Annotated in this window: 34 protein-coding genes and 1 pseudogene; 19 read left to right on the top strand and 16 right to left on the bottom strand. The window is 66.7% G+C overall.

Going from position 1 to position 44,837, the window contains the following annotated elements; all coding sequences use genetic code 11:
- The first annotated feature begins 279 nt into the window (after positions 1-279).
- Together RJ1_RS33890 and RJ1_RS33885 are read left to right on the top strand one after the other, a co-directional pair.
- On the top strand, positions 280-1,284 hold the full coding sequence (locus RJ1_RS33890) for an ROK family glucokinase (protein WP_073366831.1): 1,005 nt from the start codon (positions 280-282) through the stop codon (positions 1,282-1,284).
- Positions 1,269-1,604 carry a WhiB family transcriptional regulator gene (locus RJ1_RS33885; protein ID WP_073366830.1) on the top strand — a complete coding sequence of 112 codons (336 nt, stop codon included), beginning with the start codon at positions 1,269-1,271 and terminating at the stop codon, positions 1,602-1,604. The genes RJ1_RS33890 and RJ1_RS33885 overlap by 16 nt, the downstream gene beginning before the upstream one ends.
- Before the next feature lie 12 nt (positions 1,605-1,616).
- Here RJ1_RS33885 and RJ1_RS33880 read toward each other — a convergent pair whose 3' ends face one another.
- From RJ1_RS33880 to RJ1_RS33860, 5 genes are all read right to left on the bottom strand, one after another.
- Positions 1,617-3,398: a serine/threonine-protein kinase PknD gene (locus RJ1_RS33880; protein WP_073366829.1), complete on the bottom strand. Its 1,782-nt coding sequence runs from the start codon at positions 3,396-3,398 to the stop codon at positions 1,617-1,619.
- Between the two features lie 100 nt (positions 3,399-3,498).
- A complete protein-coding gene (locus RJ1_RS33875; RefSeq protein WP_073366828.1) occupies positions 3,499-3,726 on the bottom strand; it encodes a DUF8691 family protein in 228 nt (75 codons plus the stop codon).
- A 110-nt stretch (positions 3,727-3,836) separates the two neighbouring features.
- The gene (locus tag RJ1_RS33870; RefSeq protein WP_255284927.1) at positions 3,837-6,503 is read right to left on the bottom strand and encodes a winged helix-turn-helix domain-containing protein; all 2,667 of its coding nucleotides are present in this window, start codon (positions 6,501-6,503) and stop codon (positions 3,837-3,839) included.
- A gap of 133 nt (positions 6,504-6,636) precedes the next feature.
- Positions 6,637-9,000 (bottom strand): arylsulfatase, encoded by a 2,364-nt coding sequence (locus RJ1_RS33865; protein WP_073366827.1) that lies wholly within the window; start codon positions 8,998-9,000, stop codon positions 6,637-6,639.
- 196 nt (positions 9,001-9,196) lie between these two features.
- Entirely contained in the window at positions 9,197-10,354 is a 1,158-nt protein-coding gene (locus tag RJ1_RS33860; RefSeq protein WP_073366826.1) for an acyl-CoA dehydrogenase family protein, read from the bottom strand.
- 191 nt (positions 10,355-10,545) lie between these two features.
- On the opposite strand from RJ1_RS33860, the gene RJ1_RS33855 reads away from it, so the two are divergent.
- Positions 10,546-11,694: a TetR/AcrR family transcriptional regulator gene (locus RJ1_RS33855; protein WP_073366825.1), complete on the top strand. Its 1,149-nt coding sequence runs from the start codon at positions 10,546-10,548 to the stop codon at positions 11,692-11,694.
- 30 nt (positions 11,695-11,724) lie between these two features.
- On the opposite strand, the gene RJ1_RS33850 is transcribed toward RJ1_RS33855, so the two are convergent.
- From RJ1_RS33850 to RJ1_RS33815, 8 genes are all read right to left on the bottom strand, one after another.
- Positions 11,725-12,891: a thiolase family protein gene (locus RJ1_RS33850; RefSeq protein ID WP_073366824.1), complete on the bottom strand. Its 1,167-nt coding sequence runs from the start codon at positions 12,889-12,891 to the stop codon at positions 11,725-11,727.
- Positions 12,892-12,937: 46 nt separating this feature from the next.
- The gene (locus RJ1_RS33845) at positions 12,938-14,095 is read right to left on the bottom strand and encodes an acyl-CoA dehydrogenase family protein (RefSeq protein ID WP_073366823.1); all 1,158 of its coding nucleotides are present in this window, start codon (positions 14,093-14,095) and stop codon (positions 12,938-12,940) included.
- Positions 14,096-14,108: 13 nt separating this feature from the next.
- The gene (locus tag RJ1_RS33840; RefSeq protein ID WP_073366822.1) at positions 14,109-14,489 is read right to left on the bottom strand and encodes a MaoC/PaaZ C-terminal domain-containing protein; all 381 of its coding nucleotides are present in this window, start codon (positions 14,487-14,489) and stop codon (positions 14,109-14,111) included.
- Between the two features lie 32 nt (positions 14,490-14,521).
- Positions 14,522-15,325: an SDR family NAD(P)-dependent oxidoreductase gene (locus RJ1_RS33835; protein ID WP_073366821.1), complete on the bottom strand. Its 804-nt coding sequence runs from the start codon at positions 15,323-15,325 to the stop codon at positions 14,522-14,524.
- A gap of 28 nt (positions 15,326-15,353) precedes the next feature.
- Positions 15,354-16,499, bottom strand: a complete 1,146-nt coding sequence (locus tag RJ1_RS33830; protein ID WP_073366820.1) for a CaiB/BaiF CoA transferase family protein — start codon at positions 16,497-16,499, stop codon at positions 15,354-15,356.
- 34 nt (positions 16,500-16,533) lie between these two features.
- Positions 16,534-17,337, bottom strand: coding sequence for an SDR family NAD(P)-dependent oxidoreductase (locus tag RJ1_RS33825; RefSeq protein WP_073366819.1), 804 nt, complete (start codon positions 17,335-17,337; stop codon positions 16,534-16,536).
- Positions 17,338-17,397: 60 nt separating this feature from the next.
- Positions 17,398-17,856 carry a MaoC family dehydratase N-terminal domain-containing protein gene (locus RJ1_RS33820; RefSeq protein WP_073366818.1) on the bottom strand — a complete coding sequence of 153 codons (459 nt, stop codon included), beginning with the start codon at positions 17,854-17,856 and terminating at the stop codon, positions 17,398-17,400.
- Positions 17,857-18,051: 195 nt separating this feature from the next.
- Positions 18,052-19,218 (bottom strand): thiolase family protein, encoded by a 1,167-nt coding sequence (locus RJ1_RS33815; protein WP_073366817.1) that lies wholly within the window; start codon positions 19,216-19,218, stop codon positions 18,052-18,054.
- Positions 19,219-19,533: 315 nt separating this feature from the next.
- Here RJ1_RS33815 and RJ1_RS33810 point away from each other — a divergent pair, with 315 nt between their 5' ends.
- The 6 genes and pseudogenes from RJ1_RS33810 (at position 19,534) to RJ1_RS33785 (ending at position 26,873) form a co-directional block, all read left to right on the top strand.
- The gene (locus tag RJ1_RS33810) at positions 19,534-20,892 is read left to right on the top strand and encodes an MFS transporter (RefSeq protein ID WP_073366816.1); all 1,359 of its coding nucleotides are present in this window, start codon (positions 19,534-19,536) and stop codon (positions 20,890-20,892) included.
- A gap of 177 nt (positions 20,893-21,069) precedes the next feature.
- Positions 21,070-21,882, top strand: coding sequence for a crotonase/enoyl-CoA hydratase family protein (locus RJ1_RS33805; RefSeq protein WP_073366815.1), 813 nt, complete (start codon positions 21,070-21,072; stop codon positions 21,880-21,882).
- A 56-nt stretch (positions 21,883-21,938) separates the two neighbouring features.
- Positions 21,939-23,096 carry an acyl-CoA dehydrogenase family protein gene (locus RJ1_RS33800; RefSeq protein WP_073366814.1) on the top strand — a complete coding sequence of 386 codons (1,158 nt, stop codon included), beginning with the start codon at positions 21,939-21,941 and terminating at the stop codon, positions 23,094-23,096.
- 22 nt (positions 23,097-23,118) lie between these two features.
- Positions 23,119-24,639, top strand: a pseudogene (locus RJ1_RS33795) (acyl-CoA synthetase); the annotation flags it as partial.
- A gap of 51 nt (positions 24,640-24,690) precedes the next feature.
- The gene (locus tag RJ1_RS33790) at positions 24,691-25,839 is read left to right on the top strand and encodes an acyl-CoA dehydrogenase family protein (protein WP_073366834.1); all 1,149 of its coding nucleotides are present in this window, start codon (positions 24,691-24,693) and stop codon (positions 25,837-25,839) included.
- Positions 25,839-26,873, top strand: coding sequence for an acyl-CoA dehydrogenase family protein (locus RJ1_RS33785; protein ID WP_073366813.1), 1,035 nt, complete (start codon positions 25,839-25,841; stop codon positions 26,871-26,873). Before RJ1_RS33790 ends, RJ1_RS33785 begins: the two co-directional genes overlap by 1 nt.
- A 70-nt stretch (positions 26,874-26,943) precedes the next feature.
- Here RJ1_RS33785 and RJ1_RS33780 read toward each other — a convergent pair whose 3' ends face one another.
- Together RJ1_RS33780 and RJ1_RS33775 are read right to left on the bottom strand one after the other, a co-directional pair.
- Positions 26,944-28,752 carry an alkyl/aryl-sulfatase gene (locus tag RJ1_RS33780; RefSeq protein ID WP_073366812.1) on the bottom strand — a complete coding sequence of 603 codons (1,809 nt, stop codon included), beginning with the start codon at positions 28,750-28,752 and terminating at the stop codon, positions 26,944-26,946.
- Positions 28,749-29,873 carry an AI-2E family transporter gene (locus RJ1_RS33775; protein ID WP_073366811.1) on the bottom strand — a complete coding sequence of 375 codons (1,125 nt, stop codon included), beginning with the start codon at positions 29,871-29,873 and terminating at the stop codon, positions 28,749-28,751. The genes RJ1_RS33780 and RJ1_RS33775 overlap by 4 nt, the downstream gene beginning before the upstream one ends.
- 158 nt (positions 29,874-30,031) lie before the next feature.
- On the opposite strand from RJ1_RS33775, the gene RJ1_RS33770 reads away from it, so the two are divergent.
- From RJ1_RS33770 to RJ1_RS33760, 3 genes are read left to right on the top strand one after another with little or no spacing between them, the layout of a single operon-like run.
- A complete protein-coding gene (locus tag RJ1_RS33770; RefSeq protein WP_083400542.1) occupies positions 30,032-30,451 on the top strand; it encodes a DUF7144 family membrane protein in 420 nt (139 codons plus the stop codon).
- A 12-nt stretch (positions 30,452-30,463) separates the two neighbouring features.
- Entirely contained in the window at positions 30,464-32,170 is a 1,707-nt protein-coding gene (locus RJ1_RS33765; protein WP_073366810.1) for a SulP family inorganic anion transporter, read from the top strand.
- A 10-nt stretch (positions 32,171-32,180) separates the two neighbouring features.
- Complete coding sequence (locus RJ1_RS33760) at positions 32,181-33,848, top strand: SulP family inorganic anion transporter (RefSeq protein ID WP_073366809.1); 1,668 nt, start codon at positions 32,181-32,183, stop codon at positions 33,846-33,848.
- 51 nt (positions 33,849-33,899) lie between these two features.
- Here RJ1_RS33760 and RJ1_RS33755 read toward each other — a convergent pair whose 3' ends face one another.
- Entirely contained in the window at positions 33,900-36,251 is a 2,352-nt protein-coding gene (locus RJ1_RS33755) for an arylsulfatase (RefSeq protein ID WP_073366808.1), read from the bottom strand.
- A gap of 142 nt (positions 36,252-36,393) precedes the next feature.
- Here RJ1_RS33755 and RJ1_RS33750 point away from each other — a divergent pair, with 142 nt between their 5' ends.
- From RJ1_RS33750 to RJ1_RS33720, 7 genes are all read left to right on the top strand, one after another.
- Entirely contained in the window at positions 36,394-37,731 is a 1,338-nt protein-coding gene (locus RJ1_RS33750) for a DUF1254 domain-containing protein (protein ID WP_073366807.1), read from the top strand.
- A 13-nt stretch (positions 37,732-37,744) separates the two neighbouring features.
- Positions 37,745-38,401 carry a GAP family protein gene (locus tag RJ1_RS33745; protein ID WP_073366806.1) on the top strand — a complete coding sequence of 219 codons (657 nt, stop codon included), beginning with the start codon at positions 37,745-37,747 and terminating at the stop codon, positions 38,399-38,401.
- Between the two features lie 82 nt (positions 38,402-38,483).
- Positions 38,484-39,455 carry a hypothetical protein gene (locus tag RJ1_RS33740; RefSeq protein WP_073366805.1) on the top strand — a complete coding sequence of 324 codons (972 nt, stop codon included), beginning with the start codon at positions 38,484-38,486 and terminating at the stop codon, positions 39,453-39,455.
- 95 nt (positions 39,456-39,550) lie between these two features.
- Positions 39,551-40,816 carry an aspartate kinase gene (locus RJ1_RS33735; protein ID WP_073366804.1) on the top strand — a complete coding sequence of 422 codons (1,266 nt, stop codon included), beginning with the start codon at positions 39,551-39,553 and terminating at the stop codon, positions 40,814-40,816.
- Between the two features lie 2 nt (positions 40,817-40,818).
- Positions 40,819-41,850, top strand: coding sequence for an aspartate-semialdehyde dehydrogenase (locus RJ1_RS33730; protein WP_073366803.1), 1,032 nt, complete (start codon positions 40,819-40,821; stop codon positions 41,848-41,850).
- An 80-nt stretch (positions 41,851-41,930) separates the two neighbouring features.
- Positions 41,931-43,049 (top strand): alpha/beta hydrolase family protein, encoded by a 1,119-nt coding sequence (locus RJ1_RS33725; RefSeq protein ID WP_073366802.1) that lies wholly within the window; start codon positions 41,931-41,933, stop codon positions 43,047-43,049.
- Positions 43,050-43,125: 76 nt separating this feature from the next.
- Entirely contained in the window at positions 43,126-44,820 is a 1,695-nt protein-coding gene (locus RJ1_RS33720; RefSeq protein WP_240319812.1) for a SulP family inorganic anion transporter, read from the top strand.
- The last annotated feature ends 17 nt before the right edge of the window (positions 44,821-44,837 follow it).

The following is a 44,837-nucleotide window of genomic DNA, read 5'->3' as shown; positions in this document are numbered from 1 at the left end:
GGCGCCGACCGCCGCGGCTCGCCACTGCCAGTCGAGCCGCCGGGCCGCGGTCTCGCCCGGTTCCGGGTGCTCGGGGGCGTCGCGCACGCTCTCAGAGTCCTCCTACCTGTGCAGTCCCGGATCACTCCTCACGGATGAGATTCGGAAGCGGCTGTTCGGGGGCTGACATACGCACGACTTTGTTCTCAAAAAAACCAAAGTGCGTATTGATAACGAGCCAAAGGTCCTCTAGTGTCAGCGTGACACCGCTCACTCGGAGATTTGAAGAGGACACGAAACATGGCCCTGACGATTGGCATCGATGTGGGTGGCACGAAGATCGCGGCCGGAGTCGTGGACGGCGACGGAGTCATCCACCGGATGGAGCGTCGAGACACCCCGTCCCACGATGCGCGGGAGGTCGAGAACGCCATCGCCGAACTCGTTCGCGAACTGGCGGCCACGCACCCCGTGCAAGCGGTCGGTATCGGCGCGGCCGGGTTCGTGGCCGCCGATCTCAGCACCGTGCTCTTCGCCCCGAACCTGGCCTGGCGAAACGAGCCCCTGGGCGAGGTCGTTCAGGCCTCCTGCGGACTGCCGACAGTCGTCGAGAACGACGCCAACGCCGCAGCCTGGGGCGAGGCGCGATTCGGGGCCGGGCGGACGGGACAGACCGTCGTCGTGCTCACCGTGGGAACCGGGATCGGCGGCGGCATCGTCGTCGACGGCGTCCTCCATCGCGGCAAGTTCGGGGTGGCCGCGGAATTCGGGCATCTCAACGTCGAACCGCACGGTCGTCGATGCGGTTGCGGCAACCACGGCTGCTGGGAGCGATACGCCAGCGGGCGGGCACTCGTCCGTGAAGCGCAGGACCTCGCCAACGTCTCGCCTGGATTTGCCGCCGACCTCCTCGCCCGCGCGGGTGGTCGGGCCGACGCGATCACCGGCCTGCACATCACCGCGGCCGCGCAAGCGGGTGATCCCGCCGCGCTCGAGTGTTTCCAGGTGATCGGCTCCTGGCTGGGACACGGAATGGCGGATATCGCCGCGTTCTTCGACCCCGACCTCTTCATCATCGGCGGAGGGGTGTGCGAGGCGGGCGAACTGCTGCGAGCCCCCGCCGCCGCCGCGTTCGAGAACCGCCTCACCGGACGCGCACACCGCCCGGTCGCCGAAGTGCGACTGGCTGAACTCGGCGCGAACGTCGGCATCGTCGGCGCCGCCGATCTGGCCCGGGAGCACATGCTCGGGCTCGCACATGACGGCTCACGAGTATCTGGAGGAGTGCAATGTCCAATCGGCTGAGTCTTCCCATTCCGGTCGCCGAGGTGTGGGACTGGCAGAGAGACGCCGCGTGCCGCGGCTTCGAGTCGTCCACCTTCTTCCATCCCGACCGTGAACGCGGACGGGCACGCGAGATGCGGGACTTCCGCGCCAAGATGATCTGCCACAGCTGCCCCGTGCTGGTCCAGTGCCGCGAGCACGCGCTCAGCGTCGGCGAACCGTACGGAATCTGGGGTGGGCTCTCCGCCAACGAACGCGAAGAGCTCCTCGCCAACCACGAGGGCAGGGTGGACGACGCCGTCGCAGAATCCTTCGGCTTCGATCTGGCGCGCCACGCCTGACGCCCTTCGGCGTCAGCTGCCCGCGGGCAGCATGAGCACCCGGCCGTTGTCGGTGTCCGCGACATACACGTCGCCGCGGTTCGACACGGCGATGCCCTCGGGCTCGCTGAGCCCGGTGAACGGCAGAACCTCCTGTTCGTCCGAGCCGGCCCGCAGTCGCAGCACGCGATGGTGGTTCTGGTCGATGGCGTACACGGTTCCGTTGTCGTCGACGGCCACCCCACCCACGCTCTGTAGGTCGGTGAGGGGCAGGAAGCTCTGCGCACGGGTAGCCGCGTTCCAGGTGAGAATCTTGTTCGGGGTACCCACATAGAGGTCGCCCTGCTTGTCGACGGCCACCGTGAACGGGCCGATCACCGTCAGCGGTACGTCGACGGGGCTCGCCGTGACGTCGTGCAGAGACACCACCCGGTTGTTCAGCGTGTCGGCGACGTATGCGGTTCCGTCCGGTCCCACCGCGACGCCGAACGGCTGGTCGAGACCGGTGAAAGGCAGCGGCAACGCGGTGTCGTCGTGCAGCAGTGTCACCGTGTTGGTCACCAGATCGGAGACGTACACGTCGCCGGACGCGCTGACGGCGACGCCCTGCGGCACCTCGAGTCCGGTGAAGGGGAGGACGGTCTGCTCACCGGAGCCGGCCCGCACCCGCACGACCTGTTTGGCCGAGCTGTCCGCGATGTACAGGTCGCCGGCGTCGCTGACCGCGAGCCCGGCGGGACTCGCCAGTCCGGTGATCGGAAGGACCACCTGCGGGCTCGTCGACTGATCGTCCGGCCACGCGAAGAAGGCGACACCGGCCAGGATCACGGCGCCGGCCAGGGCCGCGGTCACCGCCGCAGGTGTGCGCCACCACGGCCGTCGCCTCGGTTCCGCGACCGTTTCGGTGAGGGTCCCGCCGCCCACATGGGTGGTTGCCGCGGGATCGACGGGCCGGGACGGACCAGGGGGGACGGCGGGTGCGCTGCGTGACGCGGCGTCGATCGCCTCGCTGAACTCCCGGCAACTCGAATAGCGGTCGTCGCGGTCCTTGGCCATCGCCCGCGCGACGACGTCGTCGAATCCGGCGGGCAGGTCCGGCCGCAGCATGCTCGGCTTCGGAATCGGACCGTTCAGATGCCCGTGCATGACCGCGGAGGCCGTGGTGCCCGGATACGGCGGTTCGTTGGTCAGAAGGTGGAAGAACGTGCACCCCAGCGCGTAGATGTCGACCCGGTGATCGAGTTTCGCACCCTCGATCTGCTCGGGCGCGGCGTAGTGCAACGTCGCGACGAGCATCCCCGTCCGGGTCAGCTGATGTGTTTCGTCCAATGCCTTCGCGGTGCCGAAGTCGGCGAGCAGAACCCGCTCGGGGTCACCCTCGGCGAGCAGGATGTTCGCCGGCTTCACGTCGCGATGCAGAATCCCGGCCCGGTGCGCATGGTCGAGGGCGTTCCCGGTTTCCGACACGATGCGCATCGCCCGCGCGACATCCAGTCCGCCGGACGCGAGCGCTTTCCGCGCATCGACGCCGGGAACGTACTGCATCGCGATCCACAACCGGCCGCGCTCACGGCCGCGGTCGTGGATCGTCACGATGTTGGGGTGTTCGAGCTTCGCGGCGTGGTCGGCCTCCGACTCGAAGCGTGAGCGAACGTACTCGTCGCTCGCCCACGCCGAGTCCAGCAGTTTGAGGGCGACCTTGCGTGGCAGGTTCGGATGCTGAGCGAGGTACACGGTGCCCATGCCGCCTCGTCCCAGAACCCGTTCGATCACGTAGCCGGCAAACACCGTGCCCGGTTCGAACTCGCCACTCACATCGGCTTCACCGCCTCCTGAGGCCTCGCAACTGCTGAGGCCTCGAACTGCTGAGGCCTCGCAACTGCAGGGGCCTCACACTATTGAACTCTCTGCGGTTCTAGTCCGGTAGCCGCCGCATCTCGATGACGGTCAACCCCAGAGCGTCGAAGCGGGCCAGCATCCCCCGCAGATCCGTCGGGCTGTCGACCCGGCCGTACAGTGTGGTGTCACCCGTCGTCACACCCGACACGTCCAACTCGGGGAAAGCCGCGATGACCCGCTCGGACAGGGCGCCGCTGATCAGGAATGCGTACCTGACGTTGTCGGGCCAGGTCGATTGCTCCACGGCGGCTCCTTCATTCGCGGATGGGCAGTCCTTCGACAAGCGGTCAGCCAGTGAATACAGAGTGACTCGAGGGACAACATCGCGCCTCACCCGCAAGTGGTGAATCGTGCTCAGAGCAAGCCGGCTTGTTGCGCCGCGGCGATGGCGTCACGACGGGACGTGACGCCGAGTTTCCGGTAGATCCCGCGCAGGTGCGTCTTCACGGTGTTGACGGACACGCACAGGTCGGCGGCGATCTGCTCCGCCGTGCGCCACGACGGAAGCTCCACGAGCAGTTCCAATTCGCGGGGAGTCAACATGTCGGACGCCGCGCTCTCGGCCCGGGGAAACGACGCGCGCAGCCGGTCCGCGAAGGTTTCGAGCACACCGAACCGCCCGGTGCTCCGGACGAGAAGTTCTCGGATCTGCGGTCCGCAGTCGTGGAACGGACGCAACACCGAATCGGGCTCGGCCAGTCGGAGCGCCTCGGTGAGCGCACCGTGTGCCCGCGAATCATGCTTTCGGGCAAGCGCGATCGCTGTGTCGACCAACCACGCCGCGATGAGATTGGTGCCCGCCGCGCACACGAGGGTGCCGTCCAGCACGGGTTGCAGAGTCTTGCGGGCCTGATCGAGGCGGTGCGAGTGGAGATGGACGATGGCGTCGAGGACGGCGATGTCACCGGTCGGTCCGAGCAGCGTCCGCGCGTCGGCCGCCAGTTCGTGTGCCCATCCGACTTCTCCGGCGGTGAGATACGCGTACTGGATCGCCGGCAGCAACACCGCCCGGATGCCCGGGGGCACGGGCATCGTCGACGAGACCGGGCTGTGCGCATGGAGCGTCGTCACCGCACTGTGCCGGTGGTCCGACCCGTCCAGTCCGAACAACACCGCGGCGCCGTCCGCGAACGTTGCGGTCTCCGCGTTCACACGGTGCAGAACGTCGGCCGACTCGGCCGCAATCGATGCGGCGTCGTCGTCGAGCCGGATGTAGCGGCACCACGAATCGACCAATCGCACCAGGTGGAACGTCGGATCACAAGTCGCGGACTGCTCCGTCCCGATCGTGAGCGACTCGCCCACGAAGGCGGCGGCACGAACCACCTCACCCCGCGACATCGCGAGGGCCGCGAGAGTGCCCAGGCAGTACATGACGGTGAGCGACGCGTCGGCGAGTCGTGCATGAGCCAGCGCCTTCCCGACCACGTGCTCCGACTCCTCGGACCGGCCGAGGAAGAGCAGCGCCCGGCCTTCCTGGAGAAGCACGAACGCGTCCAGTTCGGATTCGCCGGTCGATTCCGACCCCGCCGACCGCAGCCGGGTCAACGCGTCGTCGATGTCGCCGGTCTGGATGGCGGTCTGCACGCGGAGCGACTCACGGAGCAGCAGGTGGTGTCGCGAATCCGTCCCGTCGATCGCGGTTCCCGCCCGGGTGCGGTCGAGGACGTCGAGCGTGGATCGCGCCACGGGAACGTTTCCCGCGGCCAGCGCCGCCGCCGCGCGGACCAACCGCGCCGACGGATGCTCCTGGGTGGTCCGCGGCGCCCGCGTGAGGAGACGATCGACCGCCTCACCGTGACCCCCGACGATCAGCGACAGCGAGCTCCGGGAGAGTAGCGCGGCGATCGCATCGTGGTCGCCCGAGTTGACCGCGTGTTCGAGCGCCACCAGCGAGTCTCCGAACTCCGCATGCCAGTGTGCGGCGGTGAGTTCGAGATGCTCCACCTCGACGTGTCCGATCCGGCTGATCTCCGCCCGCAGATAGCTTCGCAGCAGCGGGTGATACCGGTAGTGGGTGGGGGAGTCGTCGATTCGGTTGATCAGGAAATTGTGGTGTTCCAGCCAATCCACCTTGTCGTGCGCGTCGGTGCAACCCGTGAGAATCTCCGCGAATTCGGTTGTGAACGACGCGGGCACGGATGTCCGGAGGAGGAACTCGCGCATCTCGTCGGTCTGTCCGGCGAGAACTTCCTCGATGAGATAGTCGGCGACCGCCCGGCGGTTACCGGAGAATTCGGCGATCAACCGGCTCGGATCGGAATGCCCTTCCAAAGACATTCCGGCCAAACGAATTCCGGCAGCCCAACCCTCGGTGCGATCCATCAGGGCGTCCAGGTCACCGGGATCCAGCCGCACGTCGTGCTCGGTGAGCATCGCGGCGGCCTCCTCGGCGGTGAAGGCGAGATCGCGTGCCGTGAGGGTGAAGAGCTTGCCGTCCAGCCGAAGTCGCTGCAACGCGAGTGGCGGCTCGAACCGTCCGCAGATGATCGTCCGGAGCATCGGCGGCTGCCAGCGCATGAACGACTCGAGATCGTTCAGGATGTCGGTGTCGCGGAGCAGATGAGCGTCGTCGATCACCAACCAGATGTTGTCCCCGAGTTCATTCAGATCCGCGGACAGTCGAGCGCCGAGGTCGTGGGAATCGGCGTCGAGACGGCTGCACAACTCCTGTAGCCGAGGATTTCCGGCTTCGTTCAGCGCCCGGAGAATGGCCCGGTGGATGACGCCGAGGTCGTTGTGCCGCTCCTCGATCGTGATCCAGGCGATGGTCGGGGCGTCGTCGCCCGCCAGGACTTCGCGTGCCCAGTCGGCGGCCAATTGCGTCTTGCCCGACCCGGCGGGAGCGCACACCAGCGCGACGGGATAGGGATGGTCTTCGCTGGTCAGGGCCTCCGTCAGGGCGGAGTGCAACCTGGTGCGGGTGACCGTTCGGCCCACCGCACCGGGCGGTATTCGGATACTCGAATGAAACTCGCCGAAATGTACTGCCGTCACGCCGACCCCCCATTCTCGCTGCACCGAGAAACGATCTTCGACAAACGCCAATCACCGGCACACCGGCGCGGTGCGTCGATTTTAGCGAGAATGTGTTGATTTGTGTGGGTGAACGTGTGTACCGAAGGGAGTGCCCGCGTGCGTGATCTCGTGCGGACTACTGCTTCGTCATCGCGATCGTCATTCTGTGCTCGGGATCGGCCAGGTGGCTGTGGTCGTCCTGCCCGATATCGATACGCGCCCAGGCAATGTCTCCGTTGAATCCATTTCCGGTCGGCCCGTACTCGCTGGACACCGGGGACGCGACATCGATTCCGACGTCGACCGTTTCGTCCATCGAGAACATGAAGGGCAGGGTTTGTTCCACCTTCCCCGCACCGATGGAGTGTCCGTCCGCGGAGAGGGTGACGGTGCCGCCTTTACCGAGACCGCCGCCCTCGTAGTCGAACTCCATGCGCACTTCGTGAACTCCGGGGGATAACGGCTGGTCAGAGGTGGTGGTGTACTCGTGCAATCCGAGGACGTTGTAGGTGTATTTCAGGTATCCGTCCTTTGTGTACACACTCCAGCCGCCGAACGCCCCGCCCTGGACGAGAATGACCCCGTTCGCTCTGGATTCGGGGACGGTGACCTTCGCGGTGATCGAGTGCGATTTGTTCTTGACGTTGATCACGGAGTTCTCGCTGAGCCGCTTCATCCCTGGATAGAACGTCTGGGAGGTCCCTTGGATCAGCGTCGGTCTGCCGACCAGTTCGTCGTTGAACCGCTCCGCTGACCGCGTATCCATGGGCAGCACCTTGAATCGCGCGGCCTGGATGAGGAACAATCGCTGCAGGTCCGCCAGCTTGTCGGGGAACTCGCCGGCGAGGTCGTGCGACTGCGTCCAGTCCTCTTCGACGTTGTAGAGCTCCCACACGTCGGCGTCGAGTCCGTGCGACGAGGCGAGCCACGGGTCCTTGTGTTTGGCGACCGCGGTCCAGCCCTTGTGGAAGATCGCGCGGTTGCCGAACATCTCGAAGTACTGGGTCTCGTGCTGTTCCGGTGCATCGCCGGCATCGAAGGAGTAGTTCATCGCCGTGCCCTCGAACGGGCGTTGCGTGACGCCGTGCACCGTGCTCGGTTCCGGAATGCCAGCCGCCGCGAGGACGGTCGGCGCGACGTCGATGACGTGGGCGAACTGGTTGCGGATCTCGCCGCGTGCCGCGATGCCGTTCGGCCAGCTCACGATCGTTCCGTTGCGGGTACCGCCCCAATGCGAGGCCACCTGTTTGGTCCACTGGTACGGGGTGTCCATCGCGTGAGCCCAGCCGATGGCGTAGTGGTTGTACGACTCGGGCGTTCCCAGATCCTCGATGTGCTCGATCATGTAGTCCTCGGTTTCGAGGTGATCCATGTGGTTGATGATGAAGCTCTCGTTGGTGGTCCCCTTCATGGTTCCCTCGGCGGAAGCACCGTTGTCGCCGATGATGATGTACACGAGGGTGTCGTCGAGCACTCCGAGTTCTTCCAGCGAGTCCAGGACGCGTCCGACGTGGTGATCGGTGTAGGCGAGGAATCCGGCGTAGACCTCCATCTGTCGGGCGAGCGCCGGCCGGAGTTTCTCGCTCATCTCGTCCCACGCGGGGACGCCCGGACTGCGAGTGGTGAGTCGGGCCTCCTGCGGGACCACCCCGAGTTCCTTCTGCCGCGCGAAGGTCTCTTCGCGGAGCTTGTCCCACCCCTGATCGAACTTGCCCCGATACTTGTCTGCCCATTCCTTCGGCACGTGGTGCGGGGCGTGGGTGGCGCCGGGCGCGAAATAGGTGAAGAACGGCTTGTCGGGTGCCAGAGCCTTCTGCTGTTTGGTCCAGGCGATCGCCTTGTCCGCCATGTCCGCCATGAAGTGGTACCCCTCCTCCGGGGTGCCCCAGGGCTCGAGCGGCGAAGTGTTCTCGTAGATCGCCGGATACCACTGATTGGTTTCGCCGCCGACGAACCCGTAGAAGTACTCGAAGCCCCCACCCGGGTGCGGCCAGTGGTCGAACGGCCCGACCGGTGAGGTCTCCCAGACCGGGACCTCGTGGCACTTCCCGAACTGCGCAGTGTTGTATCCGTTCAGCTTGAGTATCTCCGCGAGCGGGGCGCAGTTGTTGGGCCTCAGGGAGCTGTAACCTGGTGCGCTCGTGGAAATTTCGGTGATACCGCCCATCCCGACCGTATGGTGGTTGCGGCCGGACAGCAGAGCCGCGCGCGTCGGCGAGCACAGCGCCGTCGTATGGAAGCGGGTGTACTTGAGTCCCTGGGCGGCGACGCGTTCGAAGTTCGGTGTCTCCACCGGACCGCCGAACGAGCTGGACGCGCCGAATCCCGTGTCGTCGACGAGAATGACCAGCACGTTCGGGGCGCCGTCGGGTGGGAGCAGCCTGCGAATCGGCGGATAGCTCGTGTCCGGATCCGTCGCGTCGTACGTCACCGTTCCCGTGTACTCGAGGTCGGGAATCGGAAGGGTTCCGCGTTGGATCTCCGTCGAATCGGCTGCCATGGCTACCTCTCTGCGGCTGATGCGGGCGGCGGTCGGGGCCCGCCCGCGAAAACAGGTGTGCGGCGCTTTCGGCGACGCTAACCGCGCTGTGCCGTCACCGGGATCACCCGGGGAGGGTGATCCCGCTGAGCGGCTCCGCCGCCCGTGAGTGGTTGACGAGTGTGGGGACTCCTCAACCGCGCACGGGCGCGAAGCGCTACACGCCGAGGTCCTTCGCGATGATCGTCTTCATGACCTCGCTGGAACCGGCGTAGATCCGGTTGACCCGGGTGTCGGCGTACAGCCGGGCAATCGGGTACTCACGCATGTAGCCGTAACCGCCGTGCAATTGCAGGCACTTGTCGATGACGCGCCCGGCGACCTCGGTGCAGAACAGCTTGATCTTCGCCGCGTCGGCGACCGTCAACTCGCCGATCTCGTCGAGGTCCAGAGCGCGGTCGACCATGCTCTGAGCGGCCTGCACCTCCGTCGCGCACTCGGCGAGCACGAACTTCGTGTTCTGAAATGCCGCCACCGGGGTGCCGAAGACCTGGCGCTCGAGCACGTAGGCTTTCGCGAATTCGATCGCCGCACTCGCGTTCGCGTAGGCGCCCACCGCTGCTCCCAGGCGTTCCCGCACCAGGTTGCGAGTCAGGTAGGAGAATCCTGCGCCCTCTTCGCCGAGGAGATTCTCGACGGGGACCGAGACATCGGTGAACGACAACTCGGCGGTGTCCTGCGCACGCAGGCCGATCTTGTCCAGCTTGCGTCCGACGACGAAGCCTTCCGACGTGGTGTCGACGCACAGGATGGACAGGCCACCCCTGCGGTTGCCGGGATCGAGCGGGGAGGTGCGGCACACCACCAGGATCAGATCTGCCTGTGCGCCACCGGTGATGAAGGTCTTCGCGCCGTTCAGCACGTAATGCGTGCCGTCTTCGGACAACGCGGCGGTGGTCTTGATGCCCGCCAGATCGGAACCCGCGCCGGGCTCGGTCATCGCGATGGCGGTCATCATCTCGCCGGCGACGAACCGCGGCAGCCATCGTTGCTTCTGCTCCTCGGTACCGTATTCCAGTAGATAGGGCTGCACGAGGCACGTGTGCACCACGTCGGCGCCGAAGCTGACGCCGGCGCGGGCCGTTTCCTCGCGGATCACGGCCTGGTACTTGAAGCTGGTCCCCCCGGCCCCGCCGTACTGCTCGGGGATCTCGATGCCGAACACTCCGAGTTCGCCGAGTCGTCGGTAGAGCGTGCGCGGCACCATGCCGTCCCGCTCCCATTCGGCGTACGACGGCGTGACCTCCCTGGTGATGAACTCGCGGATAGTCTTGCGGAAGGTTTCGTGATCTTCGTCGAACACGGTTCGCTTCACGGTCGGTGTCCCTTCGGTCAGTGCTCCGGCGAGACAGGGCCGGGCAGCACGTGAGGTAAGATTCCCTAACCAGATGATTGGGAAGAATTGCGAAAGAGCTTGCTCTTTTCGCGAATAAGTGAATCTTACCTCATGTCGTTGCAAATCGGCATCGGGCGAGGGGATTCCGCAGGGACACGGAGGATGCCAGCATGGTCGTACGCCGACCCCACGACCGCAAGCAGCAGATCATCGTCGCGGCGGGAGACCTGTTCCGCGAACGCGGATACCACAACGTGTCCGTAGCCGACGTCGCCGCCGAAGTCGGGATCACCGCTCCCGCTCTGTACCGCCACTTTCGCAACAAACCCGATCTGCTGCACAACGCAGTCCAGGCAGGCATCGACTCGCTGGTCGCCACGGTCTCGGAATCCGAAGACCTGAAGGCGCTGCTGACCAATCTGTCGTCATCCGTGTCGCGGCGCCGCGGGCTGTCGCTGCTGTGGCAGCGCGAGGCCAGGCACCTTCCGGCGGAACAGCGCGAGCTCATGCGGACGCAGGTCAAAGACGTCGCCGCGCGGGTGGCCTCGCTGATTCGCGCCGAGCGTCCCGAACTGCACGAAGGCGACGAGTACCTCCTGGGGTGGAGCGTGATCGCGGTCTTCGGCAGTGTCTCGGGACACCGCGTGGCGCTCGCGAGGAAGCAGATGGAGGCCCTGCTGTACGACCTCGCCGAGAGGGTGAGTCAGGCGAGTCTGGGCGTCACGGAGTCCCGGGACCAGCCGCAGACCAGTTCTGTCTCCGTGACTCTTCCGCGACGCGAACTGCTCCTGATCGAGGCGATCCGACTCTTCGACGAGCGCGGATACCAGTCCGTGAACACCGAGGAGATCGGTGAGGCCGCCGGAACCACAGGTCCCAACGTCTACAACCACTTCGACGCCAAGGTCGACCTCCTCGTCGCCGCCGTGTCGCGGGGTGGAGAGCGCCGGAGGCTCGGGGCGTCGCAGGCGATGGCGGAGGCCGGTAGCCCGGAAGAGGCCCTGATCGGGCTCCTGAAGGCGCACATCGACTTCGCGATCACCGAACGCCACCTCCTCGGGGTGTTGATCAGCGAACTCGACCAGCTCCCCGACAAGTTCCGCAAGACGTGCGAGCAGAGTCAGCGCGAATATCTCGGTCTGTGGGTGCAGGTGCTGGACGAGGTGAAACCCGGCCTCACGCCGGCCGAGGCGAGGATCACGGTCAGCGCTGCACTGACCGTGGTGGAGAACGCGGTTCGTACCGGCAGGCTTCGGCGTCGCCCGGATCTTGCGGACCGCCTCGCCGAGATCGGTACCGCGGTCCTGCTGGGCAACTGACGGCAGCTCCCGAACGAGGACGCTTCGCCGTCAGAGCAATTCGAGGATCGTCGCATTCGCCATGCCGCCACCCTCGCACATCGACTGTAGCCCGTAGCGGATGCCTTCGTCGCGCATGTGATGCACCAGGGTGGTCATGAGCCGGGCGCCGGATCCGCCGATCGGGTGCCCCAGCGCCATCGCACCGCCGTTGGGGTTCAGCCGCTCGTAGTCCGCGCCCGTCTCGCGCAGCCAGGCCAGGGACACCGAGGCGAACGCCTCGTTGATCTCGAACGCGCCGATGTCGTCGACGGACAGCCGGGACTTCGCCAATGCCTTGGCGGTCGCCGGAATGGGCCCCTTCAGCATCGTCACGGGATCGGTGCCGGTGACCACCGCCGTGTGGATCCGGGCGATCGGGGTCCAGCCCTGCTCCTTCGCGAACTCGCTGGTGGTGATGAGCAGTGCCGCGGACCCGTCGGAGATCTGGGACGAATTCGCCGCGGTAATGGTGCCGTCCTCGTCGAACGCCGGACGCAGGCGTGCCAGTGTCTCGAGTGTGCCGCCGCGCCGCACACCCTCGTCGGTGTCGAAGACGTATGCCCTGCCCTCGGCGTCGGTGACGTCGACCGCGGTGATCTGGTCCTTGAAGCGGCCCTCGTCGATGGCGGCCGCCGCCCGGGCGTGGGAATCGAGAGCATGCTGGTCCAACGCGGTGCGGGTGAGACCGTATTCGTCGGCGATCAGCTGTGCGCCCATGCCCTGGTTGAACCGCACCCCGTTGTAGCGGTCCCAGACGAGAGGTCCGTGGGGTTCACCGAAATCACCTGCGACGCGGGCGGATCCGAGGGGGACGGCGCTCATCATCTCGACGCCTCCCGCGACCGCGACGTCGTACTGTCCGGAGATCACGCCCGCGGCGGCCTGATGCACGGCCTGCTGCGAAGACCCGCACTGGCGGTCGACGGTGACGCCGGGTACGTGCTCGGGCCAGCCGGCGGCGAGCACGGAGGACCGGGCGATGCAGCCCGACTGCATGCCGAGCGTGCCGACACAGCCCCAGACCACGTCGTCGACGAGACCCGGATCGAGCCGGAGCCGGTCGGCGAGCGCTCCGAGCACGTGGGCGGACAACGAGGCCGCGTGCATTCGGGACAGTGCACCGCCCCGTTTGCCGACCGCGGTCCGGACGGCGTCGACAATGACTGCGTCGCGCATGGGAACTCCAGGTGAACTAGGGGATTCGGGTGGCAGACGTGCGGGCCTACAGGCCCATGTCCTTGGCGATGATGGTCTTCATGACCTCGCTGGTGCCGCCGTAGATGCGGCTGACGCGGGTGTCCGCGTAGAGACGAGCGATGGGGTATTCGAGCATGTAGCCGTAGCCGCCGTGCAGCTGCAGGCATTTGTCGATGACGCGCGCCGTAACTTCGGTGCAGAACAGTTTGATCCGTGCGGCGTCGGCTGCGGTGAGCTCGCCGGAATCGTCCAGTTCGAGTCCTCGGTCCACGAGGACCTGCGCTGCTTCGACGTCCGTGGCGCATTCGGCGAGCACGAATTTGGTGTTCTGGAAACTCGACACCGGTTTGCCGAACACCTTGCGCTCGGTCACGTAGTCCTTCGCGAATCGGACTGCGGCGGCAGCGGACGAGACGCCGCCGACTCCGATGGACAGGCGTTCGCGCGGCAGGTTCTGCCCCAGATAGGAGAAACCCCGATCCTGCTCGCCGAGCAGATTCTCCGCCGGAACCACCACGTCGGTGAAGGACAACTCGCTGGTGTCGCTGGCCCGCAGACCCAGTTTCTCCAGCTTGCGGCCGTATTCGAACCCGGGGCTGTCGGTCGGGACGACGAGAAGGCTCAAGCCGTGGCGGCGGTCGTCCGCGGTGGGGGCCGAGGTGCGGGCCACGACCACGCAGAGTTCCGAGTTGACCGCGCCGGTGATGAAGGTCTTGGCGCCGTTGAGGACGTAATGCGTACCGTCCTCGGACAGCTTTGCCGTGGTCTTGATCCCCGCGAGGTCGGAACCCGTGCCTGGTTCCGTCATGGCGATGCACAGCATGGTCTCACCGGACGCCACTCCGGGGAGCCACCGCTTCTTCTGCACGTCGTCGGCCAATCGCAGGAGATACGGCAGCACTATGCCGATACTCACCGAGTAGTGGCCGAATCCGACTGCAGCGCGGGCAGCTTCCTCCTGCATGACCGCCTGGAACTTGAAGCTTGCGTCGCCGGCACCCCCGAACTCCTCCGGAATGCCGAAGCCGGTGGCGCCGAGGTCGCCGAGTTTGGTGAACAGGTCGCGTGGAACGCGGTTCGCCGCCTCCCAGTCCGCGTAGTGGGGAGTGATCTCCTTGGCGATGAACGTCCGGATCGTGTCCCGGAACGCCTCGTGCTCTTCGTTGTAGACCGTGCGTTTCATCTCCGATGTCCTTTCAGTTCGCTGTGACGACGGCCGACCCCTGGAGGGTGACCGTTCCGTCCGGCAGAGTCACGGTGAGGTCGAGGTGGGCGAGACCGTTCTCGACCTTCACCACCGTCCCGGTGCAAGACGGAGTCGAGTTGACCGGTGTGATCGCCGAGAAGCGGACGCTGTACGAGCGGATACGTTCCTGTGCAACGTAGTTCGTCAGCAATCGCGCCAGATAGGCCATCGACAGCATGCCGTGGGCGAACACGTCGGGAATTCCGACGGCGGTGCACGCGTCGATGTCGATGTGCACCGGATTGTGGTCACCCGACGCGCCCGCATACAGGGTGAGCGTGGAGCGAGTGATCTTCGGTAGTTCGAGGGTGAGGGTGTCTCCGGAATTCATCTCAGCCGACTTTCTTGCGTCGTAGTTGTCGCTCAGACCCGACCGGCGTCGACCACCAGACACTGGCTGTTGACGTAATCGGATTCGGGTGTGCAGAGGAGGTACACCGCTCCGGCGGCTTCCTTCGGGGTGCCGCCCCGGCCGAACGGGATCGTCGTTGCCATCGCCGCCATGCGGTCGGGGTTGACGCCGACGCGGATGTCGCGCCCGTCGATGTTCAGCGTCGTGTTCGTCTCGGCCGTGACCTCGGTCATGCGGGTGACGATGAAGCCGTATGCGACGGCGTTGACGTTGACCCCGTAGCGGCCCCACTCCTTGGCGAGGGTCTTGGTCAGGCCGATGAGCCCGGCTTTCGCGGAACCGTAGTTCGCCTGTCCCGCATTGCCGTAGAAGCCGGACGTCGACGAGATGTTGACGACCTTGCGGTGGTAGTCGGTCGGGTTGGCCTTGATGTACGGCTGGGCGGCGCGCAGGATCCGGAACGGGGCCTTGAGGTTGACGTCGAGAATCGTGTCCCACTGTTCGTCGGTCATCTTCTGGATGACGGAGTCCCAGGTGTAGCCGGCGTTGTTGACAATGATGTCGAGGCCGCCGAACGATTCGACGGCGGTGTTCACGAATCGTTCCGCGAATCCGTCCTCGGATACCGATCCGACGCAGGTGACGGCCTGTCCGCCAGTTGCTTTGATGTCCTGCTCGGTCTGGGTGGCGGGTGCGGGGTCGAGGTCGTTGACCACGACGGCGGCGCCCTCGGAGGCGAGCTTGAGTGCGATTTCGCGGCCGATGCCGCGGCCGGAGCCGGAGACGAGGGCGACTTTTCCGTCGAGAGTTCCCATGGTGTCGTACGTCCTGTTCGTGTAGTCGTCAGGCGAGGGCTGCCGCGGCGCCGGCGTCGACGCCGATCTCGGCGAGGACCTCGCGGGTGTGGGCGCCGACGTCCGGCGCGGGTGTGGGCGCCGAAGCGGGCGTTCCCAGGTAGCGGGGTGCGGGGGAGGGTTGCACGAAACCGTCACCGAAGGTGCCGAAGGTTCCGCGGCTCACGTTGTGCGGGTGCGCGGCGGCCTCGGTGAGGGTCAGGACAGGAGAGACACACGCGCCCTGTCCGTCGAAGATCGACTCCCACTCGGTGCGGGTCCGGGTCGAGAAGACCTGGGACAGTCGTTCGGCCATCGTCGGCCAGGCGTCGCGGTCGTGTTGCCTGGCGAAATGCAGGTCGTCGGTCAGGTCCAGCACCCGGAGCATCGCGGCATAGAACCGGGGCTCCACGCAGCCGACGGCCACGAATCGTCCGTCCGCGCAACGGTATGTCCGGTAGAATGGCGCCGCGCCGTCGAACATGTTCGACGCCCGCCGGTCCACCCACCGGTCGCGGGCGAGCAGACCGTGGATCAGGGCCAGCTGCACCGCGGTGCCGTCGGTCATCGCCGCATCGACCACCTGTCCGCGGCCGTCGATACGGGACCGGAGCATCGCCGTCGTCATCCCCAGGGCTAGAAGCATTCCGCCGCCGCCCATGTCGCCGATCAGGTTCAACGGCACCGGGGGAACGTCACCGTCCGAGCCCATTGCGCCGAGGGCGCCCGTCAAGGCGATGTAGTTGATGTCGTGGCCCGGCTCCTGCGCCAGCGGCCCGTCCTGGCCCCAGCCCGTCATGCGGCCGTACACCAGCCCGGGATTCCGGGCCAGGCAGATGTCGGGCCCGAGGCCCAGTCGTTCGGTGACACCGGGCCGGAAGCCCTCGATCACCGCGTCGGCGGTGTCGATGATCTTCAGCACGGTCTCGACGTCACGCGGATTCTTCAGGTCCAGGGCGACGGACCGCCGATTGCGATGCAGCACAGGATGTCCGGATCGGGTCCCGACCTCGGTGTGCCGGTCGATGCGGATCACGTCCGCGCCCTGATCGGCGAGCAACATACCGCAGAACGGGCCCGGCCCGATCCCGCCGAGCTCGACGATCCGCAGTCCGGTGAGGGGGCCGCTCGCGGCGGTGGTGGCGTCAGTGCTCATGAGAAGCGCTCCTTGGCAGGGGAATCGGTCCGGGTCATCGTGAACCGGCGTCGACGTTCAGGCACTGGCCGCTGACGTAGTCGGTCTCCGGTGCGCAGAGCACGTACACCGCTCCGGCGGCTTCGGCGGGCGTGCCCGGGCGGCCGAGTGGGTTGGACGTCTTCACCCGATCCATCACCGCCTGACTGACACCCGCCTTGATCTTGCGGCCGCCGATCTCGACGAACGTGTCTTCGCCCGACACCGCGTCGGTCATACGGGTGAGGATGAAACCGAATGCGACGGCGTTGACGTTGACCTTGTAGCGGCCCCACTCCTTGGCGAGGGTCTTGGTCAGTCCGATGACGCCCGCTTTCGCGGCGGCGTAGTTGGACTGTCCGGGATTGCCGAACACTCCCGCGGCCGACGAAACGTTGACGACCTTGCGGTGGTAGTCGGTCGGGTTGGCCTTGATGTACGGCTGGGCGGCGCGCAGGATCCGGAACGGCGCCTTCAGGTGCACGTCCAGGATCGTGTCCCACTGTTCGTCGGTCATCTTCTGGATGACGGTGTCCCAGGTGTAGCCGGCGTTGTTGACGATGATGTCGAGGCCGCCGAACGATTCCACGGCGGTGTTCACGAATCGTTCCGCGAACCCGTCCTCCGTCACCGATCCGACGCAGGCGACGGCCTGTCCGCCGGCGGCCTTGATGTCCTGCTCGGTCCGGGTGGCGGGTGTGGGGTCGAGATCGTTGACCACGACGGCGGCGCCTTCGGAGGCGAGCTTGAGTGCGATTTCCCGGCCGATGCCGCGGCCGGAGCCGGAGACGAGGGCGACTTTTCCGTCCAGAGTTCCCATGATGTGTTGTTCCTCGCGGTTCGTGATGAATGAAATGTTCTGTGGCGTCGTGCCGTACGGCTACGCGGACGCTCTCGGGTCGCGGATGACGGTGGTCGATCGGAGCTGGGCGATCGGCTCGCCGTGGCGGGTGACCTCGGTGGTGCGGACGAGGAACTGGAGCGCTCCGCCCTTCTTGGCGTAACAGTCGGTGACTTCGGTCGAGAAGTGAAGGGTGTCACCGGCGTACGCGGTGGCATGGTAGGTGAACGACTGCGCGCCGTGCAGGATCGTGCGGATGTCGACGCCGAGGTCCGTGTAGAAGGTCGAGGGGCTCGGCCGCTCCATGTTGAGGCAGAACAGGAAGGTCGGCGGCACCGGCAGGTCGCGGTGGCCGGCCTCCGCCGCGGCGCTCGGATCGGTGTAGATCGGGTCGTCCTGCCCGGTGGCGCGGGCGAAGAAGGACAGTCGCCCGCGCTCGACCTCCACGGTGTGCTCGGGAATCCGGGTGCCGATGATGCCGGGATCGAGACTTGCCACGGCAACTCCTTGAATGAGGGGCGGCGACTGCCGCCAGGATCGGGGTCCTGCGCTGGACCCACTCGGAACAACCTTCGTCGAGTGGTTAGCGCATATTCACTTTGCGTCGCATATAGCGCTATGTCAAGAACGAATGGGGTGAGTTCGAGGTGATCGAGAATTTTCACCACGCCATGTTCCGGCGGGGGTTTCCGGTCAGAGAAGTTCGAGGATCATCGCATTGGCCATGCCGCCCGCCTCGCACATCGACTGCAGGCCGTACCGAATTCCGCTGTCGCGCATGTGGTGTACGAGTGTGGTTGCCAACCGGGCGCCCGAGCCTCCGAGTGGGTGACCGATCGCCATCGCGCCGCCCAGTGGATTGAGCTTCGCGTAGTCGGCGCCGGTCTCCTGTAGCCAGGCCAGAGTGACCGACGAGAACGCCTCGTTGATCTCGAATGCCCCGATGTCACCGAGGGACAGCCCGGCCCGGGCAAGCACCTTGGCGGTGGCCGGGATCGGGCCGGTGGCCATCGTCACCGGATCGACGCCGGCGAGGGCCACCGTGTGGATGCGGGCGAGCGGGTTCCAGCCGTGGCGCGCGGCAACCTCGCTGCTGGTCACGAGCAGTGCTGCGGCGCCGTCCGAGATCTGTGACGAATTGCCGGCGGTGATCCGGCCGTCCTCCTTGAACGGGGTGGGGAGTGCGCTCAGGCGCTCCGGCGTCGACGAGCGCCTCACACCCTCGTCGGTGTCGAACATGAACGACGCCCCGTCCGGACCGGTCACCTCGACCGGGGCAATCTGCCCCTCGAATCGCCCCTCGTCGATGGCTGCGGCGGCACGCGCGTGCGAGTCAAGCCCATGCTGGTCGAGCCGGGACCGGCTCAGGGCGAATTTCTCGGCGATCATCTCGGCGCCGACGCCCTGGTTGAATTCGACGTCGTCGTACCGCTCCCGGACGAGTGGGCCGAACGGTGCGCCGCATCCCGCGGCATTGCGCGCCGATCCCATCGGCACGCGGCTCATGCTCTCGACGCCCCCGGCGATGGCGATGTCGTACTGTCCGCTGATCACGCCCGCCGCGGCGAAGTGGAGGGCTTGTTGCGACGACCCGCAGGCACGTTCGATCGACACGCCGGGTACCGACTCGGGCCAGCCGGCGGCAAGCACCGCGAAGCGGCCGACGCCACCCGCCTGTTCGCCGACCTGGCTCACGCAGCCCCACAGCACGTCGTCTACGGAACTCGGATCCAGATCGTTCCGATCGCTCAGGGCGCGCAGTACGTGCGCGGACAGATCGACGGGATGGATCCCGGCGAGCGCTCCGTTGCGTCGGCCCACCGGTGTGCGGACGGCGTCGACGATCACTGCGTCGTTCATGTGATTACTCCTCGTTTGCAGGTCACGGACGTTTCCGTGCCACTCGTAAGTAAATATGCGATAACAGATGGACAGATTTCCTGACGTCCAGTCTCCGGCCCGGCGGCGGTGCTGCGGACGTGCGAACAGTAGGAGATCGGCGGTGGACATCAGGTTATAGCAAATTCACATGTTTCGGAATAATGGTTGATAGATAGCCACTTCGGTGATTGAATTCTGAACCGGACGCGCCGATGTGACTACTGTCACTTCCGATGCTTACCGCGTCCAGTTCGGCGTCGAACGCGAATCAGCACTCACTCTCTAGGAGTTTTCGTGGTAGCAGATCAGAGAACCACCAGGCGGCTCTCCGCTCTCGGGGACGCCGGCGAATCACGCCGCACTGCCTGGGGGCTGACGGGCGTGCTCGTACTCATGTACATCGTCAATTTCGCCGACAAGGCGGTGCTGGGGATCATCGCCCAACCGCTCGCACACGAACTCGGCCTGTCCTCTTCGGAGATCGGTCTCGCGGGAAGCGTCTTCTTCCTGATGCTGTCGCTCGGCGGGTTGCTCTCGGGCGTCCTGGACCGATGGCTCGGTCTGCGCTGGGCCCTCGCGATTCTCGCGATTCTGTGGTCGGTGGCCATGCTGCCGCTCATCGTGGCGGCCGGTTTCGCCACGCTTCTGGTGAGCCGGATGCTTCTCGGGTTGGCGGAGGGCCCGAACTCGGCGCTGTTGTACACCGCGACGTACTCGTGGCATCCGCCCGCTCGCCGCGGTCTTCCCGGCGCGCTGCTCGCCTGCGCGGCGTCGATCGCCAAGATCGCGATCGCTCCGATGCTGGCGTACGTCGCCGTCGCGTGGGGATGGCGCTCCGCCTTGGTCGCGTTGTCCATCATCGGTCTCGGCTGGTGCGTTCTCTGGCTGCTCGTGTGGTCGGAGGGGCCGTACCGGCGCCGAGACACTTGGCCTGCCGCCGGCGGATGCGACTCCGCCGCGCCCCACGGCGATGTCGAGCCGGCGGTGCCGTGGACGCGGATCTTCCGCTCACCCACCTTTGTCGGCGGAGCCCTGATCGTGATCAGCGTGTATGCGCTGGTGTCCGTCGTGCTCACCTGGTTGCCGTCGTATTTCGAGACCGGCCTGGGCTACAGCCGACTGCAGGCCGGATCCATGTTCTCCATCCCGAGCCTGTTCGGACTCGTCATCATGCTGAGTTCCACGTGGTTCAGTGACCGTCTCGTCGTACGGGGCGCAAGTATGAGAACCGCGCGGGTGATCCTCCCGGTGGTCGGTCTCGTCATCGGCGGCTGCGTCCTCGCGACGTTGCCGTACATCACCACTCCGGTGTTCGCCGTGCTCGTCGTCTCGATCGGGTACGCGGTCGGCTCACCGGTATTCCCGTTGCTCAATGCCGCGGTGGCCGAACTCTGCCCCCCGAGGCAGGTCGCGGGGACACTGGGTGTCTTCCTGTCGCTGATGGCGATCGGCGGGTTCATCGCGCCGTATCTGATGGGACGCATCGTCGATGCGGCCGCGACGTCGGCGGGGGGCTACGCCACGGCGTTCCAGATCCTCGGAGTCGTGGCCGTCGCGGCCGGTCTTCTCGGCGCCCTGATCATCGACCCCGAACGCGACAGGAAACGTCTCCGCGGGTATGTCGTCAACGATGTTCCGCAACAAGGAATCTGAGGTGAGTCCGCGATCGGGGTGCTGGACGCCCGGTGGGGTGAACGCGGCCGTTCCGTCGTCGTGGCCCGGCCGACGAGCGATTCCGCAATCACGGAGCATTCCGAAAGATTCTGTTGACATGCAGGAAGAAGTCCGACAAAGTGAATATGCAATAACCTCTGCTTCGAAGGGTATTTTATGACCGCCACCTCGGCCGACGTCGTACTCTCCAGCCGTCGCGACCATGTCGTCACCTGGACGATCAATCTGCCGGACGCGCGCAACCCCATCTCCGGGAACGACGTCATCGACCGGCTGGTCGAACTCGTCGAGGAAGTGAACGAGGACGTCGACACGCGGGTCGTCATCCTCACCGGCGCAGGCAGCGCGTTCTCCGCCGGAGGAAACGTCAAGAACATGGCGGATCGTGCCGGGATGTTCGGCGGCGCCCCGCACGTGATGCGGGAGGGATACCGCCGCGGCATTCAGCGGCTCCCCAAGGCGATCTACCACTGCGAGGTCCCGATCATCGCGGCTGTCAACGGTCCTGCCGTCGGCGCCGGCTGCGATCTGGCGATGATGTGCGACATGCGTGTCGCCTCGGCCAACGCCTTCTTCGCGGAAAGCTTCGTAAAACTGGGCATAATCCCCGGCGATGGCGGCGCCTGGTTGCTGCCGCGGGCCATCGGTGCCGCACGCGCCGCCGAAATGGCCTTCACCGGCGACCGGGTGGACGCGGCCACCGCGCTCGACTGGGGCATGGTCTCGCGCATCGTCGACCCCGAACAGCTGCTCGATACGGCACGCGAATTGGCCGAGCGGGTGGCGGTCAACCCGCCGCACGCCCTCCGGATGACGAAGAAGCTCCTCCGTGAGGGGCAACGTCAGGACCTCGACAGTCTGCTCGAACTCTCCGCCGCGATGCAGGCGCTGTCGCATCACACCACCGACCACGGCGAGGCCCTGTCGGCCTTCGTCGAGCGACGGGCCGGGCAGTTCACCGGGAGCTGAACGACGCCCGGCGACTTCTGCAACCCTATCGACGTACAGCAACGAAAGGACCCGCAGTGAAGCGGACACTCTTCAACCGGGAACACGACGAGTTCCGAACGATGGTCCGGGAATTCATCGCCCGCGAGGTACTGCCCAATCGGGAGAAGTGGGACGAACTCGGGCGTCCACCGCGTGAATTCTTCGAACGACTCGGCGAACTGGGAATCCTCGGCATCTCGGTGCCCGAGGAGTTCGGCGGCGGGGGCGAGACGAGCTTCAAGTTCGCCACCATCGTCTTCGAGGAGGTCGCCCGGGCGGGAGTGTCGTTCGGCTCGTACACCGTTCACTCGTGCATCATCCTGGGGTATCTCCTCGAATACGGATCCGAGGAGCAGAAGCAGCGGTGGCTCCCGGACTTCGCGTCCGGTCGATTGATGACGGCGATCGCGATGACCGAACCGGGAACGGGCTCGGATCTGGCCAACATCACCACCACCGCCAAGCTCTCCGCGGACGGCACGCACTACGTGCTCAACGGAGCCAAGACCTTCATCACCGGCGGGGTGACGGCAGACCTGGTCCTGACCGTCTGCCGCACAGCTCCTTTCGATCCGGAGAACCGGCGGGCCGGACTGTCCATCATCGCGGTGCCGAAGGAGTGCGAGGGATTCCAGGTGGGGCGCAAGCTCGACAAACTCGGTCTGCATCAACAGGATACGGCAGAGCTGTCCTACCACGACGTACGTGTTCCGGTCGCGAACCTCCTGGGTGAGGAGGGAAAGGCGTTCGGGTACCTCACCCACAACCTTCCGCAGGAGCGGTTGAGCATCGCACTGAACTCGGTGGCGCACGCCGAGGCGGCGATGCTGCACGCCACTCGGTACGTGCAGGACCGCACCGTCTTCGGCAAGACCGTTGCCTCGTTCCAGAACACGAAGTTCGTGCTCGCCGAGTGCTCCGCCGAAGTCCAGGCGGCACGGGTGCTCGCCGACAACGCCCTCGAACTCCTCGACCGAGGTGAGCTCACCGTGGCCGACGCAGCGCGGGCCAAGCTGTTCTGCACCGAGACCGCAGGTCGAGTGATCGACAAGTGCCTGCAGTTGCACGGTGGATACGGCTACATCACCGAGTACCCGATTGCACGGCTTTACGCCGACACTCGCGTGACTCGAATCTACGGCGGAACGAGCGAAGTCATGAAGACCATCATCGCCAAGGACCTGGGGCTGTAGACCGGATCGAAGGAGGAACGACATGTATCCCGGACGCCACGCCGCAACCACTCCCGGCAAGCCGGCCGTCATCGAAGCCGCCACCGGCAAGATCGTGACCTACCGCGACCTCGAGGACAGATCCGTGCAGTTCGCGCACTGGCTGACGGGGCAGGGCCTCGCTCCCGGCGACCACCTCGCGGTGCTGTCGGTCAACGACGCCAGGGTATTCGAGATCTACTGGGGTGCCGTGCGGTCCGGCATGGTCGTGACCTTCGTCAACACCCACCTCACCCCGGCCGAGGTCGCCTACATCGTCGACGACTGCGACGCTCGGGTGCTCGTGGTGTCGGCCCCGCTGGCCGAGCTCGCGACCGCAATCGTCGACTCGACTCCGAAGGTCCACAGCAGGCTGGCCTTCGGCGGGGCGGTGCCCGGTCACGACGACTACGACCGTGCCGTCGCGTCCCTGAGCATCCGACCGCCGCGCGATCAGCCGCGCGGCTCGGACATGCTGTACTCGTCCGGGACGACCGGGCGCCCGAAGGGCATTGCGGTCGCCCAGTCCGACGACCAGGTCGGCGACGAGCCGGGGCCCCAGTTCGTGGGGCTGCTGCGTAACTTCGGCTTCGACGAGAATTCCGTGTATTTCTCTCCCGCGCCGATCTATCACGCCGCGCCGTTGCGTTACGGTGCCGGCGCTCACGCTCTCGGCGGGACCGTGGTGATGGCCGACCGATTCGACGCCGAGTCGAGTCTGCAGTTCCTCGAGCGGTACGGCGTCAGCCACAGCCAATGGGTACCGACACATTTCATCAGGATGTTGAAGCTGCCCGAAGAGGTGCGGAACCGGTACGACCTCTCGTCCATGCGTGTCGCGATCCACGCAGCGGCGCCCTGCCCACCGGAGGTCAAACGGGCGATGATCGACTGGTGGGGCGAAATCCTCTACGAGTACTACTCGTCGACCGAGTCGGTGGGAAGTACGGTGATCACGACGCAGGAGTGGCTGCGCAAACCCGGCAGCGTCGGTCGCGGACAGGGTGCCACCAGCCGGGCATACGTCTGCGCAGAAGACGGGACCGAATTGCCGGCAGGACAGGTCGGGCTCATCTACTTCGCCCGGCCCGGCCATTCGTTCGAGTATCACAACGATCCGGTCAAGACGGCGCAGTCGCGTCACCCCCGCCACCCCGACTGGGTGACGACCGGGGACATCGGCTACCTGGACGAAGACGACTACCTGTTCCTCACCGACCGTGCGAAGTTCGTGATCATCTCCGGTGGAGTCAACATCTACCCGCAGGAAATCGAGAACATCCTCGCGGTCCACCCGAAGGTGGCCGACGTGGCCGTGATCGGTGTGCCGGACGAAGACATGGGGCAATCGGTGCACGCGGTGGTGGAGCCCATTCCCGGTGTCGCGGGCAACGACGCACTCGTCGCGGAACTGCTCGACTACTGCCGGGGGCGTGTCGCCGGGTACAAGTGCCCGCGCAGCGTCGAGTTCGTGACCGAGCTGCCGCGGACGCCCACGGGAAAATTGGCCAAAGCCGCATTGCAGGGGATGAGCCTGCGGAAGCATTCGACCCATACGTCAACGGAAGTAGACAGCATGCGTACACAAGTGGTCCCGGCCGCGGGCCCACCCGATCACGACCTCGACGCGTTGCGGGCCGAGGTGCGAACGTTCCTGCGCGAGCAGATCGACGCAGGCGTGTTCACCCCGGGTGTGGACACGTGGCTCACCCGGTGGAATCCGGACTTCACGAAGTCCCTCGCCGCTCGCGGATGGCTGGGCATGACCATTCCCGTGCAGTACGGCGGGCAGGGCCGCACGTTCATGGAGCGTTTCGTCGTCACCGAAGAGCTTCTGGCCGTCGGCGCTCCCGTCGCCGCACAGTGGGTCGCGGACCGGCAGGCTGCGCCGTCGCTCCTCACCTACGGCACCGAGGAACAGAAGCAGCGGTTCCTCCCCGGCATCGCGCACGGCGAGATCAGCTGGGCGATCGGCATGAGCGAGCCGGAATCGGGCTCCGACCTTGCGAGCGTCCGGACGAAAGCGGTCCGGGTGGAGGGTGGCTGGCGGATCACCGGGACCAAACTGTGGACCTCCGGGGCCCACCGTGCCGACGCCTTCTTCGCCCTCGCGCGTTCCGCCCCGCTGGATCCGGAGCAGCGCCACGCCGGGCTCAGCCAATTCATCGTTCTCCTCGATTCACCAGGGATACAGATCAGACCGATCCTCTCGATGTCGGGAGACCACCACTTCAACGAGGTGATCCTCGACGACGTGTTCGTGCCGGACGAGTTGGTGCTCGGCCGGATAGGCGACGGCTGGAAGCAGGTCACCTCCGAGCTCGGGTTCGAACGCAGTGGTCCGGAACGCTTCATGTCCACGTTTCCGCTTCTCGCGGTGATGGCAGAGGAAACCAGCGAGGGCCGCCAACCCGCGGATGCGCGCATCGGTGCGCTCGCAGCCCGGATCTTCGGTCTCCATCACATGTCCCGCGCGGTGTCGGAGGCATTGGAACGGGGTGACGACGCCGAGCTCGGCGCTTCGGTGGTGAAGGTGCTCGGCACCAAGACCGAAGGCGACATCGCCGACCTCGTCGAGGAATTGGCGGGCGAAGCGGAGGCCGGCAGCGACCACTTCGCCGAGCTGGTGCGGGCCGGCGTGATGCAACGCCCCGGATTCACGCTGCGGGGCGGTACGAGTGAGATTCTGCGCGGAGTCATCGCGCGGGGATTGGGGATGCGCTGATGACCGTGCCGGCAACCGACACCGAGATGCGGGAGTTCGCGCGCATGCTCGACCAGGTCTTCGCCGCGGACCGACGGACCCCGGGCGAGGCCCCGGCGTTCGATCGCGCGTTGTGGTCGACGCTCGCCGATCTCGGGCTCACCAGGCTCACCGGCCCCGAGTCCGAGGGCGGCAGCGACGCCGGATGGACGGAGTCGGCCTACCTGCTCGCCGCCGCGGGCGACACCGACCTCCCGATCGCCGAGAACGATCTGCTCGCGGGATGGCTGCTCGTCAGGTCCGGCTGCCCGACCGCGAACTCCGGCCCCGCCGTGGTCCGCACCGCAGCCGTGCTGGACGCCGACGGCACCGCCCGGCACGTCCCGTGGGCGCGTTCGGTGGATGCGCTGGTTGCGCTGTGGGAGAACGACGGCGCGTGGCAGGTAGCCGAATTTCTCTCCTCGGACTTCGACGTGACGGAGGCGGTCAACCTCGCGTCGATGCCGCGGGATCACGTCCGGGTCGACGTCTCCGCACAGCAGGGCACGCCCGTGCCCGCGAGCGTCGTGACCGAGTTCCTCCGGCGCGGCGCACTGGCTCGGGCACTCGCAATGGCCGGGACCATGGAACACGTCCTGGCCCTCGTCGTCGAGCACACGTCGGCGCGCACGCAGTTCGGTCGCGCGGTGGGCAAGTTTCAGGCGGTGCAGGCCATGGTCGCCGACATCGTTGCGGAGGGCGCCCTGGCACGCGCCGCCGCCAACGCTGCGGTATCGATCGCCGAGGAGCACGGTTTCGGTAGCTCGGAGGCCGGTTTCGCCGTCGCCGCCGCGAAGTCGTGTGCCGGCCACGCCGCGTCGGTGGTGGTGCGCAACGCACATCAGTGTCTCGGCGCGATCGGATTCACGATGGAGCACGAACTGCATCGGCACACGAACTCGTTGCTGGCCTGGCGTTCGGAATACGGTTCGGTCCGGTACTGGGACGAGTTACTCACCGCCGCCGCGACCGCAGCCGGGGAACGTGACCTCTGGCCGCTGATCGCCGACGGTTAGGGCGCTCCGCCGCCCGTGCGTGGTTGACGAGTGCAGAGACTCGTCAACCACTCACGGGGCGCGGAGCGCCCTATGGGGTGACGATCGGGAACGCGGGATCGGGCGCGTCGATCAGTGCGGTGAGGGCGAGTAGCTTGGACGCGTCACCGTCGAACTGGATGTCTTCCAGGCCCTGCCCGGCGAAGAGCCCGAGCAGTTGCGCCTTCGTCAGGGTCACGGTGACGTCCGCCTGCACCGATGTCCGCGGGGAGACGGTCTGGATCAGGGCCCCGTTCGACAGCGTCGTCCGGTAGTGCACTTCGGGATCGGTGAATCGCCAGTCGACCACGAGCGACGTGTCCCACGCCCGGGGGCCGTTGATGCGCAGGGCCACCGAGTCGAAGACCTGCTCGATGGTGAGGGCGCTCAGCATGTCGGCGCCCAGCTCGGCGATCGGCGGAGGCAGGATGCCGCCGCGCAGTTCGAGGGCGCCGGTGAGGTAGAAGTTGCGCCACGTCGCGTTCTCCGCGCCGAACCCGAGCTGTTCGTAGGTGCGGGCGAGCAGTTCCTTCGCCTCGCCGTCCGACGGGTCGGCGAACACGGCGTGTTTGAGGAGTTCCGCTGCGAACCGGAGGTCGCCGTCGTCGAAGTACCGCCGGGCCTTCGCCCGGACCTCGTCCTGACCGCCCATGCACTCGACGTACCGCGTCGCGACGTTCTCCGGCGTGTGCTGCCACAGCGATGTCGGGTTGCCGTCGAACCAGCCCATGTACCGCTGGTAGACGGCCTTGACGTTGTGGCTCACCGAACCGTAGTAACCGCGTGCGTGCCAGGCCGATTCGAGTGCGGGTGGCAGCGGGAAGTCCTCGGCGATCTCGATGCCCGTCATCCCGGAGTTGAGCATCCGCAACGTCTGATCGTGGAGGTACTGGTACAGGTCGCGTTGCTGCGACAGGAAGGTGACGACGCGATCGTGGCCCCACGTCGGCCAGTGGTGGGAGGCGAACGCGACGTCGTACCCGCCGTCGAACATCTCGATGGCCTGGTCGAGGTACCGCGCCCAGGCGCGTGGGTCGCGGACCAGGGCGCCGCGCAGCGTGAGGAGATTGTGCAGGTTGTGAGTGGCGTTCTCCGCCATGCACAGCGCGCGATGGTCGGGGAACAGGAAGTTCATCTCGGCGGGCGCCTCGGTGCCCGGCGTCACCTGGAAGACGATCCGCACGCCGTCGATCGTCTCCTCCTGCCCGGTGTGGGTGATGTCCACACTCGGCGGAATCAGTCCGGGCACACCCGACGACGGGACGGTGCCGAGGCCGGCGCCGACATGCCCGCGCGGCCCCTTCGGGAGGAGGGCCCCGTACATGTAGGTGGCGCGGCGTCCCATCGCGTTTCCGGCGTAGACGTTTTCGGCGACGGCATGTTCGAGGAAACCCTCGGGTGCGAGGATCGGTACGTCGCCGCGGCCGTCCGGCAGCACTCCGGTGACGCCGCCGAAATGGTCGATGTGGGAGTGGGTGTAGATCACCCCCGTGACGGGTCGATCACCCCGGTTGCGCCGATACAGTGCAAGTCCGGCCGCCGCGGTCTCCTTGGAGATCAGCGGGTCGATCACCACGACACCCGTGTCGCCTTCGACGATCGTCATGTTGGACAGGTCGAGGCCGCGCACCTGGTAGATCCCCTCGGTCACCTCGTAGAGGCCGTTCTTCGCACACAGTTGCGACTGCCGCCACAGGCTCGGATCGGCGGTGTCGGGGCAGTCGGCGTCGAGGAAGGCGTGTTCCTCCATGTCCCACGCCGTGTGACCGTCTTCTGCGGTGACGGTGCACGGATCGAGTTTGTCGACGAACCCCCTGTCCGCATCCTCGAAGTCGGAGGTGTCGGCGAAGTCGGGTGTCATGGCTGTCCCTTCTCGTGGCGCGGTGGGGTGGGGGCGGCGACCGGTGTGGGGGGAGGAGGAGCGCTACTGAGAATCGTGTTCACCCACCGCGTGGACGGGTCGATATCGATCAGCAGCGCCTTCGCCATCAGTGTCAGCGGGATCGCCAGGATCGCGCCGAGGGGGCCGAGGATCCACGTCCAGAAGACCAGCGACAGGAAGGTGAACGTCACGGACAGTCCCACCGCGTCGCCCACGAACTTCGGTTGGATGATGGACTGGATGATGACGTTGATGACGCTGTACACGACGATGACCGTCAGCATCAGTCCCGGACCACCTTCGAGCAGTGCGAGCAGAGCCGGTGGAACGAGCCCGAGGACGAAGCCGACGTTGGGGATGTAGTTGGTGATGAACGACAGCAGTCCCCACAGGATCGGCAGCGGAATCCCCAACGCCCACAGCGCCCCGGTGTCGATGACCGCGACGATCAATCCGAAGACCGTGGACACGATCAGGTACTTGCGGGTGCCGACCGAGAAGGCGGTGAGGGCGGTGGCGATGTCGGGACGCATCCGCGTGACGATGGGCATCCGCGAACCGTAGGAGCTTCCGTCGACGGCCATGAACAGCAGAAGGGCGAGGACGAACAGCAGATTCGAGAAGACGCCCAGCATTGCCTGGAGAATTCCCTCCACGAGTCCGAACACCTTGCTGTAGTCCACCTGGGAGAGCAGGGTCTGGGCGTCGGTCGAGTTCACGCCGTTGCTGGTCAGGAAACTCTGGGCGTCATCGATGAGGTTCGTGAAATCGTCGGCATACTGCGGCAGCAGTGTCGCGAGCTGAGCGACGGACAGTGCCAGCGACAACACGAGGACGAGAATGATGCCGTTGACGACGATGATCGCCGCGATCGTCGCGAGCCATCCCGGAACGCCCTTGCGGTGAAGCCATTCGGGTAGCGGGTGAACCGCGACGGTCAGCATCAGAGCGAGGAAGATCGGGCCGACGATCGACGCGGCCACCTGGATTCCCGCCACGGTGACGACGAGCGCGGCCAGTCCGAGAATCACGATCAGTCCCCGCGGCATGGACCACCGAGAGTCCGACGGCTCGCCGGACCGGTCCTGAGGTTCCGTCATCGCGTGTCCCTTCGCAAAGGTCGGCCGAGTCGACTCTCGCATTCGGCGCGCGGCCGCACATCATCCGTTGCGAATGAGGATCACCCGGCGCGGATGATGCCCCCGACCCGGCGAGGCCCGACTATTCAACTGTTCGCACACACACTTTCGAGAAGGGCATGGACATGACGACAACTCCCGAGTCCAGGACGGACAGCCCTGTGAAGCAGGGTTTTGCAGCAGGAACTTCCCTGGCAGCGGCGATATTGCTGCTGACCGTCGGTGTGATCTCCTTCTTCCAGGGCATCGCCGCAGTTGCGTCCGATGACCTTCTGGTCATCGGCGTCCAGTACACCTACCAGTTCGACACCACCGCCTGGGGCTGGATCCACATCGTTCTCGGCGTCATCCTCGTGATCAGCGCGATCGGCCTCATGACGGGTGCCACGTGGGCCCGCGTCGTGGCCGTCTGCATTGCAGCGCTGTCCATTCTCGCGAACTTCCTGTGGCTGCCGTACTACCCGCTGTGGTCGATCCTGATCATCGCCCTCGACGTGGTGGTCATCTGGGCGGTCACCACGTGGGACACCGGCAAGTAGGTCGATGACGACGTGGTGAGGTCCGCAGCCGGCACGTGGCCGGTCTTCGGCTCGCTGCAGAATTACCGGCGTGGGTGGGTCAGGCCCGACGTGATCGCGGGCCTGACCGTGTGGGCTGTTCTGGTCCCGGAGGCCCTGGCGTACGCGACGATCGCGGGGGTACCGCCCGTCGTCGGTCTGTATGCGGCGGTACCCGCGCTGATTCTCTATGCGGCGGCCGGTAGTTCACGGCATCTCGTAGTGGGACCGATGTCCGCCACGGCAGCGCTGTCGGCGGCCATCGTCGCACCCCTCGCCGGCGCCGACGGCGGCAAGTACGCGGCGCTGTCGGCCGTCCTGGCGATCGCGACGGGGATCGTGGGCCTGCTCGCCGGTCTGCTCCGCCTCGGCTTCATCGCGTCGTTCATCTCCGAGCCCGTGCTCAAGGGGTTCATCGTCGGACTCGCCCTCACCATCATCATCGGGCAGGTGCCGGCGATCTTCGGGGTCGAGAAGGCGAAGGGCAACTTCTTCGAGCAGGCGTGGGGGGTGATCACGCACCTCGGCGACACCGACTGGGGCACGCTCGTCGTCGGCGGCCTGAGTCTCGCGGTGGTACTGGGTCTCAAACGCTGGTTGCCGCTCGTCCCCGGATCGCTGCTCGCCGTTCTCCTCGGAATCGCCGCGGTCTCGCTGTTCGGTCTCGACGGCAAGGGTGTCGACATCGTCGGGCACATCGATTCCGGGCTGCCGTCGCTCGGGTTGCCCGGTGGCGTCGGATTCGACGACTTCGTCGATCTGATGGGCCCGGCCGTGGGGGTCCTGCTGATCGGGTTCGCGGAGGGGCTCGGAGCCGCGAAGACGTACGCGGCAAAGGAGGGCTACGAGGTCGACGCGAACCGCGAGTTGTTCGGCCTCGGCGCCGCGAATCTGGGCTCCGGGCTGTGCTCGGGAATGGTGGTCAACGGCAGCCTCTCCAAGACGGCGGTGAACGGCGGCGCGGGCGCGAAATCGCAGGTCAGTGGACTCGTCGTGGCCGTGTTGACCGTCGTCACGCTGCTCTTTCTCACCGGTCTCTTCGAGAAACTGCCGGAAGCGACCCTGGCGGCGGTGGTGATCGCGGCCGTCATCGAACTCGTCGACATCTCCGCGCTGCGCCGGCTGTACGGCGTGTGGACCGAACGGCTGGGGAGCATCTACGGCCACGCCGCCCGCGCCGATTTTGCCGCCGCGCTCGCCGCCATGGCGGGCGTCCTGCTCTTCGACACCCTGCCCGGACTGGTCATCGGCATCGGCGTCTCCATGCTGCTGCTGCTGTACCGGGCGTCGCGCCCTCACGTCGCGACCCTCGCCAGGGAAGGAACGCTGTGGGTGGATGCCGAACGCCACCCCGACCTGCCGACCACCCCGCACGTGCTCGTCGTCCGGGTCGAGTCGGGGCTGTTCTTCGCCAACGCCGACCACGTCAAGGACCGCATCGAAGAACTGTGCACCGACGACACGAGAGTGGTGGTGCTCGACGCCGAGACGTCACCGTTCGTCGACGTCAGTGCCGCGCAGATGCTGCTGCAGCTGCGGGACCTGCTCGCGCGGAGGGGTATCGAACTGCGGGTCGCGCGAGACATCGGACAGTTCCGGGACACGCTCCGCCGCTCCGGCACCGACGCCACACCCGTCGGCCTGTACTCCACCGTGCGCGAGGCACTCGCGGAACCGAAACGCCCCGGCGACGGGTCGTGAAGCAGACGTGATGACCGTCTTCGCCCCGACCCTCGTCGGCTACGACAAGAGATGGCTCCGCGCGGACGTCGTCGCGGGTCTCAGTGCCGGTGCCGTCGTCATCCCGCAGGCGATGGCCTACGCCACCATCGCCGACATGCCGGTGCAGGTCGGCCTGTACACATGCATGGTTCCCGTCGTCGTGTACGCGATGCTCGGCGGATCCCGCACGGTCAGCGTCACCACCACCTCGACGATCGCGACGCTCACCGCCTCGACCCTGATCGGCGCCGGAATCGCCGCAGGGTCGGACGACGCCCAGTCGGCCCTGATGACGCTGACCCTGCTGGTCGGTGTGATCCTGCTCCTCGCCCGGCTGCTGAAACTCGGCGCGATCATCGAGAACATCAGCGAGGCAACCCTGTCCGGGATCAAGGCAGGGGTCGGGCTGACCGTCGCCGCAAGCCAGTTGCCGAAGCTGCTCGGGGTCCCCCCCGACCCCGACGCCACCGGATTCTTCCGGGTGCTGTGGTCGGCGCTCCGGCAGATCGGTGACGCGAACACCGCGACCGTGCTGCTGGCGGCGGGATCGATCGCGGCGCTGTACGCGATGGCGAAATTCGTTCCCCGCGTGCCGGGACCACTGATCGTCGCGGTCGCCGGGATTCTTCTCGTCGTCCTCGCGAACATCGACAGTCGTGGGGTCGCGCTGATCGCCGAAGTGCCGCGCGGCATTCCGATTCCCGGACTGCCGCCGCTGTCGGACATCGGCGCGCTGCTACCGGGCGCACTGGCGATCGCGATCATGGCCTTCCTGGAGACGGTGTCCGTCGGTCGCGGTGTGCGCCGGGAAACCGAACCCCCGATCGACAGCGACCGCGAACTCCTCGCCAACGGGGCCGCGTCGGTCGCCGGTGCCTTCTTCCACACCCTGCCGCCGGCGGGTGGATTCTCCCAGACGGCGGTAGCGCTGCGGGCGGGCGCGCGGACCCAGCTGGCCGGGCTCGTCACCGCCGCTCTCGCCGTGCTCGTCGCATTGTTCCTCGCGCCGGTGCTCAGCGACCTGCCACAGGCCACCCTCGGCGCGATGGTGGTGGTCGCGACGCTGGGGTTGCTCGACTTCGGTTCCTTCGCGCGCTTCTGGCGGGTCGATCGCACCGAATTCTGGGTGGCACTGGCGACGGCGCTCATCGGGCTGGTCGCCGGACTGCTGCCCGCGGTCGGCGTCGGGGTGTTGTTTACGCTGTATCTGGTGCTGCGCGAACTGAATCGACCGCACATCGTCCAGTTGCAGAAGGACGCGCACGGTCAGTGGCGGCCGGGGGAGGAGGACGCCCCGACCGTCCCCGCCGACCCGTTGGTGCTCCGACTCAACGCCGGTCTCTACACCGCCAACGTGCGGGCCAACATGTCGGCGATCAGGGTCCGGGCGGATGTCGTCGAGGGCGGGGACCGGACGTCCGTGCCGAGCACGCTGATCCTGGACTGCTCGCGACTGCAGAAGGTGACGCTGACGGTGATGCGCAGCTTCCTGGACCTTCACCGCGAACTCACGGACGCCGGTGTCACCGTGTTCTTCGCGGAACTGCCCCGCGCCAACCGGGAAACGGTGCTTCGGACCGACCTCGGTCGCGAGTACGTGTCGAGCGGAAAGATCTTCGACACCATCGACGACGCCGTAGGCGCTTCGCGCCCGTGAGTGGTTGACGAGTCCAGAGACTCGTCAACCACGCACGGGCGGCGGAGCCGCCTACTGGTGGCGCAACGCCGCGGCGAGGGCGTCCTCGGGGTCGATCAGATGGTTGTGGTCGTCGTCGCCCAGTTCGATGTCGGCCCAGTCGATCGTCCCGGTGAACCGTCCGCGTGCCGTCTTGTAACCCTCGAACACCGGCATGCCGGTATCGACTCCGACGTCGAGCCCTTCGTCGAACGAGAAGTACAGCGGGTGGGTCCGTTCGACGTGATCCTTGCCCGCCTCGTCGCCGTCGATGTACAGGGTGGCGGTGCCGCCCTTGCCGATCCCGCCGCCGTCGTAGGCGAATTCGACGCGCACCTGGTGCTCGCCCGGCGACAGCGTGGTCGACGACGTGACGGTGGTGCGTCGGAGGCCGCAGTAGTTGTAGTGGTACGCCAGCTTTCCGCCGTCGGTGAGCAGGGCCCATCCGCCGGTGCGACCTCCCTGGGCGACGATCACACCCTCGGCCCCCGACTCCGGGACCTGGATCTGCGCCGTCACCGCATAGCTGCGATTCTTGACGTTGATGGCGACATTCTCCCCGAGCCTGGTCATGCCGGGGAAGAGTCGGAGCTTGTCGCCCTGAACGAGAGTCGGACGCCCGGCGATCGCCGGATTCATGCGTTCGGCGGCGCGGTCGTCGAGCGGAAGCACGTTGTGCCGCACCGCCTCGATCAGGAAGAGCTGCTGCAACTCCGCTAGCTTCTCCGGATTGTCGGCCGCGATGTCGTGTGCCTGCGTCCAGTCCTTGGTGGTGTCGTACAACTCCCACACGTCCAGTGAGAAGTCGGGTGCCTGCGCGACCACGTCCCAGGGCGTGCGGTGTTTGGTGACGGCGGTCCAGCCGTCGTGGTAGACACCGCGATTGCCCATGAGCTCGAAATACTGTGTGCGGTGCCGCTCGTCGGCGTTCTCGTTGTTGAACGTGTAGGCGAACGACGTGCCGTGCATCGGCACCTGGGTGACACCGTTGACGGTGTGCGGCTGCGCCAGTCCCGCCAGTTCGAGAATGGTCGGGGCGACGTCGATGACGTGGTGCCACTGGTGCCGGATCTCGCCTCTGGCCTCGATTCCGCCGGGCCAGTGCATGATCGTGCCGTTGCGGGTGCCGCCGTAGTGGGAGGCGACCTGCTTCGTCCACTGATACGGCGTGCACATGGCGTGCGCCCAGCCGACGGCATAGTGGTTGTATGCCTCGGGGCCGCCGATCTTGTCGAGATTCTCGTTCCAGAACTCGACGGTCTCGTATTCGCCGCCACCGTTGGAAGCGGTGGTGATCATGTACGTGCCCTCGAGGCCACCCTCGGCGGAGGCGCCGTTGTCGCCGATGATGTAGAGGATCAGCGTGTTGTCCAGTTCGCCGATCTCCTCGATGGCGTCGACGACGCGTCCGACGTGGAAATCCGCGTATTCCAGGAAGGCCGCGTAGACCTCCATCTGGTGCCGGAGAATCGGTTTGCGTTCCTCGGGGACGTCGTCCCACGCCATGATGCCGTCGGGGCGCGCGGTCAGATCGGAATCGGGTCCGATCACGCCGAGTTGCAACTGCCGTGCGAACGTTTCGTCGCGCACGGCGTCCCAGCCCTGGTCGAACCGGCCCTTGTACTTCGCGATCCAGTCCTTGGGGACGTGGTGTGGTGTGTGGGTCGCGCCGGGAGCGAAGTACGTGAAGAACGGCTTGTCGGGGGTCAGCGCCTTCTGCTGCCGCACGTAGTCGATGGCCTTGTCGGCGAGGTCCGGCATCAGGTGGTAGTCGGGGTCGTCGGGCGGATCGACGGCGGTGACCCCGTCCACCAGTGCGGGCGTCCACTGGTTGGTCTCCCCGCCGATGAATCCGTAGAAACGCTCGAAGCCGCTGAACGCGGGCCAGTGGTCGAACGGTCCCGTCGGCCCCGATTCCCATACCGGGACCTCGTGGCATTTCCCGAACTGTGCTGTGTTGTAGCCACTCTGACGGAGAATCTCGGCCAGCGGTGTGCACGAGTTCGGCCGCGTCGACCGGTATCCGGGTGCCGGCGTGGCGGTCTCGGTGATGTGCCCCATCCCGACCGCGTGATGGTTCCGGCCGGTCAGCATCGCAGCCCGGGTCGGCGAGCACAGCGAGGTGGTGTGGAAGCGCGTGTATTTCAGTCCGCCACCCGCGAGTCGTTCGGCGGTGGGGGTGTTCACGGGACCGCCGAAAGCGCTCGAGGCACCGAAGCCGACGTCGTCGAGAAGGACCAGCAGCACGTTCGGGGCACCGGCCGGGGGACGTTTCGCGGTGATCGGGGGGAGTTTCTCGGTGGCGTGTTTGGCGTCGAAGTAGATCGGCCCCTGGTACTGCTGATCGGGGACGGGGAGGATCGACCCGGGAAGCTCCTCAGGCATGTCGTACGTCCTTTCGCTGGACAAAGCAGTCTCAGCCGAAACTAGGACGGGAAGAAGAATTCCGGCTCACACTCTTCGGGTGAAGCCCCGGCCTGTCTCGTCGTGGTCGCATGGACCGGAGACCGCGGGACAGGAGAGAGTCGTGAGTGAACAATTGCAGGAACTCGCCGCCAAGGCGTGGGTGTACGGTTTCCCGCTGGTCTTCGACCTCGACCAGGTGAACCGCTTCGTGTCGGAGGGGCTGGGGAGCCTCGATGCGGGACCCTTCAACACGTTCAGTCACGCCCACACACTCGCGGGGCCGCGCGACACCTTCGTCTCGGTCAACAACGACACCATCTATTCGATCGCCCAGATCGACCTCGGCCGCGGACCGCAGTTGCTGAGGGTGCCCGACACCGGTGGCGCGTACTACGTGCTGCAGTTCGTCGACGCGTGGACCGACAATTTCGCGTACGTCGGCAAACGTGCCACGGGAACGGCGGCCGGTCGATTCCTGCTGACAGGCCCAGGCTGGTCCGGCGAGGTCCCGGACGGGGGGACACGGATCGCGTTCCCGACCGCGGTGGGCACCATCGTCGGTCGTTGGGCGTGCGACGGCGCGGACGACCTGGAGCGGGTGAAGGAACTGCAGTCGGCCCTGACCCTGGAGCCCGTCGGCGATCAGGAACCGGCGGAGGGTCTGCCGGTACCCGACCCGAACGTCCCCGAGGAACTTCAGTTCTGGGAGAAGCTGCGGGTGTACTCGCAGGCGTACCCGCCCGCCGCGCAGGACCTCGTCGCGCAGCAGGCATTCGCCCCACTGGGGTTGCTCGAGACCGGGCCGTCGCCGTACCTCGAGGCGCCGCCGGACCTCGCGTCCGTGCTCGAAGCTGGCGCCGAGGCTGGGCACCAATCGCTCGTCGCCGCACTGAAATCGGGGGCCGGCGGAGAGGTGGTCAACGGCTGGCAGCTGATGTACCACGCCTTCGACTACAACGACGACTTCTTCGAGGTCGGCACCCTCGACTCACCCGAGTGGCGGATCGAGGACCGGTCGAAGGCGCTGGGCATGCGGGCCGGAGCCGCGATGGCGGGACTGTGGGGAAACCACGGCTACGAGGCCGCGTACGCGCCGATCTACCACGACAGCGAAGGCAACGAACTCTCCGGCGAACACACCTACACACTCACATTCGCGCCGACCCCGCCGGTCGACGCGTTCTGGTCGATCACCATGTACGACCTGCCCGAGTTCTTCCTCGTCGACAATGCCCTCGATCGCTACTCGGTCGGTGATCGGACGCCGGGACTGGTGTACGCGGGCGACGGCTCACTGACGATCACGTTCAGCGCCTCCGCTCCGGCGGATCCGGTCGCTCGCGCCAACTGGTTGCCGACACCGGCAGTCGGGTTCCGGCCGCTGCTCCGGATGTACAGCCCGAAACCGGAGGCGTTCGACGGGACCTTCGAGCTTCCGCCGATCGTCAAGGTCGGCTGACGGGGGAGAATCGATGGGCGATCTGATCTGGCTCCTCGTTCCGGAGATGATCGGTCTGGTCATCACACCGGCCGCCGTCGTCGGCTGCGTGCTGCTGCTGGAGTCGGCGAACGCGGTCCGCAACGCCCTCGCGTTCGGTTCGGCGTTCCTGCTGGTGTACTCGCAGATCGCTGTCGCCGCGCTGCTCGGCGGCGCAGGCGACCCGTCGGCGACGTCGAAGACGGTGAGCAACTGGGTGGGGCTGACCGTCGGCGTTCTGTTTCTCGTCGTCGGCGTGATCCTGCTCGCGCAGAAGCCGAAGCCCGTGGGCACCGAACCGAAGTGGATGTCGGCGCTCGAATCCGCCACACCGCGCACCGCGTTCATCGCCGGCCTGACCCTCGGCACGATCAACCCCAACATCTTCATCATGTTGTCCGGGATGACCATCATCTCGAGTTCGCACGTCGGGGTCGGGGGTGCGCTCCTCGGAACGGTGCTGCTGCTGATCTCCTCGATGCTCGACTTCATCATCCCGATCGGGATCTTCACGATCCTGGGCACGCGTGCACAACGAGGACTGAGTGCCGCCAAGGCCTGGATGGTGCGGCACAACAAGGCGCTCGGCGTCGGCGTCTTCTTCGGTTTCGGCACGCTGTTCGCGCTGCGGGGGTTGTTGGCGCTGATCTGAACGGCGTCAGGTGGGGCCTTCCTCTCTCTGATGATCCCGATTCGGCGGTAGTAGTGTTCGGGCCGATTCGAGGGGGGATCGAGTGAAGAAAGTTGCCGCGGCGCTCCTGTGCGCCGTCATCACGTCCGGGTGCGCGCACAGTGTGTCGGGGACTGCGGGGGCTTCTCCGCTGGACGAACTGAGTCCAGGGCAGCAACGTCACGTCGCCGTCGAGGACGCCCTGCGCGCCGCCGATCCGTGCGGGCTTCTCGACGAGGCGGTCGTGCGGCACGCCGGGACCGTCCTGCAGTTCGGGTCCGCCGTGCAGATGCCGGTGTGTTCGGCGCTGATGGCCCGGCCCGGCGGCGCCACCACCTACGTGGAGATGTCGCTGTTGCCGTCGATGCTGTCCGATACGGCGCTGACCGGGCCGGAGACGATCGACGGGGTGACCGTCTACCGCGGCACGGGTGCCGAGCTGGCCCGCGGGACGTGCGAGCGCGCCTTCCGGCTGAACCTCGGACCACTCCAGGAGCAGGTGACACCGCAGCTCGCGACCGTCCGCGCCGGAACCGTCGCCGGCGAGGACGCCTGCCCGCTGACCGACGCGGTGCTGGACTCGGCGATCGACAGCATGCGGTCGGTACTGCCCGCCCGCGACGCCGCGGCCGCGCATCAGGTGGCGCTCGCGGTCCACGACCCCTGCGAAGTCCTCGACGTGCTGGGAACCACGGCCGGCGGACGCGTCGTCGATCCGCAGTCGCCGCCCACGCCGTTCGACTGCGTCCTGTTTCCGAACCCGAATCGGGTGCCCGGGAGTGAGGTGACCGTGTCGTTCACGATGTTGCCGGTGAAGGAAAACCGACCACCCGTTCCCGCCGAGCCGGAGAAGGTCGGCGACCGATGCCGGTGGACGAGCCCGATGGGCGAGCCGATCGACATCACACGGCCCGGGGCGGGCGTCGACGAGTTCACCCGCAGGCTCGGTCACGCGGGCGCAGTCGTCACTGTTCACGGGCCGAACTGCGCGGCCGTGGCGAGGGTCGCGGACGCCGCGAACACGGCGTTCGGATAGGCGGCCGAACGGACTCACCCGGGATCAGATTGGACTCCGCCGGTAAGCTCGACAGCTGGACCAGTACAGATTCATCGACCTGGAGGTAGAAACGCGTGGCTCTCGTCGTCCAGAAGTACGGCGGATCCTCGGTGGCAACCGCCGAGAGAATCCGACGAGTGGCTGAACGGATCGTCGAGACCAAGAAGGCCGGCAACGATGTCGTCGTCGTGGTTTCAGCGATGGGGGACACCACTGATGAGCTGCTCGATCTGGCTCAGCAGGTGTGCCCAGCCCCACCCGCCCGCGAAATGGACATGCTGCTGACCTCCGGTGAGCGCATTTCCAATTCTCTCGTCGCAATGGCAATCCATTCGCTCGGTGCGGAGGCCCGTTCGTTCACGGGCTCGCAGGCGGGCGTCATCACCACCGGCGCTCACGGCAACGCCAAGATCATCGACGTCACACCGGGCCGCGTCCGGGATGCGCTCGACGAGGGCTCGATCGTCCTCGTCGCCGGATTCCAGGGCGTCAGCCAGGACAGCAAGGACGTGACGACCCTCGGGCGCGGCGGTTCGGACACCACCGCGGTGGCCCTCGCAGCGGCCCTCGAGGCCGACGTCTGCGAGATCTACACCGATGTCGACGGCATCTTCACCGCCGATCCGCGCATCGTTCCCGACGCGCAGCGTCTCGAGACGGTGTCGTTCGAAGAGATGCTCGAGCTCGCGGCGTGCGGCGCGAAGGTGCTCATGCTCCGCTGCGTCGAGTACGCCCGCCGATACAACGTGCCTGTGCACGTCCGTTCGTCATACACGACCAAGCCGGGCACCATCGTGTCCGGATCGATGGAGGACATCCCCGTGGAAGAGGCAATCATCACCGGAGTCGCGCACGATCGCGGCGAGTCCAAGATCACCGTCGTCGGCCTGCCCGACACACCGGGTTACGCCGCGCAGGTCTTTCGCGCGGTGGCCGAGGCGGAGATCAACATCGACATGGTGTTGCAGAACGTCTCCAAGATCGAGACCGGCAAGACCGACATCACGTTCACCCTGCCCACCCCCGACGGCCCGCGCGCCGTCGAGAAGCTGACCAAGCTGCAGGGCGAGATCGGCTTCACCCAGGTCCTGTTCGACGACCACATCGGCAAGGTGTCGCTTGTTGGTGCGGGTATGAAGAGCCACCCCGGCGTCACGGCCACGTTCTGTGAGGCTCTCGCGAAGGCCGGTGTCAACATCGACCTCATCTCCACGTCGGAGATCCGCATCTCGGTGCTCGTGAAGGACACCGAACTGGACAAGGCCGTGAAGTCGATCCACGATGCATTCGAGCTCGGCGGCGACGAAGAAGCTGTCGTGCACGCAGGAACGGGACGGTAATCATGACCACCATCGCTGTCGTCGGCGCCACCGGACAGGTCGGCATCGTCATGCGCACTCTCCTCGAGGAACGCAATTTCCCCGCGGACAAGGTGCGGTTCTTCGCCTCCGCGCGGTCGGCGGGCAAGAAGCTGCCGTTCCGCGGCGAGGAAATCGTCGTCGAGGACGCATCTGCGACTTCCGACGAGGACCTGAAGGGCATCGACATCGCCTTGTTCTCGGCCGGTGCGACGCTGTCCCGTGAGCAGGCCCCGCGCTTCGCGGCGGCCGGCGCCACCGTGGTCGACAACTCTTCGGCGTTCCGCAAGGACCCCGACGTTCCGCTGGTCGTGAGCGAGGTCAACCCGGAGCAGGCGAAGAACCCGCCGAAGGGCATCATCGCCAACCCCAACTGCACCACGATGGCCGCGATGCCGGTGCTGAAGGTTCTCCACGACGAGGCCGGGCTGCAGCGTCTCATCGTGTCGAGCTACCAGGCCGTGTCCGGCAGCGGCATCGCCGGTGTCGAGGAGTTGGTCGGTCAGGCCCGCGCCGTCATCGGCGACGCGGAGAAGCTGGTGCACGACGGCGGCGCCGTCGACTTCCCGGCCCCGAACAAGTACGTCGCACCGATCGCGTTCAACGTGCTGCCGCTCGCCGGCTCGCTCGTCGACGACGGCAGCGGTGAGACGGACGAGGATCAGAAGCTCCGCAACGAGAGCCGCAAGATCCTCGGCCTCCCCGACCTGCTGGTGTCGGGCACGTGCGTGCGCGTCCCCGTCATCACCGGTCACTCGCTGTCGATCAACGCCGAGTTCGAGCGACCGCTGTCGGTGGAGCGCGCCCAGGAGATCCTGTCGAAGGCTCCCGGTGTGAAGCTGGTGGACGTCCCCACTCCGCTCGAGGCCGCGGGCAGCGACCCGTCATTGGTCGGCCGCATCCGGCAGGATCCGGGCGTGCCGGAGGGCCGCGGGCTGGCACTGTTCGTCTCGGGCGACAACCTGCGTAAGGGTGCCGCCCTCAACACCATTCAGATCGCCGAACTGCTCGTCTGATCTCCCCCTCACGTGAGTGGCAAAGTGTGCTCCCGCACGCTTTGCCACTCACGTGTCAGTTGCGGGTGGATACTGGGCCGATGAGAGTGCTCGGGGTCGCGGTGGTGGCGGTTCTGTTGCTGCTCACCGGCGCGAACGAGGCATCCGCGCAGCCGGGAATCCTGCTGTCGCAGGAAGAACTGCCGCCCGCCGCCGTCCCGTCCCAGGCAGGCGAGAGTGTGCGGGTCCGTTACTCGACGCTGCGCACCGCGACCGCGGCCGGCGAGTCGACCGGATCGATCTTCCTTCCCCGGGGCGATCCGCCCGACGGCGGCTGGCCGGTGGTGTCCTACGCACACGGCACGGTCGGTGTCGCCGACCAGTGTGCCCCGTCCGTCGCCGGGTTCAACTACGTCGATCTGCCCGCGGTCGAGCAGTGGCTCGCGGCCGGGTACGCCGTCGCCGCAACGGATTACGCGGGAATCGGGACGCCCGGTGTCAACGCGTACCTCGACGGTCACGCCGCCGGGGCGAACGCCGTCGACATCGTCCTCGCGGCGCACGAACTCTACGAAGACGAGCTCAGCGACCGATGGATCGTCACGGGACTGTCGCAGGGTGGGCACGCCACCTATTTCGCGGCCCGCGACGCCACCGCCCGGGCGCCCGCGCTCGACTATCGCGGCGCCGTCGCCGTGGCACCGCCGACGCACCTCGAATTGCTGTTCCCCGCCGCCGGTCCCGCGGTTCCGGGTCTGCCGACGACGGGAATCGTCAACTACGCGTTGCTGACCCTCGCCGGCATCGACGACCAGCGCCCCGAGGTCGGCATTCGGGGTTATCTGTCGCCGACGGGAATCGAACTGATGGAGTTGGCGAAGGTGACGTGCAGCCGGGAGCTGGGCCGGTACCTGCTCGCCCATCCGACGTCGGTCGGGGATCTGTTCGCGGCGCCGCTGTGGAGCGAGAAGTTCCGCACCCTCTTCCGGGAGATGCAGCAGGCGCCCGTCGACGGGTTCGACCGTCCTCTGCGAGTGGTGCACAGCCTCTCCGACGCCTCGGTGCCCATCCCGCTGACCTGGGCGCAGCTCACCGCGATGCGCGAGCACGGGGTGAATTTCGAATACCAGCAACTCGTCGAGGAGAATCATCGCGAATCACTGATGGCCTCCATGCCGGAGTCCCTCGCCTTCGCGGACCGGGTCCTGTCCTCCGGGTGACCCTCACGCGGGGTCGGCTGGGTTTCACCTCCGAGGTGTGACGACAACCCGGCTTCGCGCGACCGACACTCGACGGATGAAACCCGTCGGGGCTGCAGTGCGTGGGTGGGTCGGCGCGCGTCTGCCCGAGAAGCGTCACCTGAAAGCCGACCTCGTCGCCGGATTGCCGGGTGCCATCGCCAGCGTGCCCGACGGCATGGCGTCCGGCGTACTCGCCGGTGTCAGCCCGATCCACGGCCTGTACGCCAGCCTCGTGGGTCCCGTGTTCGGCGGGATGCAGACCAGCACCAAGCTCATGGTGATCACCACGACCAGTGCGTCCGCGCTGGCCGCCGGCTCGGCACTGTCGGAGGTGCCGGACGCCGACAAGTCCGCGGCGCTGATCCTGCTCACCCTGCTGGCCGGGGCGATCATGATCGTCGCCGCGGTCCTGCGGCTCGGCCGGTACACCAGATTCGTGTCGCACTCGGTGATGACCGGATTCCTCACCGGCATCGCCGTCAACATCGTGTTCGGACAGTTCCCGGACCTCGCCGGCGCCGACGCCGAGGGGTCGTTCTCCGCCGAGAAGGCGTTCGGCGTCCTCCTCCACCCGGCCCGGATCGACCTGCCGTCGCTGATGATCGGCGTCACCGCGCTGCTCCTGCTCATCGTCCTCGCACGCACACGGCTGGCGCTGTTCGGTTCCCTGATCGCCCTGCTCGTCCCGACCGTTGCGGTCGTGGCGTTCGGCCTCGACAGCGTGGCGTCCGTCGCCGACGTCGGCACCATCCCGACCGGACTTCCGCTGCCGCAGATCCCGGACCTCGGTCTGCTCTCGCCCAGCCTGATCGGCGGCGCGGCCGCGGTCGCGGCGATCGTGCTGGTGCAGGGTGCGGGCGTCGCCGAGGCGGCACCCAACCTCGACGGCACGAGGTCCAGACCCAACGAGGACTTCACCGCGCAGGGCGTCGGCAACGTCGCGTCGGGACTGTTCGGCGGGATGCCGGTCGGCGGTTCGGTCGGGCAGACCGCGCTCAACACGTCGGCGGGTGGCAAGACACGCTGGGCCGCAATCTTTTCCGGGCTGTGGATGGCGGTGATCCTCGCGGCGTTCTCGTCGCTGGTGGGGAAGGTCCCGATGCCGACACTCGCGGCGGTGCTGATCTTCGCCGCGGTCGGGTCGATCCGCCCGTCCCGGGTCGCGGCCATCCTCCGCAGCGGTCCGAGCTCGAAGATCGCGCTGATCACGACGTTCGTTGCGACGCTGTTGCTTCCCGTCACCGCCGCGGTGGGTATCGGGGTGGCGTTGTCGCTGCTGCTGCAACTCAATCAGGAGGCCGTGGACCTCAAGGTGGTGCGCCTCGTTCCGGGGCCGCGCGGAACGTTCCTCGAGACGCCCGCGCCGAAGGTGCTCGCCAGTCGTGAGATCGTCGTCCTCGACGTGTACGGCAGCCTCTTCTACGCGGGCGCCCGCACGCTGCAGGTGCTTCTGCCGGATCCGGGTGCTGCGGAGGGCGCCGAGGTCATACTCCGGTTGCGCGGCCGGACGACGCTGGGCGCCACGTTCTTCTCCGTGATCGGGAACTACGCCGACCGGTTGTCGGCGGTCGGGGGACGCCTGTATCTCAGCGGTCTGAGCAGTGAGGTGTCGGAGTACTGGGACGACGAGCGGCTCGCGAGTCAGAGAATCGCGCTGGACATGTTCCCGGCCACCGACACTATCGGCGAATCGACCCGCCGCGCATTCGTCGACGCACAGAAACGGCTGGTCCGCACCCTCCCCACGTGAGTGGCACTGCGTCCCCC

The organism is Rhodococcus jostii NBRC 16295 (genome assembly GCF_001894825.1).
Taxonomy (GTDB): domain Bacteria; phylum Actinomycetota; class Actinomycetes; order Mycobacteriales; family Mycobacteriaceae; genus Rhodococcus_F; species Rhodococcus_F jostii.
The sequence above is the reverse complement of the archived record's forward strand: the minus strand, read 5'-3'. Positions and strand labels throughout refer to the sequence as shown.

Bases quoted from the DNA above. Each gene is read 5' to 3' on its own strand.
- RJ1_RS33890 (WP_073366831.1), top strand. From the start codon at position 280: ATGGCCCTGACGATTGGCATCGATGTGGGTGGCACGAAGATCGCGGCC.
- RJ1_RS33885 (WP_073366830.1), top strand. From the start codon at position 1,269: ATGTCCAATCGGCTGAGTCTTCCCATTCCGGTCGCCGAGGTGTGGGAC.
- RJ1_RS33865 (WP_073366827.1), bottom strand. From the start codon at position 9,000: ATGGCAGCCGATTCGACGGAGATCCAACGCGGAACCCTTCCGATTCCC.
- RJ1_RS33855 (WP_073366825.1), top strand. From the start codon at position 10,546: ATGGTCGTACGCCGACCCCACGACCGCAAGCAGCAGATCATCGTCGCG.
- RJ1_RS33850 (WP_073366824.1), bottom strand. From the start codon at position 12,891: ATGCGCGACGCAGTCATTGTCGACGCCGTCCGGACCGCGGTCGGCAAA.
- RJ1_RS33845 (WP_073366823.1), bottom strand. From the start codon at position 14,095: ATGAAACGCACGGTCTACAACGAAGAGCACGAGGCGTTCCGGGACACG.
- RJ1_RS33840 (WP_073366822.1), bottom strand. From the start codon at position 14,489: ATGAATTCCGGAGACACCCTCACCCTCGAACTACCGAAGATCACTCGC.
- RJ1_RS33835 (WP_073366821.1), bottom strand. From the start codon at position 15,325: ATGGGAACTCTCGACGGAAAAGTCGCCCTCGTCTCCGGCTCCGGCCGC.
- RJ1_RS33830 (WP_073366820.1), bottom strand. From the start codon at position 16,499: ATGAGCACTGACGCCACCACCGCCGCGAGCGGCCCCCTCACCGGACTG.
- RJ1_RS33825 (WP_073366819.1), bottom strand. From the start codon at position 17,337: ATGGGAACTCTGGACGGAAAAGTCGCCCTCGTCTCCGGCTCCGGCCGC.
- RJ1_RS33815 (WP_073366817.1), bottom strand. From the start codon at position 19,218: ATGAACGACGCAGTGATCGTCGACGCCGTCCGCACACCGGTGGGCCGA.
- RJ1_RS33805 (WP_073366815.1), top strand. From the start codon at position 21,070: ATGACCGCCACCTCGGCCGACGTCGTACTCTCCAGCCGTCGCGACCAT.
- RJ1_RS33790 (WP_073366834.1), top strand. From the start codon at position 24,691: ATGCGTACACAAGTGGTCCCGGCCGCGGGCCCACCCGATCACGACCTC.
- RJ1_RS33785 (WP_073366813.1), top strand. From the start codon at position 25,839: ATGACCGTGCCGGCAACCGACACCGAGATGCGGGAGTTCGCGCGCATG.
- RJ1_RS33780 (WP_073366812.1), bottom strand. From the start codon at position 28,752: ATGACACCCGACTTCGCCGACACCTCCGACTTCGAGGATGCGGACAGG.
- RJ1_RS33775 (WP_073366811.1), bottom strand. From the start codon at position 29,873: ATGACGGAACCTCAGGACCGGTCCGGCGAGCCGTCGGACTCTCGGTGG.
- RJ1_RS33770 (WP_083400542.1), top strand. From the start codon at position 30,032: ATGGACATGACGACAACTCCCGAGTCCAGGACGGACAGCCCTGTGAAG.
- RJ1_RS33760 (WP_073366809.1), top strand. From the start codon at position 32,181: ATGACCGTCTTCGCCCCGACCCTCGTCGGCTACGACAAGAGATGGCTC.
- RJ1_RS33755 (WP_073366808.1), bottom strand. From the start codon at position 36,251: ATGCCTGAGGAGCTTCCCGGGTCGATCCTCCCCGTCCCCGATCAGCAG.
- RJ1_RS33745 (WP_073366806.1), top strand. From the start codon at position 37,745: ATGGGCGATCTGATCTGGCTCCTCGTTCCGGAGATGATCGGTCTGGTC.
- RJ1_RS33730 (WP_073366803.1), top strand. From the start codon at position 40,819: ATGACCACCATCGCTGTCGTCGGCGCCACCGGACAGGTCGGCATCGTC.
- RJ1_RS33725 (WP_073366802.1), top strand. From the start codon at position 41,931: ATGAGAGTGCTCGGGGTCGCGGTGGTGGCGGTTCTGTTGCTGCTCACC.
- RJ1_RS33720 (WP_240319812.1), top strand. From the start codon at position 43,126: ATGAAACCCGTCGGGGCTGCAGTGCGTGGGTGGGTCGGCGCGCGTCTG.